Source organism: Neiella marina (assembly GCF_002165625.1).
Classification (GTDB): domain Bacteria; phylum Pseudomonadota; class Gammaproteobacteria; order Enterobacterales; family Neiellaceae; genus Neiella; species Neiella marina.
On record NZ_NGNS01000003.1, the window covers coordinates 229,267 to 286,937 of the forward strand.

At 48.1% G+C, this 57,671-nt stretch carries 47 protein-coding genes (2 of these 47 only partly in view); 31 read left to right on the plus strand and 16 right to left on the minus strand.

Annotated elements, in window-relative coordinates:
• The 6 genes from CBE68_RS04470 to CBE68_RS04495 all read left to right on the plus strand — a co-directional run.
• Positions 1-708, plus strand: partial view of an acyl-CoA thioesterase gene (locus CBE68_RS04470; RefSeq protein WP_087504859.1) — the 3' portion only. It extends 96 nt beyond the left edge of the window; only the last 708 of its 804 coding nucleotides appear in the window; its start codon lies beyond the left edge, outside the window; its stop codon occupies positions 706-708.
• 291 nt (positions 709-999) lie between these two features.
• Positions 1,000-3,138: a protein-disulfide reductase DsbD family protein gene (locus CBE68_RS04475; protein ID WP_087504860.1), complete on the plus strand. Its 2,139-nt coding sequence runs from the start codon at positions 1,000-1,002 to the stop codon at positions 3,136-3,138.
• Between the two features lie 51 nt (positions 3,139-3,189).
• On the plus strand, positions 3,190-3,807 hold the full coding sequence (locus tag CBE68_RS04480; protein WP_087504909.1) for a thioredoxin family protein: 618 nt from the start codon (positions 3,190-3,192) through the stop codon (positions 3,805-3,807).
• A gap of 96 nt (positions 3,808-3,903) precedes the next feature.
• Positions 3,904-4,317: an alternative ribosome rescue aminoacyl-tRNA hydrolase ArfB gene (gene arfB / locus CBE68_RS04485; protein WP_087504910.1), complete on the plus strand. Its 414-nt coding sequence runs from the start codon at positions 3,904-3,906 to the stop codon at positions 4,315-4,317.
• Positions 4,318-4,868: 551 nt separating this feature from the next.
• On the plus strand, positions 4,869-5,336 hold the full coding sequence (locus tag CBE68_RS04490) for an SEL1-like repeat protein (protein ID WP_087504861.1): 468 nt from the start codon (positions 4,869-4,871) through the stop codon (positions 5,334-5,336).
• Positions 5,337-5,466: 130 nt separating this feature from the next.
• Positions 5,467-6,144 (plus strand): OmpW family outer membrane protein, encoded by a 678-nt coding sequence (locus CBE68_RS04495; RefSeq protein WP_087504862.1) that lies wholly within the window; start codon positions 5,467-5,469, stop codon positions 6,142-6,144.
• Between the two features lie 80 nt (positions 6,145-6,224).
• Here CBE68_RS04495 and fadR read toward each other — a convergent pair whose 3' ends face one another.
• Positions 6,225-6,977 carry a fatty acid metabolism transcriptional regulator FadR gene (gene fadR / locus CBE68_RS04500; RefSeq protein ID WP_188708066.1) on the minus strand — a complete coding sequence of 251 codons (753 nt, stop codon included), beginning with the start codon at positions 6,975-6,977 and terminating at the stop codon, positions 6,225-6,227.
• Between the two features lie 243 nt (positions 6,978-7,220).
• Here fadR and nhaB point away from each other — a divergent pair, with 243 nt between their 5' ends.
• The gene (gene nhaB, locus CBE68_RS04505; protein ID WP_087504863.1) at positions 7,221-8,807 is read left to right on the plus strand and encodes a sodium/proton antiporter NhaB; all 1,587 of its coding nucleotides are present in this window, start codon (positions 7,221-7,223) and stop codon (positions 8,805-8,807) included.
• Between the two features lie 191 nt (positions 8,808-8,998).
• Positions 8,999-10,180 (plus strand): Na+/H+ antiporter NhaA, encoded by a 1,182-nt coding sequence (gene nhaA, locus CBE68_RS04510; RefSeq protein ID WP_087504864.1) that lies wholly within the window; start codon positions 8,999-9,001, stop codon positions 10,178-10,180.
• A 72-nt stretch (positions 10,181-10,252) separates the two neighbouring features.
• Here nhaA and CBE68_RS04515 read toward each other — a convergent pair whose 3' ends face one another.
• Entirely contained in the window at positions 10,253-11,428 is a 1,176-nt protein-coding gene (locus tag CBE68_RS04515; RefSeq protein ID WP_087504865.1) for an alpha/beta fold hydrolase, read from the minus strand.
• Between the two features lie 39 nt (positions 11,429-11,467).
• Positions 11,468-11,806: a hypothetical protein gene (locus tag CBE68_RS04520; RefSeq protein ID WP_143824486.1), complete on the minus strand. Its 339-nt coding sequence runs from the start codon at positions 11,804-11,806 to the stop codon at positions 11,468-11,470.
• 153 nt (positions 11,807-11,959) lie between these two features.
• On the opposite strand from CBE68_RS04520, the gene ubiG reads away from it, so the two are divergent.
• The 5 genes from ubiG (at position 11,960) to yfaE (ending at position 17,386) form a co-directional block, all read left to right on the plus strand.
• Positions 11,960-12,667, plus strand: a complete 708-nt coding sequence (ubiG, locus tag CBE68_RS04525) for a bifunctional 2-polyprenyl-6-hydroxyphenol methylase/3-demethylubiquinol 3-O-methyltransferase UbiG (RefSeq protein WP_229744630.1) — start codon at positions 11,960-11,962, stop codon at positions 12,665-12,667.
• Between the two features lie 4 nt (positions 12,668-12,671).
• Positions 12,672-13,322 carry an HAD family hydrolase gene (locus CBE68_RS04530; protein WP_087504868.1) on the plus strand — a complete coding sequence of 217 codons (651 nt, stop codon included), beginning with the start codon at positions 12,672-12,674 and terminating at the stop codon, positions 13,320-13,322.
• 306 nt (positions 13,323-13,628) lie between these two features.
• Entirely contained in the window at positions 13,629-15,899 is a 2,271-nt protein-coding gene (nrdA, locus tag CBE68_RS04535) for a class 1a ribonucleoside-diphosphate reductase subunit alpha (protein ID WP_087504869.1), read from the plus strand.
• Positions 15,900-15,974: 75 nt separating this feature from the next.
• Entirely contained in the window at positions 15,975-17,108 is a 1,134-nt protein-coding gene (nrdB, locus tag CBE68_RS04540) for a class Ia ribonucleoside-diphosphate reductase subunit beta (protein WP_087504870.1), read from the plus strand.
• On the plus strand, positions 17,105-17,386 hold the full coding sequence (gene yfaE / locus CBE68_RS04545; protein ID WP_269844726.1) for a class I ribonucleotide reductase maintenance protein YfaE: 282 nt from the start codon (positions 17,105-17,107) through the stop codon (positions 17,384-17,386). The genes nrdB and yfaE overlap by 4 nt, the downstream gene beginning before the upstream one ends.
• A 40-nt stretch (positions 17,387-17,426) precedes the next feature.
• On the opposite strand, the gene CBE68_RS04550 is transcribed toward yfaE, so the two are convergent.
• Both CBE68_RS04550 and CBE68_RS04555 read right to left on the minus strand, forming a co-directional pair.
• Positions 17,427-19,493 (minus strand): TonB-dependent receptor, encoded by a 2,067-nt coding sequence (locus tag CBE68_RS04550; protein ID WP_087504871.1) that lies wholly within the window; start codon positions 19,491-19,493, stop codon positions 17,427-17,429.
• 121 nt (positions 19,494-19,614) lie between these two features.
• Positions 19,615-20,157, minus strand: a complete 543-nt coding sequence (locus CBE68_RS04555; protein WP_308477806.1) for a GNAT family N-acetyltransferase — start codon at positions 20,155-20,157, stop codon at positions 19,615-19,617.
• Positions 20,158-20,266: 109 nt separating this feature from the next.
• Between CBE68_RS04555 and CBE68_RS04560 the strand changes: the two genes are divergently transcribed.
• Positions 20,267-20,665, plus strand: coding sequence for a MerR family transcriptional regulator (locus tag CBE68_RS04560; protein WP_087504872.1), 399 nt, complete (start codon positions 20,267-20,269; stop codon positions 20,663-20,665).
• 28 nt (positions 20,666-20,693) lie between these two features.
• On the opposite strand, the gene CBE68_RS04565 is transcribed toward CBE68_RS04560, so the two are convergent.
• Positions 20,694-21,629, minus strand: a complete 936-nt coding sequence (locus CBE68_RS04565; protein ID WP_087504873.1) for an aldo/keto reductase — start codon at positions 21,627-21,629, stop codon at positions 20,694-20,696.
• A 244-nt stretch (positions 21,630-21,873) separates the two neighbouring features.
• Between CBE68_RS04565 and CBE68_RS04570 the strand changes: the two genes are divergently transcribed.
• Positions 21,874-23,088, plus strand: coding sequence for a pyridoxal phosphate-dependent aminotransferase (locus CBE68_RS04570; RefSeq protein WP_087504874.1), 1,215 nt, complete (start codon positions 21,874-21,876; stop codon positions 23,086-23,088).
• Between the two features lie 59 nt (positions 23,089-23,147).
• On the opposite strand, the gene CBE68_RS04575 is transcribed toward CBE68_RS04570, so the two are convergent.
• Together CBE68_RS04575 and CBE68_RS04580 are read right to left on the minus strand one after the other, a co-directional pair.
• Positions 23,148-26,294, minus strand: a complete 3,147-nt coding sequence (locus CBE68_RS04575) for an HD domain-containing phosphohydrolase (protein ID WP_087504875.1) — start codon at positions 26,292-26,294, stop codon at positions 23,148-23,150.
• A 62-nt stretch (positions 26,295-26,356) separates the two neighbouring features.
• Positions 26,357-27,346 carry an HAD family hydrolase gene (locus CBE68_RS04580; RefSeq protein ID WP_087504876.1) on the minus strand — a complete coding sequence of 330 codons (990 nt, stop codon included), beginning with the start codon at positions 27,344-27,346 and terminating at the stop codon, positions 26,357-26,359.
• Between the two features lie 130 nt (positions 27,347-27,476).
• Here CBE68_RS04580 and CBE68_RS04585 point away from each other — a divergent pair, with 130 nt between their 5' ends.
• On the plus strand, positions 27,477-28,760 hold the full coding sequence (locus tag CBE68_RS04585; protein ID WP_087504877.1) for an anti-phage deoxyguanosine triphosphatase: 1,284 nt from the start codon (positions 27,477-27,479) through the stop codon (positions 28,758-28,760).
• A gap of 24 nt (positions 28,761-28,784) precedes the next feature.
• Here the strand turns inward: CBE68_RS04585 and CBE68_RS04590 are convergent, their stop codons facing one another.
• A complete protein-coding gene (locus CBE68_RS04590) occupies positions 28,785-29,423 on the minus strand; it encodes a YchE family NAAT transporter (RefSeq protein ID WP_087504878.1) in 639 nt (212 codons plus the stop codon).
• Positions 29,424-29,879: 456 nt separating this feature from the next.
• On the opposite strand from CBE68_RS04590, the gene adhE reads away from it, so the two are divergent.
• The gene (gene adhE / locus CBE68_RS04595) at positions 29,880-32,555 is read left to right on the plus strand and encodes a bifunctional acetaldehyde-CoA/alcohol dehydrogenase (RefSeq protein ID WP_087504879.1); all 2,676 of its coding nucleotides are present in this window, start codon (positions 29,880-29,882) and stop codon (positions 32,553-32,555) included.
• A gap of 821 nt (positions 32,556-33,376) precedes the next feature.
• Here adhE and CBE68_RS04600 read toward each other — a convergent pair.
• The 3 genes from CBE68_RS04600 to CBE68_RS04605 form a co-directional block, all read right to left on the minus strand.
• Complete coding sequence (locus tag CBE68_RS04600; protein ID WP_087504880.1) at positions 33,377-34,444, minus strand: polysaccharide lyase family 7 protein; 1,068 nt, start codon at positions 34,442-34,444, stop codon at positions 33,377-33,379.
• A 252-nt stretch (positions 34,445-34,696) separates the two neighbouring features.
• Positions 34,697-34,912, minus strand: a complete 216-nt coding sequence (locus CBE68_RS18630) for a hypothetical protein (protein WP_143824487.1) — start codon at positions 34,910-34,912, stop codon at positions 34,697-34,699.
• Positions 34,913-34,934: 22 nt separating this feature from the next.
• Positions 34,935-35,306, minus strand: a complete 372-nt coding sequence (locus tag CBE68_RS04605; protein ID WP_087504881.1) for a VOC family protein — start codon at positions 35,304-35,306, stop codon at positions 34,935-34,937.
• A 150-nt stretch (positions 35,307-35,456) separates the two neighbouring features.
• Here CBE68_RS04605 and CBE68_RS04610 point away from each other — a divergent pair, with 150 nt between their 5' ends.
• Positions 35,457-36,143 carry an SDR family NAD(P)-dependent oxidoreductase gene (locus CBE68_RS04610; protein WP_087504882.1) on the plus strand — a complete coding sequence of 229 codons (687 nt, stop codon included), beginning with the start codon at positions 35,457-35,459 and terminating at the stop codon, positions 36,141-36,143.
• A gap of 12 nt (positions 36,144-36,155) precedes the next feature.
• Here CBE68_RS04610 and CBE68_RS04615 read toward each other — a convergent pair whose 3' ends face one another.
• The 3 genes from CBE68_RS04615 to CBE68_RS04625 form a co-directional block, all read right to left on the minus strand.
• Positions 36,156-36,428: an acylphosphatase gene (locus CBE68_RS04615; protein WP_087504883.1), complete on the minus strand. Its 273-nt coding sequence runs from the start codon at positions 36,426-36,428 to the stop codon at positions 36,156-36,158.
• Between the two features lie 93 nt (positions 36,429-36,521).
• Positions 36,522-40,412, minus strand: a complete 3,891-nt coding sequence (hrpA, locus tag CBE68_RS04620) for an ATP-dependent RNA helicase HrpA (RefSeq protein ID WP_087504884.1) — start codon at positions 40,410-40,412, stop codon at positions 36,522-36,524.
• 151 nt (positions 40,413-40,563) lie between these two features.
• Positions 40,564-41,403 (minus strand): hypothetical protein, encoded by an 840-nt coding sequence (locus tag CBE68_RS04625; protein WP_087504885.1) that lies wholly within the window; start codon positions 41,401-41,403, stop codon positions 40,564-40,566.
• A 300-nt stretch (positions 41,404-41,703) separates the two neighbouring features.
• Here CBE68_RS04625 and CBE68_RS04630 point away from each other — a divergent pair, with 300 nt between their 5' ends.
• The 7 genes from CBE68_RS04630 to CBE68_RS04660 all read left to right on the plus strand — a co-directional run bounded on the left by CBE68_RS04630 (position 41,704) and on the right by CBE68_RS04660 (position 50,523).
• On the plus strand, positions 41,704-43,701 hold the full coding sequence (locus tag CBE68_RS04630) for a carbohydrate-binding protein (RefSeq protein WP_087504886.1): 1,998 nt from the start codon (positions 41,704-41,706) through the stop codon (positions 43,699-43,701).
• Positions 43,702-44,124 carry a hypothetical protein gene (locus CBE68_RS04635; protein ID WP_087504887.1) on the plus strand — a complete coding sequence of 141 codons (423 nt, stop codon included), beginning with the start codon at positions 43,702-43,704 and terminating at the stop codon, positions 44,122-44,124.
• 206 nt (positions 44,125-44,330) lie between these two features.
• Complete coding sequence (locus CBE68_RS04640) at positions 44,331-45,839, plus strand: S10 family peptidase (protein WP_087504914.1); 1,509 nt, start codon at positions 44,331-44,333, stop codon at positions 45,837-45,839.
• A 133-nt stretch (positions 45,840-45,972) separates the two neighbouring features.
• Positions 45,973-47,433: an exodeoxyribonuclease I gene (gene sbcB, locus CBE68_RS04645; RefSeq protein ID WP_087504915.1), complete on the plus strand. Its 1,461-nt coding sequence runs from the start codon at positions 45,973-45,975 to the stop codon at positions 47,431-47,433.
• Between the two features lie 284 nt (positions 47,434-47,717).
• Positions 47,718-48,875: a cytochrome P450 gene (locus CBE68_RS04650; protein ID WP_087504916.1), complete on the plus strand. Its 1,158-nt coding sequence runs from the start codon at positions 47,718-47,720 to the stop codon at positions 48,873-48,875.
• Between the two features lie 40 nt (positions 48,876-48,915).
• Entirely contained in the window at positions 48,916-49,224 is a 309-nt protein-coding gene (locus tag CBE68_RS04655; protein WP_087504917.1) for a 2Fe-2S iron-sulfur cluster-binding protein, read from the plus strand.
• Positions 49,225-49,269: 45 nt separating this feature from the next.
• Positions 49,270-50,523 carry an NAD(P)/FAD-dependent oxidoreductase gene (locus CBE68_RS04660; protein ID WP_087504888.1) on the plus strand — a complete coding sequence of 418 codons (1,254 nt, stop codon included), beginning with the start codon at positions 49,270-49,272 and terminating at the stop codon, positions 50,521-50,523.
• Positions 50,524-50,555: 32 nt separating this feature from the next.
• Here the strand turns inward: CBE68_RS04660 and CBE68_RS04665 are convergent, their stop codons facing one another.
• Positions 50,556-51,413 carry an AraC family transcriptional regulator gene (locus tag CBE68_RS04665; RefSeq protein ID WP_087504918.1) on the minus strand — a complete coding sequence of 286 codons (858 nt, stop codon included), beginning with the start codon at positions 51,411-51,413 and terminating at the stop codon, positions 50,556-50,558.
• Positions 51,414-51,519: 106 nt separating this feature from the next.
• Between CBE68_RS04665 and CBE68_RS04670 the strand changes: the two genes are divergently transcribed.
• From CBE68_RS04670 to CBE68_RS04695, 6 genes are all read left to right on the plus strand, one after another.
• On the plus strand, positions 51,520-52,638 hold the full coding sequence (locus tag CBE68_RS04670; protein ID WP_087504889.1) for a Zn-dependent alcohol dehydrogenase: 1,119 nt from the start codon (positions 51,520-51,522) through the stop codon (positions 52,636-52,638).
• A 2-nt stretch (positions 52,639-52,640) separates the two neighbouring features.
• Positions 52,641-53,447, plus strand: a complete 807-nt coding sequence (locus tag CBE68_RS04675; protein WP_087504890.1) for an alpha/beta hydrolase — start codon at positions 52,641-52,643, stop codon at positions 53,445-53,447.
• A 421-nt stretch (positions 53,448-53,868) separates the two neighbouring features.
• Positions 53,869-55,488: a methyl-accepting chemotaxis protein gene (locus CBE68_RS04680; RefSeq protein WP_087504891.1), complete on the plus strand. Its 1,620-nt coding sequence runs from the start codon at positions 53,869-53,871 to the stop codon at positions 55,486-55,488.
• Between the two features lie 62 nt (positions 55,489-55,550).
• Positions 55,551-56,768 carry a hypothetical protein gene (locus CBE68_RS04685; RefSeq protein ID WP_143824488.1) on the plus strand — a complete coding sequence of 406 codons (1,218 nt, stop codon included), beginning with the start codon at positions 55,551-55,553 and terminating at the stop codon, positions 56,766-56,768.
• Between the two features lie 10 nt (positions 56,769-56,778).
• Positions 56,779-57,192, plus strand: a complete 414-nt coding sequence (locus CBE68_RS04690; RefSeq protein WP_087504893.1) for a phosphate ABC transporter substrate-binding protein — start codon at positions 56,779-56,781, stop codon at positions 57,190-57,192.
• Between the two features lie 245 nt (positions 57,193-57,437).
• Positions 57,438-57,671, plus strand: partial view of a hypothetical protein gene (locus CBE68_RS04695; RefSeq protein ID WP_143824489.1) — the 5' portion only. 120 nt of this gene lie beyond the right edge of the window; 234 of the gene's 354 nt are visible here — the first part of the coding sequence; its start codon is at positions 57,438-57,440; the stop codon falls past the right edge of the window.

The window sequence follows — 57,671 nt, forward strand, 5'->3', positions numbered from 1 at the left end:
CTATTTGGTGGCCTTTCTGCCTCGCTGGCCTACCGAGCAATCGAAAATAAACTGACCGCTCCTCGCATGCTTCGCTCATTTAACACCAGTTTTATTGGGCCGATTTATCCAGATAAAGACTTTACAGTTGAGGCGGAAATTCTCCGAGAAGGTCGAAATGCAACTCAAGCGGTGGCTCGTATTATTCAAGATGGCAATACCGCTGTAATGTGCCAAGCGGCATTTGGTGTCGGTAGGGCTTCGAAAATCGCGGTCCAGGATCGGCGCAAACATCATATGGTGGCGCCATCGAAAGCCAACTTCATTCCGCAGATCCCAAAAGTAACACCAAAATTTCTACGCAATATTGACCTTGCCAAATGTGATGGAGGCTGGCCATTCACCGGCCGCAAAAGTCACCATGTCGGTGGCTGGATGCGTTTCAAGACACCGCCAGCACAGCTTACCAATGCCCATTTGATTGCTCTTATCGATGCATGGCCGCCAACTGTATTGCAAATGCTCAGATGGCCCGCGCCAGCGAGCACCATGAGCTGGAATGTTGAATTTATTCATCCTCACCGACCGATGAGCCCAGAGAACTGGTTTGCTTATCAAGCCCACACAAGACAAGCAGCAGACGGGTACGGTCACACTGAAGCGGATATCTACGATAGCTATGGTGAGCTGGTTGCGATTAGTCGTCAGGTTGTTGCGGTGTTTGACTGAACCAATTGGCTTGAGCAAAAACTGTAAGCAAGTGTGACCAGCCATTCTTGTCACCTGCTTTGGCTAACTCGTTGTTCCATAACAAGTCTCATTTCACTCGCCATAAAGCTTTTTCATCGCGGCACTATTTGAGTGACGTCAGATTAACTTAACCATTTGTTTTGAATGGTTTATCCAACTTGGTAATTGCCCATATAGGTTGCTATGTTGTAGCAAAGCAAAGGGCTGTAAGCGACCTAATCTAACACTGGGTTGCTGTTTCCGATCACAAAGTTGTGGGTATTCGTTGTTATGTTAACTCGGCCAATCGCCAACCTATTAATCAGCTGTTTTAGCTTGCTGCTCCTAGCGTCGCCAGCCAAGGCGTTAACGTCAGGTCCGCAGCAGCATCCACATATTGAAGTGGAACTCGTTGCTGAAAATCAAACTTGGGTGCCGGGCACGACGCAATGGCTTGGCCTAGCTATGCGCCCTGAAAGCCACTGGCACACATACTGGAAAAACCCCGGTGATAGCGGCATTGCAACCACGTTCGACTTCAGCATCAATACTCTTAATGGACCAGAAAGCGAGGCAATTTCTCTACCAACCGGCAATGTAGCCTGGCCAACCCCCGAGCGTATTGTCATTTCTGACATCACTAATTTTGGCTACTATCACGACTCATTATTGATGGTACCAGTCGAGCTGCCTACGACTCTCAATGCTTCAGCAATCTCTGTCGAGCTCGATGCCTCATGGCTGGTATGCAAAGAAAGTTGCATTCCAGGCGATGGCAAATTCCAACTAACAATACCGGTCGCCAATACGACTCGCCCTAGTGCATTTGCCACCTTATTCGAACAGACTAGAAAGCTGCTCCCCCAGCAGGCGCAATCGAGTCAACTGCGCTTCAACTTAAACCCTGACAATAACGAACAGATACGTTTTCAATACGTTCCTGAAACGAATAACGCGATGCCAATGTCATCGTCAGTCGACTTGTTTGCTGCCAATGAGCAGCTCATTGCTGCCGCGGACAAACCTCAGTGGCAACAACTAATCGACGTTGAAGGAGCGAAATTTTGGCAAACTGATATTGCTGTGAGTGACTATTTTTATCAGCTGCCGCAAAGCGCTGAAGTGGTTCTGGCTGCAGCAAACAGTGAAGGCGTCATTCAAGGCTTAACTATCACCGCAAAGCAGCAGGCGCTGCTGGCCAACCGTTCAGACAACTCGGCAGATTCACAGCAACAAGCCCAACAATCGTTAGTGATTTTGATGCTGATGGCATTTGTTGGCGGTATCTTGTTGAATCTGATGCCCTGTGTGTTTCCAGTGCTATCACTAAAAGCGCTGAGTTTGGTCAAACTGTCAGGTAAAGCCGCATCGCAAGCTCGACTTCACGGTCTGCTCTACTCGCTCGGTATTCTGGCATCACTCACTGTGTTAGCCGCGATATTAACTGTCATGAAGCAAGCGGGGGCAGCAGTAGGCTGGGGCTTTCAACTTCAAGACCCGATATTTTTGACGGTATTGAGTCTATTGATGGTACTAATGGCGGCCAGTTTGTTGGGCGCCTTCGAAGTGGCTGGCAGTTGGATGTCAGTAGGCAGTGAGCGTTTATCTCGCGGCGATCGAACTGCATCTTTACTGTCAGGATGTTTAGCTGTGGTGGTTGCAAGCCCCTGCATGACACCATTGATGGCCCCTGCATTAGGCGTTGCGCTGACGCTGCCAATGGTCAGCATGTTCATTATCTTGATGGCTCTGGGTTTAGGGTTGGCACTACCGATTATCATCTTGACGCTACAGCCCAAACTCATCGCCAAAATGCCAAAGCCCGGTCCTTGGTTGGACACCTTTAAACAAGCGTTGGCATTTCCACTACTTCTAACTGCACTTTGGCTACTTTGGCTGCTACAGCAGCACGACCCAACTTGGGTATTGGTGGTGTTAGCTATTTTGCTGATTATGAGCTTCTGTTGGTGGCTAAAAGTTCGCGGCTATCCAAAGTTTGCGACCGCAGTAATAGTTGCAACTGTGGCTACCACGGTTGCACTCACTCAACGTTCGGCTTCCGATGATGGCGGGCTGGCAGCAGTCGCTCAACCCTACTCGGCGCAGCTGCTCCAACAACATCTGAACCAAGGTGAAGTCGTTTTCGTTAACATGACAGCAGATTGGTGCTTAACATGTAAAGTCAATGAACGAGTAACCTTTAGTCAGCAGACCGTCGCTGCTGTGTTCGATGAACACAGTATTCACTACGTGGTTGGCGACTGGACCCATCGAGATCGTGCGATTAGCGATTACCTCGACCAGTTCCAACACGCTGGAGTGCCCTTGTATGTCCTCTACAATCAACGAGGAGAGGCTTTAGTGTTACCTCAAATACTCACACCTAGCACCGTGGTGGAATACATAGAAACACATGCAATCAACATCTAACCCGTTGTAAAGATGAAGTTTTACTACCCCACAACCAAAGGAACGCAAAACATGTCAAGGTTACTAAAACGAACCCAATTACTGCTTGCTGCTGCTGTTACCTGCCTTAGTTTGACGGCACACGCCGCGGCAAAGGTAAACCAGGCGGCCCCCGACTTTAACTTGACCAGTGCGGCGGGTGAGCAGGTTCAGCTAAGCGACTATCAGGGTAAGTACGTTATTCTCGAATGGACTAATCACGACTGCCCTTTTGTTAAAAAGCATTACAGCAGTGACAACATGCAAGGGCTGCAGAAGAAGTATGCCGATCAGGACGTTGTGTGGTTATCCGTTATCTCATCGGCACCAGGTAAACAAGGCTATGTCGATGCCACTGCGGCAAATAAGCTCACCACAGAAAGAGGAGCGGCACCAGCTCAGGTGCTGTTTGATCCTGATGGCAAAGTAGGCAAGCAATACGGCGCCAAAACGACGCCGCACATGTACATTGTCAAACCTGATGGCGTGCTGGCATATGCAGGCGCCATCGACAGTATTAAGTCGACCGATCCGGCCGATATCCCAGCGGCAACCAATTACGTTGTTCAAGCCATGGACGAGTTGGCGGCAGGTAAAAGCGTATCTAGCCCGCTAACAAAACCTTATGGCTGCTCAGTCAAATACATGTAGTATCAATGACCTAGCTGGAGCAAAGTGCTATCATGCTTTGCTCCAATAGCAACCATTGCGAGTCCATCGCAGTTACCCCAGTCGATTATGGCAACTCTGATACAACTCTCAAACAACGTTGCAATAGCTGACTGGGAAGTAGAGCTAACCGCTATTCGAGCACAAGGCGCGGGCGGTCAGAACGTCAATAAGGTGTCGAGTGCAGTGCACTTAAGATTCAACATTCACCACTCTGCCCTGCCAATCTATTACAAAGAACGGTTGCTATCGACCAATGATCAACGCATCACCAAGGATGGTGAAATCATCATCAAAGCTCAGCAGTATCGTACTCAGCAACAAAATAAAGAAGATGCGCTTGAGCGACTCAAAGAACTGATCTTACAAGCTAGCCAGCCAACAAAAGTGCGCCGAGCGACAAAACCAACCAAAGCATCACAGCGTAAGCGGTTACAACGTAAATCGCAGCGTAGCGAAGTCAAATCGATGAGAAAGCGTGTCGACTATTAAGAATGACAGTTCGGTGACAACCTGGTTGACCTCTTAGGTAGCTCACAACTATTTACATTAACTCGCTGTATTTGAATATATTTTGGTTTTATCTCGGTTTAGCCAAGGGGCTTGTTCTAAGCTGAGTAAGCACATAACAATAAGTTCAGGGGACGCGCATGAAAGACCGGCAGTTTGACTCGGTACTGGAGTCAATAAAACAAACACTAGAAACGATTTCAAATCAGTTAACCGACGCCCAGCAAAGCACCGCTCATATTCACTCTTCACTACTCCAACTGAATCGCAATGACCGCTTGTCAAAACGATGTTGGCGGCAATCAGCTCGCTAGATTGACACCCGTAGGAGCCAACTTTGGCTCCTACTTTGCCAAATGATGATGGTTAACAATGAAGTCCAATTAATTATTTTCCCTATCAAATCAATCAACTAGAACCTTGAAACCGGTACCTTTATGATAACGGTCACAATTTTTCTTCCAATGCTACACAAATGTTATTAACCTGCTCGAGCAATGTTGTCATGAAGTTGTTAGTTGAGGTGTATAACAATGTTACGATTTGCTCTGATTCTATTGGTGTGTTGTTCCACTTGCTCTGCTGCTGAGCGACAAATCAACGACTACAAGCCATATCAGCATTACCAGCAAGCCAAGAACTTCGCCGACAGCGGTAGTTGGCAGCAAGCTGTTAGCCATTACCAAAAGGCCCAACAATTGGCTAATGCCCGCATCGATCTGTCGTTGTATCAGCTTCGCGGTATCGGCGGCTTGCAACAAAACCTATCAGCAGTTCAACAAACACTCACAAAAGAAGCAGAACTAGGCTCGGCAAGAGCTATGCTAATTTTGAGTAACTTGTTCCAACGAGGTATTTTCGGCTGGCCGATCGATCATACGAAAGCGCAATACTACCGTCTGAATTATCAGAAAATCAGTCAGCAGCGACAACAAAATAAGCTTGCAAATCTTCCGGTCTCCGGCGTCGATTTAGCCTTCGATAATAATTCAAATATCTAAAAAATTGAGCCAACTTGGATAGCGTCACAATTTTGATAATCAGTCGCGTTTTCAATTGATCCAGATCAGTTTTAACGAGTCACAAGCCAAGGACAATTTCGCTGCACTTTAAAAACAAATGGACTACATAATGAAAACAACCATTCTTGCTGCAGCGGTATCTTTGGCCACCCTCGGACTATCTTCAACGGCTTTGGCGCACCAAGCCGGCGACATCATTGTTCGCGGTGGTATCGTTCATGTTTCTCCAGATGATAGCTCTGGCAATGTTCACGTCGAAAGCTTAGGTGATACCGGAATGACTGTGGGTGTCGACAGCAATACTCAAATCGGCCTCAACTTTGCCTACATGTTCGACAATAACTGGGGAATCGAGTTGTTGGCAGCAACGCCATTCACTCACGACGTTAATCTGCAAAATTCCGCACTCGGTCTCGGTGACGGCAAACTTGCCGAAGTGAGCCACCTGCCTCCAACATTGTCATTGCAGTACTACTTCGGTGGTCCCGAGTCTAAATTCCGCCCTTACGTTGGCGCCGGTCTAAACTACACCATATTCTTTGATGAGCAGTTCAAAGGCAGCCGCAAAGACCAAGGCTTTAATTCACTCGATTTGGATAGTTCATTCGGCTGGGCAGCGCAAATCGGTTTGGATTACAAGTTGAATGAAAAGTGGCACCTGAATGGCCAAATTCGCTACATTGATATCTCGACTGATGCCAACTTTAAAGTCGGTGAGTTGAAGTCAAAAGTAAGCGTTGATATCGACCCGTTTGTGTACATGGTGAGTGCAGGCTACACCTTCTAACCTTTGCACGCGCAACTGGATCAAAAAAGCCGTCATTAATGACGGCTTTTTTGTCGGCGCAAACAATCGCTCGATATCAACTACTTCTCGACTAAATCAGATGGAATTTCCTGTTGATGGGCTTGCCACAACAAACCACTCTGACGACCATAATCACGAACCGCAACCACAGCATCGTTGTGACGTTTCGATTCAGTAATTTCTTTCAAGTTACGATAGAAGGCTCGAGCCGCTTCTCTGCTATCTGGATAGCTGAAGTGGTGGCCACCGATGCGCATTGACAAGTTGCGGAAGCCGTTGAGAATCAAGACATAGATTGGGTTGCCAGATTCGCGCGCCATGGTTTGATGCAATTCATAATCAGCATTGGCAAACGCCGTACCATCATCTTCGGTATTCAATGCTTGATCCAACGCCGCAACAATTGCTTCGGGAGCGGCCTTAATGGCTGCACGCATGTAGATTGCAGAAATATTGGTGCGGGCAGACAGCAAATGTTTCACCAAATCAGGCATACCGTCTTGGTCGAGCCGCGCTAGCGTCATCAGGATATTCAGGCCGGACGTTTCCCAGAAGTTGTTCACTCGAGTCGGCTTGCCATGTTGGATAGTGATCCAACCGTCCTGTTTGAGTCGTTGCAGCACTTCACGCAAGGTTGTGCGCGTCACACCAATCAACTCAGAGAGCTCTCGCTCTGCAGGCAAGATAGTTCCCGGCGGGAAACGATTATTCCATATCGAACGAACGATATACTCTTCGGCGAACTCTGCGGGGTTCTTTGCCTGGATGACACTTTGGTCATCGACGTTTCCTCTGCGGTCTAAATGAGACAAGCCTACTCCACCCTATCAGCATAAAATCGACTCATCATACCAGAGCAGCCAACACAGCAACAAGCCGTTATACAACTTCTTTCACTGTGGTTAATTTGGTTACTAATTAACCATTGCGTGATCTAACTTAGCTATTACTGTTGAAAAATTACGAAAATTAAACCGGTTTATTGTAAGGATAAGATACAATCGGATCAGCCCCACAATTTAACAAATATATTACAAATCAGGATGACTTCTACTATGGCAAGTTCCATTCAAAAGGCCTTCTTTGCGAATTTCCTGGGCAATGCACCGCTCTGGTATAAGCAGGCCATTCTGCTGTTTTTGGTGGTTAACCCCATTGTCGCGAGCGTCGACCCATTTGTCGCGGGTTGGCTGCTAATTGTCGAGTTTATTTTCACCCTTGCAATGGCCCTGAAATGCTATCCATTGCAGCCTGGTGGTTTGCTAACCATTGAAGCAATTTTCATTGGGTTAGCATCGCCAGATGTGGTGATGCATGAAATTGAAGCCAACATTGAAGTGATCTTGTTGCTTATTTTCATGGTTGCCGGCATTTACTTTATGAAGCAACTATTGTTGTATATTTTCACAAAAATGCTGGTTAAGGTCCGTTCTAAAGCCTTGCTATCGGTATCATTTTGCTTTGCCGCCGCATTCCTCTCTGCATTCCTAGATGCTTTGACGGTAATTGCTGTTGTCATTGCCGTTGCGACCGGCTTTTACGCCATCTACCACAAAGTCGCCTCGGGCAAACAAGTCCACCATGATCACGACCACACTAGCGACGACGAATTAAAGCATCAACATCGTGAAGAACTTGAGGCATTCCGTGCGTTTTTACGCAACCTGATGATGCACGCCGGTGTTGGTACTGCTTTGGGTGGTGTTTGTACCCAAGTTGGTGAGCCACAAAACCTGATTATTGCTGCCGCCGCTCACTGGGATTTCATTGAGTTTTATTTGCGCATGGCCGCGATTACCGTACCGACGCTGATTTTCGGCCTCATTACCTGTGTGGCATTGGAGAAATTGGGTTGGTTCGGTTACGGCGCTCAACTGCCTCCTGCTGTCCACAAAATTCTCGCTGACTATGACAAGAAGAGTGATGATGAGCGCACCGCAAAAGATAAAGCGGCGCTGGTTGTGCAAGCTTTAATCGGCGTTTGGCTGGTCATTGCGCTCGCCCTGCACCTTGCCGCAGTTGGCTTAATTGGTTTATCCGTTATCGTATTGGCGACGGCGTTCACCGGTATTATTGAAGAGCATCGCCTCGGCCATGCCTTTGAAGAAGCCTTGCCATTTACTGCTTTGTTGACGGTATTCTTCGCCGTTGTGGCAGTCATCATTCAGCAAGATTTGTTCGCACCAGTGATCAGTTATGTACTGTCATTTGATGGCCGCGAGCAATTGTTCGGGGTGTTTATTGCCAACGGCTTGCTATCAATGATCAGTGACAACGTGTTTGTTGGTACCGTCTACATCACCGAGATGGTTGATGCTTTGAAAGAAGGCGTCATTGATCAAGACCAGTTCTACCTGCTGGCTGTTGCAATTAACACGGGCACTAACTTGCCAAGTGTGGCCACTCCTAATGGTCAAGCGGCGTTCTTGTTCCTGCTGACCTCTGCAATTGCGCCTTTGATTCGTTTGTCATACGGTCGCATGGTTTGGATGGCTCTGCCTTACACCATTGTGTTAGTGATTGTCAGTCTGTTGGCCACTGAGTTCTTGTTGATGCCTGTGACCGATTGGATGTATGACGCCGGTTGGCTCACTCACCACAGCATATTGGATGCCGCGCCAGCGACTGGTGGCCACCACTAAGCACTGCAACGCGTTTATAACTAATAAAAAAGCTTCCCTCGGGAAGCTTTTTTATTGCTTGCGTTCGATTCATCTTGATTTAATCGTCGTCCTGTCATTATTGTTCTAGTCTTTGTTCAGCGACAATTCATCGAATATTCAGCTTTCCTCTATTAGACTGAAAATTAAATGGAAACATTGAAGGACCAGTAATGCAAAATTCAAACATAACGAACTTTCTCAAGCTGGAGTCGGCAGGCGGGATCATTCTCGTCATTGCCACGGTGCTAGCACTGATTGTTGCCAACTCGCCGTTGGCCGACTTCCGAGAAAGCCTGTTGGCCATGCCCCTCGCCATTCAAGTGGGCAAATTGGATATCGCTAAACCACTTCTGTTGTGGATTAACGATGGCTTGATGGCAATCTTCTTCCTTCACGTTGGGCTTGAACTCAAACGTGAGTTTATGGAAGGAGAGCTCAATGAAACGTCGAAAATCATCATGCCCGCTTTCGCGGCTGTTGGCGGTATTGTTGTGCCGTCGGGCATTTACGCCATGATGAACTGGGGCGATGCCGACGCCATGGGCGGCTGGGCGATTCCTGCAGCTACCGACATTGCTTTCGCGCTAGGCGTGCTTAGCCTGCTTGGTAGGCGGGTTCCACTGGCGTTAAAGATCTTCCTGTTATCGCTGGCGATTCTCGATGATATCGGCGCTATTTTAATTATTGCGGTGTTCTATAGTGGCGATCTGTCTACCACAGCGTTTGCGGTTGCTGGCGTATCTTTGGTGGCTTTGTTCGGTCTCAACCGAATGAAAGTGGTGAACTCTTCCATTTATCTCACCATTGGCTTTATTTTATGGTGGGCAGTGCTCAAGTCTGGTGTTCACGCAACGCTAGCCGGGGTGGTGTTAGCTTTCTTCATCCCCATGCGCGATCCGAATAATCCAGATTATTCACCAGCAAAAGAATTGGAGCACAACTTACACCACACGGTTGCCTTCATTATTTTGCCTATTTTCGCGTTCTCCAATGCTGGCCTGCCACTACTTGGCTTAACCATGGAACAAACGCTGCATGCTGTGCCTGTCGGTATTGCGCTCGGTTTGGTGTTGGGTAAGCCCATTGGCATCATGCTGTTTAGTTGGCTTGCGACCGCCGTAGCTGGCGCCAAATTGCCCGAAAGAGTGACCTGGATGCAAATATTTGGAGCCTCGATTCTATGTGGTATCGGCTTTACCATGAGCTTGTTTATTAGCTCACTGGCCTTTGAAGCTGGAGCTGGCGACTATGGTTTCGATGAGCGTTTGGGAATCTTGCTGGGGTCGCTAATTGCCGCAGTTGCTGGCTACTTAGTGCTTAATAAGGTGTTGCCGAAGACACCGCAGCAATAAACATCGTTGGCAGTCAACGCAGACAACAAGGCCGCTTATCTCAGCGGCCTTTTTTATCAACTTTTGTGGCTATCACAGCGTCTCTTTGCTGCACTGCAAGTGACTAAACTTGTCACGTAACTCAGCACACGCGCAGCCTGCATCAGACGAGTGCGTGAGCGCATCAAAGGCCGTCCAGTACTGCCGAGTGTAGTTATCTATTTCGATCATAATCTCATGGGCAGCAGCTTTATCCTCGCTACCAATTACCTCCCACAAACAGCAATTTCCCATATTACTGCAAGCCTGTTGTTGTGCTTCAAAAGTGACGATTTTGTCAGCCGCAGAGCCGACGATCACCACCGGAATCTTAATTTGATCGAGGTGATTCATGACATATTCGGTGGTAGCAAACGCAGCTCTTACCCAATCAACCGTTGGACACCCTAAACCTAGGTGATGCTTGGGATTGTGAGCCAAGCTTTGTTCAACCCAGCAACTTGCCTGCGCCAGATAGTTCAAATTGTGAGAGTAAAGCAAAGCTCGCTCTGGTTTTTCAGGCATCGAAATTGTGTCATTAATAATGGCGTCGCAAGCATTTTGGTCAAGATAGCTCTTCCAAACCGGTTGCCCACCCGGCGCACAAGATTGTCCCCAGCCAGCCCAATGGAGAAAGCCGGCAAATTGCCGAGTAAGCCAATTGTTGGCACTAAGCCCCATCATAGGCGAGGAAAACTGGGCTCTGTCGAAGACATTGTGGTGTTTCTGCAAATAGCGCAAGCCAATGTTGCCTCCCATCGAATGGCCCATCAGCAGTATCATGCCCGACTGTTGTTCGGGTCTTACAATCTGATGGACAAAGGCATCCAGATCGGCAACGAAGGTATCAAAATTCTCAATATGGCCAGGCTCTGAGTGACGCAATTGGCGTTCTGACAGCCCTTGCCCTCGCCAGTCAAAGGTATAAACATCGAACCCTTTGGCCAGCAGTTCAGTGTATGCCGGTAGGTTTTTCTCAATAAACTCGGTCCGGCCACTGACGAAGACAACAAGGCCCTGCCTAGCTTTTGTCGTGCGCCAAATACCATAGCGAATGGTCGCATCGTTGAGCTCAGTGGTAGTAAGTACTTCCGGGATCGGCGCATGCGGCGCATATTTAGCGACGTGAGTTTTGAAGCCCGCAAGCGTGCCATCATAGCCAAACGCCGTTGACGTCATCATCAATAACACGCTAATGGCGACAACAAGAGCACTAAACAAATTCTTCATCGACAGATTTCCTACTCACTAACAACGTTAAATAATTAATCAAAGCGGTACTTGAGCAAACTCTCGGCGTTTTTGCTCACAATGAAGCTCGAAGATATGTAATTGGTGTGGGGTTAAAAACTCGTTCAGCTCTGACAGCAATTGTTGTTTCACTTGCTTCCTAAATGACTGGCCACTGACATCGATTGGCGGCAGTTGCTTGGCCCGCTCCCTGGCACGCTCAACCAGTGTGACAAAACGATTGCGCTCTGGTCCTTGTAACCCCATTTGATCGGCAACTTGATGCAAGTCTGGATGAGGAGTGGGCCAGAAATAAAGAGTCATCGCCAACGCAATCAACGACCCTATCAGTACGTAAGCTGACGATTTGATATTCATTACTCGGTTCGTTGGAACCTGATTTACCGTATCCATGGTGTTGTTATTCCATTGTTGATAGAGGCCAATCTTACATAAAAGACGTTACAGCGCTACCGAGATCATCACGGATCGTTATAATGCCAGACCTTGCTAATTGAAAATGAGCCAGCAGTGAACAACGTCGATCAACAAGAAATCAGCAAATTTGAGGCTTTAGCCGCTACGTGGTGGGACCCTCAGGGCCAGTCTAAGCCGTTGCATCAGATTAACCCGCTTCGTAGCCAGTTTATCGAGATACATAGCCAAGGCGTGGCAGATAAAACCCTGCTTGATGTTGGCTGTGGCGGTGGTTTGCTGTCAGAGAGTATGGCTCGTGCTGGTGCCAAAGTAACGGCAATTGATATGGCTGCGGCATCAATTCAAGTCGCTAAGTTGCATGCCTTAGAGTCGCAGCTGTCGATTAACTATCAACAACAAACCGCCGAACAACTGGCAGTTGAGCAACCTGCATCTTTCGATGTCATTACTTGTATGGAAATGTTGGAGCATGTCCCCGACCCACTATCAGTGCTCCGTGCTTGCGACAGTATGTTGAAACCCGGCGGCTGGCTGTTCCTATCAACCTTGAATCGCACCAAACGCAGCTACTTGATGGCGATTGTTGCCGCAGAACAAGTACTAGGGTGGCTGCCGAAAGGCACTCATGAGCACAACAAATTCATTAAGCCCTCTGAGCTGCTGGCGATGACCGATCAGCTAGGCCTCAACAGCCGAGCAATATCTGGATTTCGCTACAACCCACTGACTGATAAATTCAAACTACACGACGATGTGTCAGTGAACTACATGGTCGCGCTACAAAAAGCAGAGGAGCACTAACGCCATGGCCAACGCAGTATTGTTTGATCTTGATGGCACCCTACTCGACACAGCTCCCGATCTAGTCGCTGCGCTGAATAAGGTACTGGCCGCCATTGGCGAGCCTCAAGCGGATTACGACCACGTATGTGACTTCGCTTCACATGGTGCCATTGGGCTGTTGCGTCGAGCCTTGGGTGAACGCTTGGATGAATTTGATATTGGCCAGTTACGCCAGCAGTTTCTCGATGTTTATGCTAACGATATCGCCAGCGGTACCACCTTGTATCCTGGCATCGAGGCGTTGCTCATCGAGTTGGACCAACGCAAGGTTCCATGGGGCATTGTCACCAACAAGCCCGGATTTCTTACCGACGCCCTGCTGCCTCACTTTCCGCAGTTTAGCCAATGCCAAGTGGTGATCAGTGGCGATACTTGCGGTGTTGCCAAGCCTCATCCATTACCGATGACCACTGCAGCGGAGAAAATAGCCACTGCAACGGAAAACATCCTCTATATCGGCGATGCCGAGCGCGATATGGAAGCTGGAAATAAGGTCAGCATGACCACCTTATTGGCCATGTGGGGATATATCGACAGCGCCGACCAAATTGCAGACTGGCAGGCCGATGGCATGATCGAGCATCCGACAGAGATCCTCAACTGGTTAAAATAGCGCCAGTTTTGTCAAGTAATAAATACAGTTTTGCCGACCATTTTTTTGTTCCGTGCGGCAGATAAAAAAAATGACATAAAACAATTTTTGACGTTTTTTATTCTGGCGCATCGCAACCCCTTTTGCGCCAAGGCTTTCATCAAAATCAAGCCCCATCCGCACCAATTTGAGGCCCCAAAGCAATACACATTTTGGTGTTGAATTTGTTTCAGAAGCACATTATGTTGTGCTTCAAAATCAAAACAACACTAGATGTGCTTAACAAATAGCCAAACGTTAAGATCACTGAGAGGCCGACTCAAATACATGGATACTCAACTCCTCGTCACCAAACGCAATGGTGAGCAAGAACCACTGGATCTGGAAAAAATTCATCGCGTCATTACCTGGGCTGCAGAAGGACTCGACAAAGTGTCGGTATCTCAGGTTGAACTCAAATCTCAAATTCAGTTCTACGAGGGGATCAAAACCGGCGACATTCATGAAACCATGATCAAAGCGGCCGCCGATCTGATTTCAACATCAGCGCCGGACTATCAATACCTTGCGGCACGTCTAGCCATTTTCCATCTGCGCAAACAAGCCTACGGTCAGTATGAGCCACCAGCGCTTTTTGATCATGTTAAGGGCATGGTTGAAACCGGTCGCTACGACAGCCATTTGCTCGAAGATTACAGTGAAGATGAATTCCACGAGATGTCACTGTTCATCGATCATCAACGCGATTTGACCTTTAGCTACGCTGCCGTGAAGCAGCTCGAAGGCAAATACTTGGTGCAGGATCGCGTTAGCAAGCAGATCTATGAAAGCCCCCAGTTTCTTTACATTCTAGTGGCAGCTTGCCTATTCGCCCACTACCCCAAGACAACGCGATTGGATTATGTGCGTCGCTTTTACGATGCGATTTCAACATTCCGTATTTCGCTGCCAACGCCAATCATGGCCGGCGTTCGCACCCCAACCCGTCAATTCAGCTCATGTGTATTGATTGAGTGTGGCGACAGCCTTGATTCGATCAACGCCACCTCCAGCGCCATTGTCAAATATGTCTCGCAGCGCGCAGGTATCGGTATTAATGCTGGCCGTATTCGCGCCGTTGGTAGCCCTATTCGCGGCGGTGAAGCATTCCACACTGGCTGTGTTCCCTTCTTTAAGCATTTCCAAACAGCAGTGAAATGTTGTTCGCAAGGCGGTGTTCGTGGTGGTGCAGCAACCCTGTTCTACCCGATGTGGCACCTCGAAGTAGAAGACCTACTTGTGCTGAAGAACAACCGTGGTGTTGAAGAAAACCGGGTTCGTCACCTTGATTATGGTGTGCAAATGAACCGCACTATGTATCAACGCTTGTTGCAAGGCGGCAACATCACCTTGTTTAGCCCGTCTGACGTACCCGGCTTGTACGACGCGTTCTTTGAAGATCAGGAAAAATTCGAGCAGCTGTATGTTAAATATGAAGCTGACGAGTCGATCCGCAAGAAAACCATTAAGGCCGTCGAGTTGTTCACTCTGTTCGCTCAAGAGCGCGCCAACACCGGTCGTATCTATCTGCAAAACGTCGATCACTGCAACACTCATAGCCCGTTCAACCCAGAATATGCGCCGGTTCGTCAATCAAACTTGTGCTTGGAAATCGCGCTGCCAACCAAACCGCTGAAAAGCTTTGACGATGACGAAGGCGAAATTGCGCTATGTACCCTCAGTGCATTCAATCTTGGAGCAATTCAATCACTCGATGAATTGGACGGTTTAGCGGATCTAGCGGTGCGGGCACTTGATAGCTTATTGGACTACCAAGACTACCCGGTCAAAGCCGCATTTAACGCCACTATGGGTCGTCGTACCTTGGGTATTGGTGTGATCAACTACGCCTACTATCTTGCCAAAAATGGCGTCAAATACTCCGATGGCAGTGCCAATGGCCTGACCCACAAGACCTTTGAGGCAATCCAATATTACTTGCTCAAAGCGTCGAACCAATTGGCCAAAGAACAAGGTGCCTGTCCGAAGTTTAATGAGACGACTTACTCACAGGGCAAGCTGCCGATTGATACGTACAAGAAAGATTTGGATGCCGTGTGTGATGAAGCGCTGCATTTGGATTGGGAAGGCTTACGTGCCAGCATCGTTGAGCACGGCCTGCGCAACTCGACGCTGAGTGCTCTGATGCCATCAGAAACCAGCTCGCAGATTTCCAATGCAACCAATGGCATTGAGCCGCCGCGAGCACACGTTAGCGTCAAACAAAGTAAAGACGGCATCCTCAAGCAAGTTGTACCTGAGTTCGAAACACTCAAGGACAACTATGAGTTGCTGTGGCAAATGGGCGGCAACGATGGTTACCTGCAATTAGTGGGTATCATGCAGAAATTTATCGACCAAACGATTTCTGCCAACACCAATTACGACCCAGCGATGTTCCCAGATGGCAAAGTGCCAATGAAATTATTGCTCAAAGATCTTCTAACAACGTATAAGTTGGGGATCAAGACCTTGTACTATCACAACACCCGTGATGGTGCGGCCGATGCGCAAGAGCCTGAAGATGATGGCTGCGCCGGTGGTGCTTGTAAGATCTAATGTTACGGCGGCTCTACAGCGATATGAGTCGCCATCGTTTTTTTATTTGTTTTTGATTGTGAGAGTTTCCGTTTGATGAAGTACACCACGTTTAGCCGTGAACAAAATGACGCGTTAAAAGAGCCAATGTTTTTTGGCAACCCGGTCAATGTGTCGCGTTATGATCAGCAAAAGTACCCCATCTTCGAGCAGCTCATTGAAAAGCAATTGAGCTTTTTCTGGCGCCCAGAAGAAGTGGATGTCAGTAAAGATCGCATTGACTATCAGGCGCTGCCCGCTCATGAGCAACACATTTTTATCAGCAATCTGAAATACCAGACCTTGCTTGATTCCATTCAAGGTCGCTCACCAAATGTGGCGTTGTTGCCGCTGGTATCGATTCCTGAGCTGGAAACTTGGATTGAAACTTGGGCTTTCAGTGAGACTATTCACAGCCGCAGTTACACCCACATCATCCGTAACATCGTCAAAGATCCAGCGACCATCTTTGATGACATTGTGTTGAACGACGAAATCCTCAAGCGCGCTGAAGATATCAGCCGTTACTATGACGATTTGATTGAGGCAACTCGCCAATATCAGGAATATGGCGAAGGTCAGCACACGTTGCCATCAGGCGACACCATTAACATCAGTTTGCGATCAGTAAAGCGCAAGCTCTACATGTGTTTGATGTCGGTGAACGTGTTGGAAGCCATTCGTTTCTATGTCAGCTTTGCTTGTAGCTTCGCCTTTGCAGAGCGCGAGTTAATGGAAGGTAATGCCAAAATCATTCGCTTGATTGCTCGCGATGAAGCCCTACACCTGACGTCAACACAACACATGCTCAACATCATGGCATCTGGTGAAGACGATCCAGAAATGGCTGAGATTGCTATCGAATGTCATGCTGAGGCAACAGAGCTGTTCCGCTTTGCCGCTGAACAAGAAAAGGATTGGGCCCGTTACTTGTTCAAAGATGGCTCAATGATCGGCCTCAATGAGACCATTTTGTGTCAGTACGTTGAGTACATTACCAATGTGCGGATGCAAGCCGTTGGCTTACCAAAAGCCTTCGAAACGAGCGAGAATCCGATTCCTTGGATCAATACTTGGTTAGCCTCAGATTCAGTACAAGTAGCACCACAAGAAGTTGAAGTAAGTTCTTATCTGGTCGGTCAAATCGACAACTCGGTTGATGTTGACGACTTATCTGAATTTAGCCTGTGACAGATAAGGCAGATGGCAAACGGCCTTGGGTTTTTATTCAAGGCCAGCAAGCGTTTCAATTTGACTCACAGCAACATGATAGCTTGCTCGAAGCGATGGAAGCGCACAAAGTGCCTGTTCATTACGAATGCCGCAGCGGCTACTGCGGCGCTTGTCGTACCATGACACTAGACGGTCAGGTTGAATACCAGCACCAACCCATCGCCTTCATTCGTAAAGGCGAAATCCTGCCGTGCTGCTGCACGCCAACCACAGATATCACCTTAGTTCGCGATTAACACCAACTCACCTCTACATGGGTGGTGTCGTTTTCGGCGACTATATTTGCCACGCCAACGCAATATAGGCCGACCGAGATTGTCCCGGAAAATAGCGATCACCACTAAACGACGTGTAATCAGCTCGTTCGGCATAGCGTTCGTCGAGTAGGTTAAACACATTCAAAGACAAGGTTAGATTATGCCATTGCCATGATGTGTAGAGATTAACCAACTCATGACCATGGTAGCGATGAAGGTTTTCTGCATCGGTGAAGTAAGAGCCTTGATATTGGTATTCAAGCTCAATACGGCCTTGTTCGTTGAATTGATAGCCCAGTTGTGCATTGCCAAAGTGGCGCGGCGCCGAATCGACATCGTTATTGTATAAATCAATGCCATTGATGATGCGATGGTGACGATATCGATGGCGGGCCAAATTAGCCGCCAGCCGAAAATCCCAGTCGTCAGCCAATAGGTAGTGCAGCAATAATTCGGCTCCGTGGCTTAACGTTTTACCGTCTGCGACATTAAAAAAATCTGAATCACGATAAATCACATTGGACTTTTCGGCCACATAAGTCACCAGCTCTACGGCCAACCGCTGGCCTTGGTAGCTATAGCCGAGTTGAGCAGAAATTTGTTCTTCAGAATCCAACTCTGCAATGGCCTGCTCGCGTTGCAACCGATACAGTTCTGTCGCTTGCGGTGGTCGAAAAGCGTGCGAGATATTGGCAAATAGCTCCACTTGCCCATTCAATTGGTAAACGGCGCTGAACTTTGGCGATAAATTAGTGAAGCGATTGCGATCATCACTCGGTCGGCTGTAGCGACAGCCGCCAAAGCCACATTCGCTGCCGTCTTCCTTCACTCGACCATCAAGCATGCGGTTGTCATAGTCATACACCATTCGCTCAAGCCTAGCGCCCAGCGCCAGTGTCAAATAGTCAGATGCTTGCCATGACCAATTGGTGAAGCCAGCGATTTGAATCGCGTCGACTCGATAATCGTATTGTTTCCCTGCCGGTATGGTTTGCTGGAGGAACTCAGAACCTTGAGTGGGCTCGGCTTGAGTCTGCTTGAGCGTGCCACGGGTCAGCTCGACATCTACCCCTGCGCTCCATTCCACTGCGCTGCTCAGTTGCGCTAGGTAGGCGCTTTGCATGCCGACACTATAGTGACGATTTTTCTCAATTGGGGTGCCAGGCAAAAAGTGCTGTAATAACCGCATATCGGCAAATCGTAAATAAGGTGTCAGAGTCCAAACTGAATTGTGCCGATCGACCGTAGAAAATTGACTGGCAAAGCGGATTGACTGGGCGTCTCTAAACGCATCAGGGGTGGGGTTAGATTTGCTTGTACGTTTCGATTTGAAAGCATCATAGCCAGTGATATAGCCGGCAGTATCTTGATCCAAGTTGCTAGCACTTAGGGTCGAAACATTGTCCCAATCACCAAAATCACTGTGATACTTGAGGTTGATTTTCTGTTGATCATAGCCAGAACTTTGGCGATAACCGCCGTCAGACGTGACCACCGCATCGAGCCGCAACGGGTATTCACCACCACCGTCAGCCGCATATACTGCGCGTTTAAAGTCATAAGCGCCATATTCTAAACGAACGGACTGTTCGGGCTCGGCTGCAATGGCCGGCGTGATCACGTTAATAACGCCATTGATGGCATTGGCGCCATACAACACCGAGTCAGCGCCGCGCATCACATCAATGCGCTCGGCAAATTCTGTTGGAGCTTCAAACAGTTCATTGATATTACAGAAGCCAGCGGCTCGCAGCGGTATGCCATCGACTGCAGATAAAATACTGCCACAGGCCCCTGCACCGGTTAGCACTGGAGAGCGGACCGCTGGTAAATACTCCTGACCATTGCCACGAGCCAAGTTGACACCAGGCAGCCGGTTGAGTGATTGTTGAATGTGTTGGTGTTTGACGAGAGATAACACCTCGTTACCTAGCTCGAGCTTGCGAACGCCACTTTGATTTTGTAGCACCACATCGCGATGGCCATGGACGGTGATCACTTCGACTTTATCTGTTGATTCCGCCGCCTGAGCAACTGCCGCCATCATGACCACTAATGACAAAACCACTGGTTTAATTACACCCATTGTTACTCCTAATGGACCCAATTATCACTGTCCCTTTGACTGCTTTCAGGCCTTATACGGCGGTAAAATCAATTAGATTCAATGGGTTTAACAACTGAATGACTCGATGGAACTGTGCGAGCTAAAAGACACGACACTGGTAATAGACCACTTCAACATCGCCCAGTGGATCTTTGTGCAGGCCAGTTTTCAAATAGCTCATCCCGAGCTTTTTCATGATGCCAATGGACGCGTTGTTTTGTTCCAAAGCAATCGCAGTGAGCCATTTGGCTTCTCCCAAGCCAATCACAGCATTGGCAATCGCTTGCGCGGCCTCAGTGCCATAGCCCTGCCCCCACGTTTTGCGATGAAAGCGCCAGCCAAGTTCCAAATTGTTGTGTTGCGGCGAGTCGGTAAAGAAGTCCATCGGCCGGACCAATACCCAACCAAGAAATTCACCATCACACTTCAAGCTGACTTTCCACAAACCCCAGCCTTTTTGCGGATTGCTGTAGGATTCCATTCGCGGCACATAGACTTTGGCGATCTCCTCTCGAGTGGTACATTTACCACCATTGATGTAACGCATGACCAAAGGATCTTGATCGAGCTGAAACAGTAATTCAGCATCGTTCGCCGTCATCATTTCAAACCGTAATCGCGCGCTATCAGGTACCAACAGCATGGTATTTACCTTGTTCTGTCAGGGTTAAAGACGCCGGATTATAACAACGGATCAATCGTTGGTACTATGCTCGGTAAAACAATCTCTCAACCGTGAGCAACGAGCCCATATGCCAGCAAAAGACCCTTCGTTAACGATTCAACAAGCTGCCGATCAGCTCGCCGTCACACCAGACACGCTAAGATTTTATGAAAAACAAGGGTTGTTGCTTCGAAGTTGTCGAACTGCCAGTGGCCATCGCCGCTATCAATCAAACGACATGGAGTGGTTGCGCTTTATCTTGTGTTTGAAATCGACCGGCATGAGCCTCGACATCATCCGCCAATACCGAGACTTGTTACTGCAAGGGGAGCATACGACAGAGCAGCGGCAACACATCCTAGTGCAACACCAACAAGACATCAGGCAACAACTGACAACATTGCGGACCAACCTCAAACGCATTGATCAGAAAATTGCTTACTACGATGCCTTAAGTCGCGGAGAATCCATCGACTGTGGCAGCTAAGCCACCACAGCCATTGCTGCTGAATCGATTAACCCGCAATCAGAGCGATATCTTCTTCATCAAGCAGCAAGCTGGCACCTCCGACGACTCCATCTGCTTGTTGTGGTGAACGCATGCCCACAATAGCGCCGGTCACAGCAGGGTTAGTCAAAGTCCAGGCGATGGCCACTTCAGCAACGCTAACCCCGTGCTTATCGGCAATCACTTTCAGTTTTTCGACCAGCGCCAAATTGTCCGTCAACTTGGGCTCTTGGTAATCATCAGCATTGCGACGCCAATCATCAGCGGGCAAGTTGGCGATGCGCTCTCGAGTCATGGCACCAGTTAACATACCTGAACCCATCGGCGAATAGACAATGACGCCAGTTTGGTTTTGCGCACACCAAGGCAACACCTCTTGTTCATATTGACGGTTAATCAAACTGTAAGGCGGTTGCAGACTATCGACATGACCAATGGCTTCAAGCCGGCTCATCTGATCGATCGTGTGATTAGAAACACCGACATAACGAATCTTCCCTTCTTGTTTCAGTAGCTGCATGGTGTGCCAAGCTTCTTCAATCTGCTCGGCTGGATCAGGCCAGTGAATTTGGTACAGATCGATCGTGTCGACGGCTAATCGTTTGAGACTGGCCTCAACTTCAGCGCGAACGCTGGCCGCCGACAAATCAGGCCAAGTCTCACCTTTATCATTCCATTGGAAACAACACTTGGTGAAGATCAATGGCTTCTCTGACATACCTTTTATCGCTTGTCCAACAACGGTTTCAGAATGACCAAGACCATAAACCGGAGCAGTATCAATCCAATTGATGCCCTGCGCAATCGCATGTTGAATGGTAGCAATGGAATCACTGTCTTGTTGTGCTCCCCAGCCCCATTGCCATTGACCGCCAATCGCCCATGCGCCAAGGCCAATACGGCTGATGTCGAGATCGGTTTTACCCAATTGCATTGTTTTCATCTTGCTCTCCACCTGTCGGTTAGACAATCCGAGTAATTATCAAATAAAACGATTGATGGCGCGGAGTATAAAAGTTGGAGTTAACTCCAGATCAAGCATTGATTTGAGAATTTCGAGCTATGGTTTCAGTTGCACCTAAATTCAGGCTAAAAAACGTTTCCTGACACGCTTTCTCAGTGATATGGTGAGCAGTCCTATGGCCAATCCAATATAGTTTTCATTTGATAACAAGGACATTGAACACATGAGTTCCTATCAGCATTCCAGCAAGCTCGACCACGTTTGTTACGAAATCCGTGGACAAGCCTTGCAAGAAGCCAAGCGTCTTGAAGACGACGGTCACCGGATCACCAAACTGAATATTGGTAATCCCGCCCCGTTTGGCTTTGATGCGCCGGAAGAGCTGATTATTGACGTTATCCATAACCTACCCCAGGCCCAAGGCTACGCCGACTCCAAAGGTTTGTTTTCAGCCCGCAAAGCAGTGATGCAGTATTGTCAGCAAAAACGCATCATGGGCGTCGAAATCGATGACATCTACATGGGCAACGGTGTTAGCGAATTGATCGTCATGGCCATGCAAGGACTGTTAAATGATGGCGATGAAATGCTCATTCCGGCGCCCGATTACCCACTTTGGACTGCAGCAACAACGCTGGCCGGAGGCAAGGCTGTGCACTACCACTGTGATGAAAGTGAGCAGTGGTACCCGGATTTAGATGATATTCGTGCCAAGATTACCCCTCGCACTCGAGGTTTGTTGGTCATTAACCCAAACAATCCGACTGGCGCTGTATACCCTCGCCACATATTAGAGGGCTTAGTTGAAATCGCCCGAGAGCACAATTTGATCCTCTTCGCTGATGAAATATACGACAAGGTGATTTATGACGATGCCGAGCACATCGCCCTCGCCTCGCTTGCTGATGATGTGCTCTTTGTCAGCTTCAATGGCTTATCAAAGTCGTATCGAGTTGCTGGTTTTCGTGTTGGATGGATGGTGATCAGCGGCGCCAAACGCCGTGCTAATAGCTATATCGACGCCTTGAACATTCTGGCGTCAATGCGCTTATGTGCCAACGTGCCGTGTCAAAATGCCGTACAAGCTGCCCTTGGCGGTTATCAGAGTATCAATGATCTGGTGTTGCCTACAGGCCGTTTGCACCGGCAAATGGATGTCGCCTGGAAGGCTTTGAATAAAATCCCCGGGGTTAGTTGTGTTCGCCCCAGAGGCGCCATGTATGTGTTTCCAAAACTCGATCCAGAAGTTTACCCAATTCACAGTGATGAACGATTCGTGCTGGATTTGTTGCTACAAGAAAAAATTCTGGTCGTGCAAGGCTCGGGATTTAATTTGCCAACCACGGATCACTTCCGCATCGTGACGCTGCCAAGAGCAGAAGAATTGGAGGGCGCGATACAGAAAATCGGCCGCTTCTTAGAAAACTATCGCCAGTAGCTATATTGACGGGAGCGCAATCGCTCCCGCCGCCAAGCTTCACAGCGCCAAATGCCTCATCAGAGGTATTTTTTTATGTCGACCTCATCAATTTGTGAAGTGGGCAAGAAGCGCTGGGCATATTGCAAATAGACTCCTGACGATAGAAACAGCCGAAACACTTCAATATCAACATGTTGATCAAGGCACATCTTGTGCAGTATATCGATAGCGACACTGAGCGGTTTGGCTTTTTTATAAGGCCGGTCAGATGCCGTTAACGCTTCGAAAATGTCAGCCAACACCAGTATTCGCTCGGGTATCGATAGCTGTTCAGCACTTAACTTACGCGGATAACCGGTTCCCTTGAGCGTTTCGTGATGTGTCGATGCATACCTTGGCACGTTAGCCATTTCCTCAGGAAATGGCATCGAATCGAGCATTTTAATAGTGCCAATAATATGCTCATTGATAATGAATCGATCTTCGGGCGTGAGCGTACCGCGGCCAACTTTCAAGTTATACAATTCGCCCAAGTTCGCTTTGTACTCGGGGATATCAACGTTGATTCCCAAATGCGGTGGATATTGAATGGGAGCGGCGCGATGGACAATATGACTATCTTTATCCATCAACAAGTTCTCGGTCACCGGTAATGATTGCCGTTCACCGACTGATAGTTCTTCGAGCGGTGATAACCCCAGTTGGTCACTAAAGTGACGCTGCCAAGTCCGATTCGAAATTTGCTCCAGTTTAGCCAGCTTATCGTCCGCCATAAACTCGCCACCTTGGTTGCACGCAGCCACAAACTCAAAGTCACTCTGCAACTGTTCACGTTGCTGATTGAGCGATTGAAGCAGCTCTGCTCGCTGCCCAGGTTGCTCTGCAGCTTGTTTGAGGAAGTCGATTTCAAGATCACGCCATATCACCTCAAAACGCATCCGCACTTCATGAATACGGTTGTAGATGCACTCAAGTTTAGAGCCCTTGTCGACTATGTGTTCTGGCGTAATCACTTTGCCGCAGTCATGAAGCCAAGCGGCTAATTTGAATTCGCGTCGCTTGTCTTCGGTATCAAGGGCGAAGGACTTAAAGTGCTCAGTGTTATCCTCACTTGCTACCGCAGCCAACATCAGACCCAGTTCAGGGACTCGATTACAATGTCCAGCGGTATAAGGAGACTTGTCATCAATCGCCTGTGCTATTAACTCAACGAACGAATCTAGCAGCTCTGCTTGCTTACGCTGATAATCTTGGATCGACAACGCCATATCATTCAGTGACACAAACACTTCATCAATATCAACAATAAAGCTTGAACGAGGCGCTAACTGGTCGTATTGGCGATTCCTGATTTTTTCATTCTCGACTGACAGTGAGCGCATCGCTCTAACAATTGGGCTAGCGACTAGCCATGTAAGAGGCAATAACAACGCCAGTATGATTAAAGTGATGGTGATAGATTTTTTGACATGGCTAAGACCTTCCGCATAAACGTCGGCAACGGGCAACATCAACGCCAAATAATTGCGCTCAAACGGGCCGAGGGAAGTTGGCGTAACAAACAATAAGAAATCCTTGCCAGCAATGGTCTCAGTGCGTAAATAACCATGGTATTGCTCTTCCTTGGCTAGAGTGATCAGCTCCTGATACGGCACTGTGCTTGACTCCTCAACCGAGGCGCTACCATTGTCAAACGCTAGCCATTTGTTGTTCAGGTAGGCGTGCTCTGCGTCATCAAGATTAGTCAACGCATAATTGAATAAGTCAGTCAGCCTTTTATCTGCGCTCACCAACCTTAAGTTGGTGTCAAAATCTAACTCACTGACATCAACACCTGGGTGAAATGCGAGCCCATCAAGAAAATACATTTTTGCGGTGTATGTAGTTATTAGCTCCGAATCAATCGCTGCATCGGCAAGACCACTCTTAACAGCATTTAGCGAAGCAATAAGGCTATCAACCACAACCAATTCGATATCTGGGTAACTCTGTTCAATTGATCGCAGAATCGACCACCCTCGCGGAACAGCCAAGCGCTTACCATTGAGTTGCTCGAGCGATGAGACAACTGGCGCCCCGGATTGGGTGACAATGGCCATTGGCATATGCAACAAGGGATCGGAATAGATCCCCCAATCGATGTTGTTGGCAGTGCGGTGAATCGGCTGTAACACATCAATCACCCCATCCAGATAGAGCTCCACCAACTCACTCCAACTGTAGCCATTGACGAAAGCTATTGGTAATCTCAGCTTTTCAGCCAATATTTTGAATAACTCTGGGGTGAAGCCCTTGGGCTCACCGGAAATAGCAAAATCAATTGGCGCCCAATCATTTTCATTGCTGATCATGACAGTGCCCAAACTATCGCGAAATTTGACTTGCTCCGGCGATAACGCCAGTGGCGTTACCTCAAATGCATCGTTCGCCGCACCTTGTTTGTTGGCTAGAATCAAATCGCCGTTTTCACCGTAGATGTAGCCTTCGCTTGATGCGTAACCTTCGATGCCATCGAGCGTATCGGCAAGCTGCTCGGTAATAGTGGCGAGCGTTAGATCGACAGCGATGATGCTAGTCGCACCATCGACCACTCGAGAATATGTTTTGCCTGTCGCTTTCAGATGTTGGAAGAAATAAGGCTTAGTTTTAAAAACAGCGTCAGAAGAGGCGTTGGTAAACCATGGCCGCTTACGCGCATCGTAACTCGACGGCTCGATATGAGAATGCCTCAACCGCAACTGCTCATCTAAGAAGTCAGTCTTCTTCCAACGCTGACCTTGTTCACTGAAGATGTGGATGCGAATGAATCGATCCTCAAAGGCAGCGTTCAACTGTTGACGAATGGTAGAGTTTGCTTCGAGATTAATAATCTCGTAAAAATCACCATTTTCGAAACCGTAATAGATGGCATACAAGTCATTGAACTCAAGCAGCACATCGGCCAAAAAGCGATCTGTTTTGCGCCCAACCTGATATTCCGACACTAAATCTGAATGCTGAGCCAATATCGAAACTGTGCTAGAAGCAGTCTGATCCATCTTGTCGATCGACTGTTCGATTTGCTGTGCGATTTGATGAGTGAGTTGCTGACTGGCGTTAACGGTAATTTGTTTAGAAAAGTAGTATTGCAGCGATATTGCAACCAAACTGGTCACTATCGCGATTAGAGAGCACAAGCCCACCAAGGTGACTCGAAAGGTCAACCTTTTAAATGATAAGTCCATTTCAATCCCTGATAATTGCGGTTCCTGTTACTGAGAAAATCATGAGAGTTTGATTGCCATTGTCACTGCCAATCAAATACCCGTCGCCAATCCTTTTTCATATCGACAACGAGCCAATCATTGGCCGGTGCCAACTCAAGCCCCTTATCTAAGTTCGACGCAGATTCGGTTTTGTCATAAGCCCATTCTCGCTCGCCATCAGTGTGGTGAATCAGCGCAGCTAAGCGCTTACCGTCACCAGCGCTGGTCCATTGCAGCATGGCAATATCATCGTCCGAATTTCCTATCGCTAGGATCGGTCGCCGACCAATGCGTTCATTAATGGCAACCGCTTTATTGCCGCCGGTATTGATAAAGCCCACTTCTGGCATATGAATCAGGCTCGGACGGCCATTCAGCACTCTAAACTCGGTTTTTAGTTCGCTCGCGATAATTCGATCAGGCGGAATACCGTACAACTGCTCGCTCCAAGCTCGAACAAACCCTAAACTACCACTGGTCACTAGCCAAATATCAAAGTCGTTCGCTTGCAAATACCTGACTAATTCCATCATCGGCAGATAAACCATCTGGGTATGCAGGCGATTCGTTTCTGGGTTTTTCGCTTCAGCCAGCCAATCATTAACACGATCTTCGAATTGCGAAATCGGTAAGCCGACATGAGTGGCAATAAACAGTTGCAGCAAACCTTCGATGCCTTGCTGCCGCAGTGTCTCGATGTCACCATCGGCAGCGGCACTGAATACCGCTTGTTTGCCTAGTTGGGGATTTGCTTTGACCATGTTTTTGGCTTGTGCCATGGCAAACAACAGTTGCGGGGAAGCGGGTTGTTCGGCCCACAAAGTGCCATTATTGTCGACCACCGCGATGCGCTCAGAAGGCGCAACAAAATGAGCTGAATTAGCATCACTGACTTGCTGAACAAAAGATATCAGCCGTTGTTTGGCCTCCCCAGGTTGCCAAGATGCCAGTTCGTCTGCCACCGCACAATTGAACGTAAACGCCGCGGAGATGATTAACAATCGAGCCCACGTTGAGAACAAACTCATCATTTCGTTTCCAGCATTGGTTTGATGACAAGCAGTTTAGCAGTTGCTGGACTAATTGCTGGCCGAGCTTGTTGCTTCTGGCGGTCTGTGCGAAGCTGACTAACAATTTGAACAATATCTGGAATTGCTTGCTATGAGTGATTGGAGTCAACGCCGGTCCGATGAAAACAAAGAACGACGAGACGATCATCGCTCGCCCTATCAGCGCGATCGAGCAAGGGTGTTGCATTCAGCTGCATTTCGTCGTTTGCAGGCCAAAACTCAGATCCACGGTGTTGGTAGTTCCGACTTCTATCGAACTCGATTGACTCACTCGCTCGAGGCAAGCCAAATAGGCTCAGGTATTCACGCCCAACTTAGTTCGAAGTATCCAGACTTAAAAGCGCTGCTTGGCCCCGTCGAGCTAATTGAAACGCTGTGCCTAGCCCATGATTTGGGCCATCCACCGTTTGGTCATGGCGGCGAAACCGCGTTGCATTACATGATGCGCCACCATGGTGGCTTTGAAGGCAATGGCCAGACATTTCGAATAGTCACAACACTTGAACCATATACCGAATACTTTGGCATGAACCTAGCCCGGCGAAGCTTATTGGGACTAGTGAAATACCCTGTATTGATGGCCAATGTCCATAAACCTATGATGCCGGAAACGACGGTGATGACTGGCCGCATCCTCAAAGCAGGTCAATGGCACCCAGCCAAAGCTCTGTATGACTGCGATCAGCGCTGGTTTGACTGGTTGTTGCAGCCGCTATCGAGAGCCGACCGCCATGAATTCACCCGCAGCGTCGATCGTGAAAGTAATCATCGCAAAGCCATTCACAAATCGCTCGACTGCTCGATCATGGAATTAGCCGATGATATCGCCTATGGCATTCACGATTTGGAAGATGCCATCACTTTGAACATGGTGCGGCGCGATGAGTGGTTAAAAGCTGAATTGGCGTTGATGGAAATCGACGATCCTTGGTTGGCCACCAACGTCATGGCTATCAGTGAGCAACTGTTCAGCCGCTTTACTTATGTCCGCAAGAATGCAATCGGTGCCTTGGTGAATTACTTTATTACCGCCATTGAAGTCTACCGCAAAGCAGAATTTGCCGAGCCGTTGCTAGCATACAATGCCAAACTACCAGACCCCGCTCATCAAGCACTGACGATATTCAAACGCTTTGTGTTGGAACGCGTGATCCAATCGCATCAGGTGCAAACGGCTGAGTACAAAGGGCAGCAGATGATTATGGCGATTTTTGAAGCCTACGCTTCAGACCCTGAGCGTTTGTTGCCAATGGAAGCCAGAGATCAGTGGCGACAGCAAAGTGCCACCAGCGGCCAGATGCGGGTCATTGCTGACTGGGTATCGTCATTGACAGACCAGTCAGCACATCGGGTATATGGTGAGCTATTTGCCTAACCTTGTTGACGATTAGGCTGAAGTTTAAGAGGCAAGCACCGGAAAGATGTCCTTCAAACCTTGGGCCATAAACTCAACGGCCATTGCCATCATGATCAAACCCATTATTCGGGTAATGATGTTTATACCGGTTTGACCGAGAAAATCAGATAACGGTGCCGCAGCGCGAAATACCCCCAAACAGATCGCCGCTGAGGCGACAATACCGGCGCTAAAGCCCAGCAAGTGCTGCCAGTCCGGATGCTCTGCCGAATACACAATGACCGTGGTCATCGCACCTGGCCCTGCAATCAGCGGGATCGCCAGCGGCACCACAGCGATGGATTCGCGAGTGACTGATTCACTGACTTCATCGGGGTTGCGACGAACATCGCTCATCTGCCCTTTCAGCATACTCATGGCAATGATCACCAACATCGCACCACCGGCAATCCGAAAACTGGCAATGCTAATACCAAAAATTTGCAGGATCAGTTGCCCCACCAATAGCACAGTCACTAGTGATACCACGACAGTGAAAATCGCCACGGTATTGGTCCGAGCTCGCTCGCTATGGCTTTGATGGCTGGTGAGGCCAATAAACACAGGTAGCAGTCCAAATGGATTCAAGATCGCCATCAGGCCGATAAAAAACTGCAAATAAAGGGCGGTATCAAACGCCATAACTGTGTCCCCTATTGCGGGTCAATCAAAGAAGGTGCGCATTGTAGCTGGGCTTCGTCAAACCAGCGATTGAAATTTTTTGACGAAAAACCGCACTCATCAATAACTATTTATAATGCCAGATCAATGTTTGTTAATTTGGCTATTGAAATTAATAAGCTTTTCGGTAATGTTGCGCTCGCCGTTATAACTTTCTGAATTGAAACTCGCGGATCGAATTTGCGTGATCAAGGTACAGTTTTTGAGCGTTACCGCCCATATTTCTGTAATTTAATTTCACTTGATCAACATCAAATTTGGTCATGCCAATAAACTTATAATGGCGCCACCCACAGAGATTTCAGGCTTAAACCAAGTTTATAACTATCTACTATACTTGCGCAGAATCGTTCTTCGGAACCCTAAAAAAAGCAAGCTGGTTTAGGCAAGAAATTTCAAACTTAACGGAGTTACACAATGTCACAAGTGACAAACGTAGAAGAACTCAACGCAGCAATCGCACGCGTAAAAGCTGCTCAAAAAGAGTTCGCTTCTTTCTCTCAAGAGCAAGTCGACAAAATCTTCCGCGCAGCTTCTCTCGCTGCTTCTACCGCTCGTATTGAATTGGCTCAAATGGCCGCCGAAGAAACCGGCATGGGCGTAATGGAAGATAAAGTGATCAAAAACCACTTTGCTTCTGAGTTTATTTACAACAAATACAAAGATGACAAAACTTGTGGTGTCATCGAGTCAAACGACGAAGGCGGTACTATCACTATCGCTGAGCCAGTAGGTATCGTTTGCGCCATCGTGCCAACGACTAACCCGACCTCTACTGCAATCTTTAAAGCCCTGATCAGCCTGAAGACTCGTAACGGTTGTTTCTTCTCGCCACACCCACGTGCGAAAAATGCTACTAACTACGCTGCCAAGCTGGTTTTGGACGCTGCAGTTAAAGCTGGCGCGCCAGAAGGCATCATCGGTTGGATCGACCAACCTTCTGTGCAACTTTCAAATGAGTTGATGAAGCACGAAGACATCGCTTTGATCCTTGCAACTGGTGGTCCAGGCATGGTGAAAGCTGCTTACTCTTCTGGTAAGCCTGCTATTGGTGTTGGTGCTGGTAACACGCCTGTTGTTATCGACGAAACTGCCGACATTAAACGTGCTGTTTCTTCTATCTTGATGTCTAAAACTTTCGATAATGGCGTTATCTGTGCTTCTGAGCAAGCAGCCATCATCGTTGAAGACGTCTACGATGCTACTCTTGAACGTTTCGCTCGCTACGGCGCTGCGGTACTGAGCAAAGCAGATGCCGACAAAGTACGTAAAGTACTGATGATCGATGGTGCTTTGAATGCAAAAATCGTTGGTCAACCAGCATACAAAATCGCTGAACTGGCTGGCGTAACGGTTCCTAAAGCCACCAAGATCTTGATTGGTGAAGGCCTTGAAGCATCTTATGATGACGAATTCTCTCACGAGAAATTGTCACCAACTTTGGGTGTTTACAAAGCAAAAGATTTCGAAGACGCAGTTCGCCAAGCAGCTGTTGTTCTTGATATCGGTGGTGTTGGTCACACATCTGTACTGTACACCGACCAAGACGCCAACGCTGAGCGTATTTCTTACTTCGGCGACAAAATGAAGACCGCTCGTATTCTGGTTAACACGCCATCTTCTCACGGCGGTATCGGTGACTTGTACAACTTCGACCTAGCGCCTTCTCTTACTCTGGGTTGTGGTTCTTGGGGTGGTAACGCCATCTCTGAAAACGTTGGTCCTAAGCACCTGATCAACAAGAAAACTGTTGCTAAGCGAGCTGAAAACATGTTGTGGCACAAACTACCTAAGTCTGTTTACTTCCGTCGTGGCTCACTGCCAGTTGCTATGGATGATCTGGAAGGCAAGAAACGCGCTCTGATCGTGACTGACAGCTTCCTGTACAACAACGGTTACACTGATGACCTGCGTAATATCCTGAAAGACAAAGGTATGGAAGTTGAAACTTTCTACGAAGTTGAAGCGGACCCAACGCTGACTATCGTTAAGAAAGGTGCAGAAGTTTGCCGTACTTACCAGCCAGACGTAATCCTTGCGATTGGTGGTGGTTCACCAATGGACGCCGCGAAAATCATGTGGGTTATGTACGAGCACCCAGAGACTGATTTCGAAGATCTGTCTATGCGCTTTATGGACATCCGTAAGCGTATCTACAAGTTCCCTAAAATGGGTACTAAAGCTGAGTTGGTATGTATTACTACCACTTCAGGTACAGGTTCAGAAGTTACTCCGTTCGCCGTTGTAACTGACGATACTACTGGCCAGAAATACCCATTGGCTGACTACGAGCTAACGCCAAACATGGCTATCGTTGACGCTAACTTGGTGATGGATATGCCTGCTTCTCTGGCAGCATTCGGTGGCTACGATGCGGTTACTCACGCGATGGAAGCTTACGTTTCTGTTCTGGCTAACGAATACTCTGACGGTCAAGCGCTGCAAGCTCTGAAACTGTTAAAAGACTTCCTGCCAAGCTCTGTGAAGAATGGTAAGAACGATCCAATCGCTCGTGAGAAAGTACACAACGCGGCGACCATCGCTGGTATCGCGTTCGCTAACGCTTTCTTGGGTGTGTGTCACTCAATGGCTCACAAACTGGGTGCTGAATTCCACATTCCACACGGTTTGGCTAACGCCTTGTTGCTGGCTAACGTGGTTCGCTTCAACGCTACTAACACGCCAACCAAGCAAACTGCGTTCTCTCAGTATGACCGTCCGAAAGCCCGAGCTCGTTACGCAGAAGTTGCTGAGCACTTAGGCTTCCGTGAAGGTAACACTGAAGCGAAGCTGAATGCCCTGCTGAACTGGTTGGAAGATCTGAAGAAAGAGTTGGGTATCCCAATGTCTATTCAGGAAGCTGGTGTTGCTGAAGCTGACTTCTTGGCTAAAGTTGATCAATTGGCTGTTGATGCGTTCGATGACCAATGTACTGGTGCGAACCCACGTTACCCACTAGTTAGCGAGCTGAAGCAAATTCTGTTGGATACTTACTACGGTCGTCCATACGAAGAAGCAGAAGACAGTGCTGATGCGGTAGCAAAAGCTGCTAAAAAAGCGCCAGCAAAGAAAAAAGCTGCTGCTAAAAAATAATCGAGTTTCTCGATAGCAAGAAAGCCGGTCTCTGACCGGCTTTTTTTATGCTTGTTGGCTATGACGTTCCAACCGAGACAAACAATTCCCCAACAAGACGGCATGAAATCATCCATGATGGCTCTACTGCTGCGTCCTGCAGCAGAAGCTTGTTGATGAACTATTTATCCCGCTTGCCAAATAAGCCCGCATGCTCCAATTAGTCACTGCAATTTCTGGGCGTTAAAGAGAGCGAGACTAGAGTGAAGCGTCGCTGGCATGGAAGCCAGCGCCGAGCCTACATAGGACAAATTTGTAAATTTGTCGCGCAGGCAGGAAGCCGTAGCGGGACTTTGCCAAGGGCAGGAGCCCGTCAGCAAAGTATTTACGGCGTCTGAACGTTGGCTTGCGCTCTTTATCGCTTAGTGAGGAGACATAACAGAATAGTGATACTCGCTGACGGCTCTCACCAATCAGATTCCGAGCATTGGCGTTTAGTGATACTTGTTAGCCATAGCGTTTCAACCGAGATAAACAATTCCCCAACAAGACGCCGTGAAATCATCCATGATGGCTCTACTGCTGCGTCCTGCAACAGAAGCTTATTGGTGAACTATTTATCCCGTTTGTTAAATAAGTAAAGCGATACTTCAAGCAGGCAGCAAGTGTCGCTTTGAGGTGCTTCAGTCTGCATGGATGCCGGATGTAGAGCGCTCCATGGATGGACTTGAGCGTCACCGAATAGTGATACTTGTTGACGGCTCTCACCTGTCAGACTACTCGCAAATCAGAACCACAAACAAACCGGCCAGTTGGCCGGCTTATCTGATTCTTCGCAGAAGTTACTGAGCTGGCTTCTCCGCCGCGCTCAACTTTAGCTTAGTAAAAGTAACCTGAGTATAGTTGCCATCGGCCTTGTCTTTCTGCCAATCGCCAGTACCAGGACATTTGGTGTACCAATCGCCTGGGGCATCTTCGGTCGAACACTGATTGTAAGCGCCTGCTTTGAAATAATTCCAATCACCGGTATAGCCTTGCGGGTGGTCTTTTGCATCAACCTTACCGTTAGCATCAATGTTGTTCGACAAATCAATCGCATATTCAACTGTTGGATGACCTTCAGCAGTGAATGTCAGGTACATGGTGTTTTCATAAACATTGATCACATAGCTGAACTCTTCGCCCAGTGCGATACCTTCAGCGCCTGGCTCATCTTTGTTTTCCCAAGTATTGCCCCAAACTGGGTAAGCAATATCGGTGCGGTTTGGATCTTCTTTCGGCAAGTTGCGCTCGTAATTCCAGAACACCGAACCTTTGTCATGATGAGGAAACTTCTTGTAGTAAATCTTGATAGGCTCGTTGCCATAGCCAAAACCACCACCCTCGGCGATCAACTTTTTATCTTTACCCGCATGGATCTGACCAACAACCACCGAATAGGCTGGCCGCTTATCTGGGTAACCGGCATTTAAAGAAACATGATCAACTTTCAACGATGCTTCCATCTTGCCGCCAATGGCAGCAAAATCCGATGCATTAGGATGTGCCGCCAAAGCAAAGTTATTATTTGGCGCCTTGGTTTTAATCTTCTTGTTAGTACCGCGAATCATCTGGCGTAATTCACTGCGAGTGTTAGATGACGTTGCCGTAGTGGTTGCCTTATTGGGCACCGCAAACACCATATTGCCATCGGCGTCTAGATAGAAATAATCAGGGTGCTGGTAGTTCTGGATTGCTTTAACATCAATCTCATCAACTTTACCGTTGCCATCGGCATCCATCGGCAAAGTGATTTTCCACTGGCTAAGATCAAATTTATCGGCCGGTACAGCGGCAATCGAGCCAGCAGAAACGCAAGCGGTAAGACCAACAGCGGCCATTAGATAACTAGTTGATGACAATCGGTACATGTGTCTGAACCCTTTATTTGCACAAGCTTGTCGCATTGTGAATTAATTGGAAGTTGAATGCGGCTCATCGAGCCCAGTTCAGCGCTGCTATTTATCCCTGACAGCTGCACACTCATTGTCCGTAATTGAGCATGTTGCGCAAACGTTACCGCAGAACCAAAACCAAAAATAGGACTGACAACAAAAACATTTAATGTAATACCAATTTAATTGACAAACACCACAATTGGTTAGATTAACCTCCTTCTATGATTACTTTTGTGCATCGAGTACGGCTTGGCGTTGACGTTGGTATTCCTCATAAGATTCTCGATGTACCTGTGCCAAACAGCTACCTCGATCCGGATCCGGTAAGTTCTGGCAGGCATTTAAACGATTTGACTGCGCACTGTTGTATAGCTGCTTTGAACTACATCCTGTGACAGCCAGCAGCATTAGGGCTAAGTAAGTTAAACGCGTTGATGACATAAGGTTGCTCCGAATGATTGAATTATCTATCTGACCAAATTGCCAGTTCGTTGCCACTGGGCTCAGTGAAATGAAAGCGGCGCCCGCCGGGGAACGAAAAAATGGGCTTACAGATGACACCGCCAGCCGCGACGATTTGCTGCTCAGATTGTTCAAGGTTGCTGCTAAACAAAACCACCAACACACTGCCCTGCTCCGTTCTTGCTGATAGTGGTGCTCGGTAAAAACCTCCCTCTATACCAGTGGCAACGAATGCAGCGTAATCAGGGCCATAATCAGTGAATTGCCATTCAAACACTGTCTCGAAAAAGGTTTTGCTGGCCTCTAGCTTGTCGGCAGCAAACTCGAGGTAGTTGACCGAGTGATGCGGTGGCACTTTAGTTGTCGTTGTCATTGCTGTTGTCCCTTTGGCTTCACGTGTTTTCCTCCAACCATGGTTCGTCTCAGAACCAGTGACCGAGTTCAAGTCTAGTCAAATATCACGTTGATAATTGGCGAAATTAACGGTTAGATCGACTGCACAGTAACTTTTGTAAACAATTAAATGAGAACCGTCATAATAACTGGAGCCAATCGGGGGTTAGGGTTGGGGTTCTGCCGCTATTACCTTAATCAAGGTTGGCAAGTGATAGCCCTCTCACGGTCGGGTATTGCAACCGAGTCACTGGCTGACGTGGCAACCACGCATTTACAGCAAATTAACGTCGAGCTTGGCGATGAGTCGTCAATTCGTCATGCGGCTGAGCGCATCGAAGTGGCTTGCTCCGGCATTGACTTATTGTTGAACAACGCTGGCATTGCCATTGACCAACCATTTGGCCACTGGCAACAACAAGCCATGCTTGATGCCTATCAAATCAATGCGGTGGCACCGGCATTGCTTATTCAGGCATTGGCCAATCATATGAACCATGACAGCAAAACAATTCAGCTGTCTTCGGGTCTAGCATCGATTGACCTGGCATTAAACTCGGATGGTCCTTTTAACGGCTACAGCATGAGCAAAGTGGCACTGAACATGTTGACCAAGCGCCTCAGCGAGCACTTTAGAGCGCGCAAGATCGTTGTTGCAGCATTGAGCCCTGGTTGGGTTCAAACGGATATGGGGGGCGCCGAAGCACCGACATCTGTTGAACAGGTGGTGCCCATCATTGCCACCACCATCGCTAACTTGAGCATTGAGCAAACTGGCGGATTCTATGATGAGCGAGGACAAGCGATCAGTTGGTAGTTGAGGTCTGCATTAACGGATATCAAAGCCCTCAATGCCGATCTGCTCTTGCCATTCGACAGTAATGGTTGAAACTTGTGCCGAGGGTGGCCCTTCTTCAAGCCAATCGACTAAGTTTTGTAGGTGATTCATTTCACCTTCGGCATACACACATACCCGACCATCAGCAAGATTTTCAGCATAGCCATTCAAATACAATTGCTGGGCTTTTTGCATGGTATGAAAACGAAACCCCACACCTTGCACTAAGCCGGAAATATAACCTTTGAATGCAGCTTGAGACATAGCGCCCCTCCTTGAGAGCCGGTTGTGACGACATCATCGCAACCAACTGAGCCAGATGTAGCATGGCGCTATTTCAGCTTTTTTGCAGGGCGATTAGCGAATTTTTTCCAATTCCGTTAATGCCGCCGCCACTCGCTTTTCCGATACCGGACCACTGGTGCCCAGTTGTTGCGCATGAATTGATACTTTGAGTTCTTCAATTTGCCACTTCACCGCGTCAAGCTCTACCGCCGCTTTGCGGCGCACAACAGCCTTATCAGCAAGTGCCTGATAACGACTAGTGAGCTTATTCACCAGCAGAATACTTTGCCGATCTTTGGTTGGGTTCTCCGCTAGCTTTTCAAAGCGACGCAACAAGGCTTTCATGTAGCGCTCAATATCATCCAGCTTATCGACCCCATTGGCCGCGACAAAGCCTTTGAAAATCAAACCATTTAAGCACTGTTGAATATCTTGGTAGGAGTTCACCAGCTCAAACGGCATTTTGCCTTTCAAGCCACGATTGAGCTGGTGAGCAATGGTTAAGATCCGCTCCACCTGCAAAGCGATTTGACCAGCAGTTTCGTTCAACTGGGCGCGAATATGATCGCGTAGCGCATTAAACTTCGCTTCGGTTCGTACCGACCAACTGTCTTCGATTAACGCATCGGCTGCGGCATCAATCAGATCGGCGACCAAATCATTGACTTGGCCAAGCGGGTTGTAATACATCGCCAGTTTGGCCTTGTTGGGCAAATTCCTCACCAGATAACTGCGCGGCGATGGAATACTCAACAACACCAACCGTCGCACACCAGCATGGTGTTGGCTTTGTGCGAGTGATAGCTCATCAAACTGCTGCAAGCTCACTTCATTGCCATCATCAACCAAACTCGGATGTAACTCGACCTGATAACCATCGCGACGAATTTGAAGTTGCTCTGCCAAGTCACCAAAGCACCATTGCGACGATGAACTTTGCTTCACTTGCTCGGCTTCCACCTTCTTCAAACTGGCCTGAATACGTTCCTGCAATTGCTCGCGAAGCTTGGTAAGGTCAGTGCCCAGTGCCACCGGTTTTCCTTTGTCGTCGACCACCTGAAACTTCATCTTCAGATGATCGGGCACCTCATTCTGCTGCCAAATTGATTCGTCTAGCCGTTGACCACTAAATTTGCGCAACGCCCGAGTCACTTCGCTGATAAAGTCGCCCTGCTCATCAATTTCATTGACCACCTTGCGAGCATAGTCAGGTGCCGGAACAAATTGCTTGCGCAGCTGCTTGGGTAGACCTTTGATCATCGCCGTCAGCAACTCTTCGCGCAATGCCGGAATATGCCAATCAAAATGTCGTTCTTCGACCTGATTCAACAGCGACAGCGGAATACGGACAATAGTGCCATCTTGCGCTTCGCCCGGCTCAAACCGGTAATCCATCCGCAGGCTGACATTGCCAAACTGCCACTGACGCGGATACTGCGATTCATTTAAGTCATCTTCATCGCGGGCGAGCAACTGCTCACGACTTAGCTCCAGCAACTTGTTGTTGGCTTTGGTATCTTGCTTTAGCCACTGTGCCAGCGTCACCTTGTTGTAGACCGAGGTTGGCAATTTAGCGGCGTACAGATCGGCGTGTTCGTCATCGTGAATCAACAAATCACGGCGCCGAATCATCGCTTCTTGCTGCTGGATTGAATTGATTTGGTGCTGATTTTTCTGGAAGAACGGCGCGTTTAGTCGCAGTTTTCCGGCCACCAAAGCCTCTTTGATAAACAGATTTCGCGCGGCTACCGGATCAATGCGACCAAAACTGACCTTGCGACTCGGTACAATGGTTAGCCCAAACAAGGTCTGTTTTTCGCTGGCCACCACATCTTGGCGTTTCTCTTCAAATACCGGCTCTGAGTAGCTACGTTTCACCAAGTGCTGGGCCAATGGCTCCAACCAACTGACGTCGATATCAGCCACATAGCGGGCATACAAACGCGATGTTTCCACCAACTCAGCGGCAACCACCCACTTCGGCCGTTTGCGACCCAATGACGAACCGGGGAAGAAGGTAAACACCCGATTGCGAGCGCCCTGATAATCACGATCTTTGTTGAGCTCACCGACATGGCTGAGCATGCCTGACAATATCGACTGGTGAACTTGGGCATAGCCTGCGGGCTCGTCGTTCAGTTTGAAATCCATTTCCGCCAAATGGGTGGTTAATTGCTGAAAGACATCCTGCCACTCACGGACCCGCAGGTAGTTAATAAATTGGCTGCGACACCATTTGCGAAATTGATTATTGCTCAGTTCTCGCTGCTGCTCTTCGAGCCCCTGCCACAGGTTTAACATGGCAATAAAATCAGAACTTTTGTCATTCCATTGGGCATGGCACTGATCAGACTGCGAACGTTTATCCAATGGTCGTTCGCGCACATCTTGAGTTCCTAGCGCCGCACAAATCACAGCCAACTCTTTGCCTGCATTGTTCTCTGCGCCGTGAACCAGCATTCGCGCCAAACGAGGATCAACCGGGAAGCGCGCCAGCTTGAACCCGAGTTTGGTTAGCTTGACCGCGCCGCGGCCAGAAAACTCGGCGGCGCCGATTTCCTCAAGCAGTCGAATACCATCACGAACCGTTTTGGTATCGGGCTTTTCTACAAACGGAAAGGCTTCAATATCGCCAAAGTTGAGCATCGCCATTTGCAAGATCACTGAAGCCAAATTGGTTCGTAAAATCTCCGGTTCGGTAAACTCAGGTCTGGCAGCGAAATCTTCTTCGCTGTATAGGCGAATACAAATACCTTCAGCAACCCGGCCACAGCGACCTGAACGCTGATTGGCGCTGGCCTGCGAAATTGCTTCGATGGGCAACCGCTGGACTTTAGAGCGAACCGAGTAGCGGCTGATCCGCGCGGTTCCGGGGTCAATGACGTAGCGAATACCCGGCACTGTTAATGAGGTTTCTGCAACGTTGGTGCTAATCACCAAACGTCGACCTTGAGCCGGCTTAAATACCCGTTGCTGCTCGGCGGCGGACAATCGAGCGTAAAGCGGCAAGATCTCGGTCGAGCGATAATTCTGCTTGCTTAGGGTATCGGCTAGGTCGCGGATCTCGCGCTCACCGTTCATGAAGATCAGAATATCACCCGGCCCCTCGGCACAAAGCTCATCCACCGCGCCGACAATGGCATCGTGCAAATCTTGGCTTTGATCTTCCTCAGCTAGCGGCCGATAACGCAATTCAACCGGATAGGTTCGACCTGACACTTCAATAATCGGCGCCTTGTCAAAATGATTGGAGAAGCGCTCTGGATCAATAGTCGCCGAGGTGATGATGACTTTGAGATCGGGGCGCTTTGGCAACAGCTCTTTTAGATAGCCGAGAATGAAATCAATGTTAAGGCTGCGCTCGTGAGCCTCATCGATAATGATGGTGTCATACTGGCGCAGCAATCGGTCTTGCTGAATTTCGTTCAGCAAAATACCGTCGGTCATCAGTTTGATGTAGCTATCGGCACTGGTGTGATCCGAGAAACGAACCTTAAAACCGACGTGCTCACCGATCTTACTGCCCATTTCTTCTGCAATTCGACTGGCGACGCTGCGAGCAGCCAAACGTCGAGGTTGGGTGTGACCAATCAAACCACCAATGCCACGACCTAACTCGACGCATATTTTAGGCAACTGGGTGGTTTTACCCGAGCCGGTTTCACCGGCAACAATCACCACCTGATGATCAACAATCGCCTGAGCAATTTCATCGCGTTTTTGGCTAACCGGTAATTGCTCCGGATAACTGACTTTAGGTAGGTTCTCAGCTCGCATTTGGCGACGCAAAATCGATTCTTCAACCGAAGCAAGGATCTTGCTTCGCACCTGCTCGCGCTTGTTGTCATCACGAATCTTTTTCAAACCATGCCAACGGCCGCGCAACTTACCTTGATCGGCGAGCATGCACTGGTCGATTTGCTGATTAAAACTGGAGCCTGACGATTGGCTTGATTGCGCCATGAAGCAACTACCTTTGAGCTAACAAGTCAGCCCACAGTAGCGGGCATATGCGACGACATAAAAACTAGTCGCGCATGCTATCAAAATAGCGCTATGGCAAGCAAAAGTATGATGCTATTGGTTGCTCTGTGGTCGGGGCTAAAAATGAAACTTAGTCTGTCGAAGGAGTAGCCAATACTTTACCTTTAGCCAAATACAAATCGTCATAACGGACCCCACCGTTACCATATGGGTTTTTCGCCGGCCCAGTATTGCAGTTGGCTAAAAAGTACGTCAGTGGTTGCTGCCGTTTCATGCGATAGTCGGCGCCGCTGTATACCTTAGTTTGGCGCGCAAATTCACCGCCTTTCAAGTACACATCGTAACGCTGACCACCTTCATTTCGAGGTCGGTTGTCCATCACCATCCACACCTGATACCAAACACCTGAAACAATCGGCTGAGCCGATTGCCCGGTTTCAGGGTTGACCACCTTGTCATAGCCTTTGCCGAGCTTGACCATCAGGGTACCGTCATTTTTATCACCATTCGACTCGGCCTTGTCAGTAATTCTCAAACTCGGTTCAAAGGCATTATATGCATGTTGTTCAATGCCTTTGGGTGCTAAATCGGACAAGCCGAAAATATGATTATTGGGAAAGCTCTCGACTTGGAAACGACCATAAAAGGTGTAGATTTCACCCACTTCGACGGGCTCAGGCAGCTTCACATATGTCAATGCCTTGCGATTGCCGACCACGCCTTCAGCTGCAGGCTTTTTTAGCAAATAGTAATTACCATCTGCTTGTGATCGGCGTTCGGTGACTTGTGGGTTGGCTATGTGAGGTTTGGTTTGATTATCAGTGTCGGCTTTAAGCCACTGATTCATCGAAGCTGGATCTTCAAAATCATCGATCAGTTGCCAATACTGCGCTGTCGTTGCAACGGCTAAATTTGAAGTGAATGATAAAGCAATAGCTAGTGCTGCGGCGACTGGTCGAGTAGGTATCATCAGCTGACGTCCGTTGGTTCTCGGTAACCATCACCGAGTATCGATTGATAAGGTCATCACGCTAGCAAGAGCTGTTGTTGATTAAATCGATTCTGGCCAATTTGAACGGCAGCGATCACGAATATTCCTTCCTTCGCGGACTTCTCTATCCGTTTCAGTGACTTTGCACCACAGAATCATGAATCACGTCACGGTTTGCACAGCCAAAAGCGCCACAACCAAACAAACCAATGAATAGTTTACGGTTAACAATTAACCTAACTTCCTAATACTAAGCAAGGAATAGAACAAGGTGGTTTTATGCTGAATCGAATTTTACCGTCGGTTGTGGTTGCAACTGGGTTGTGCTGGAGTGGCATAGCAGCCGCAGATAACCCGCTAGTCACCCACATCTATACCGCCGATCCAACCGCTCGGGTTTTTGGCGATACATTGTATGTGTTCCCATCACACGACATTGTTGAGCACGACGGTTTAAGAGGTTTGAATGGCTTTATGATGCCGGACTACCACCTGTTCTCAAGCCAAGATCTGATGAACTTTACCGACCATGGGGTGATCTTGCACCAGGACCAAATCAGTTGGATTGAACCCAATTCGTTTGAAATGTGGGCTCCGGATGCGGTGGAAAAAGACGGCAAGTACTACTTTTACTTTCCTGCTCAAGATCAAATCGGCGTAGCAATCGCCGACCGACCAACTGGTCCCTATGTGCCGCGACAAAGCCCGATTGCAGGCACTGCGGGTATCGATCCGAATATACTGATCGACGACGATGGCACGTCTTACTTGTTCTGGGCTCGCAACCATGAAATTAAAGCCATGCGGCTTAAGGACAATATGGTTGAAGGCGACATGGAGCCAGTAATCATCGGCAACCTATCCAAAAAGTACAAAGAGGGCCCCTTTGTTTTCAAACGCAACGGCCTTTATTACCTAACTTACCCAGTTGATGAACATGGCAACGAAGAAATCGCCTACGCCACCAGCGACAAGCCACTTGGCCCCTATACGTATCGCGGCGTCATTATGGATATGTGGCAAGATTGCTGGACTAATCATCACTCCATCGTTCAATACCAAGGGCAATGGTATTTGTTTTATCACCACCACGATTTGTCATTTGATGCTTCACTTCGCTCAATGGCCGCCGACAAACTCTTCTTCAATGCCGATGGCACCATTCAGAAAGTACAGCCGACCCGACGAGGTATCGGCATAAGAAATGCGGCGGACATGATTCAAGTGGATCGGTTTGACGCCAGCTCCGGCCTGCAAACGCCAATTCATCGTGAGCATGAACCAGCCGGGATGTATGTCAGCAGTATTTCTCACGGCAGCTGGCTCCATTACTCTGGCGTTGACTTTAGCGATAATCAATTTCAATCCGTTGCTGCTCGAGTCGCCTCTTCAGCTGACGGCGGGACAATTGAGATTCGCCTTGGCAGCAGCGAGGGGCCGTTAATTGCACGCATCGAAATCCCCCAAATGGCCAATAAAGGGCAATGGCAGACGGTCAGCAGCAAACTAGTGGCACAGCCACAAGGCTTACAGGATTTACATCTAACATTCAGCGGTCAGAAATCGGCAGCATCGCTATTTGATTTAAATTGGATTCGATTTGAGTTACCCGCTTCGGCTCAGCTTTATGCCGAAGGAAGAGGCGAAGGCTCAATTACAGTAAACGGCAAGACATTTGCACATTTCGAGCCGTTACCTTTGCTGACAAATTTAGCGAGTCAGCAACCAAAACTGAGCGCCACTGCCGGCTCTGGTTCGGTGTTTGTCGGCTGGAAAGTTAATGATGTTGCTGTTGACGAGCTGCCAGCGATTCAACAAGGCGATCGTATTAGCGCTGTATTTGAAAAGCCGGTCCCCGTTCGACAAGCAACCCAACGAATAGAAGCCGCTAGCTTTCAGCTCAGTCAAGGCGTTGTGGTGGAACCTGTGCTCAACGGCAGCGAGCAAATCGGCTACATCAACTCTGGCGACTATCTAAAGTATGAAAACATTGATTTTGGCAGTGGCGGCAAACTCATGCTCACCGCCAGAGCGGCAAGTAAAGCTGCCGGCGGAACGATATCGATTCACCAAGGCTCGCTCGCATCGCCCCCTATCGCAACACTGACAGTCTCGGATACTGGCGGGTGGGACCAATGGCAGTTATTCAAAGCGCCAGCAACGACAAGTCATGGCGTCCATGATCTCTATGTCAGATTCACCGGCCAGCAACAAAGTTTCTTAATGAACTTCAACTGGCTTGAATTCTCTCAGCTCGAACTCTCCCAGATCGAATAGATGCCAATCTATGTAGACATGTGTTCAACTGAGCAACCCTGTGATTTATTTGGCGAAAAGAAATCAATGAAGTTGGTGTTGAAAGTTGTTGCTGTGGTCGTCAGCGCTGCAGTGGTGTTATATCACGGCTACTTCTATGTCTTGCCCAGCGTGACTGTCATTAACAATGCGGATATCACCATCAGCAATGCCCGCGTCGAGCTGCCAAATTCAGGTTTGGATTTTGGCAGCATCGAGGCCAAAGGAAAAAATACTATCTATTACTCACTGGAACAGTCTGATGGTCAGTATCAATTCCATATCACAATGGCCGATGGCGCTATTTTATCTGGCCGCTGTGGTTATGTGACCAATAGCGAAATTCACAAACGCGTCCGGTTGCTGGTAACAGCCGATCAGGTCAGCTGCGACTCACCTTCATAACAAACCATAAAACAGCTCCAATTGACCGACAACTTGCCTGTTTACGTTCGCTGCACCAGTTAGTTGTCGCCGTCAGCTTGTTCAGTTATGGGCACAATGCTACCGTGCCCAACGACTTTTCTGGCGACTCTAAATTTGATAAGAGAACTATTATGAAGGCGACTTCTTTTGCTGCTGTGTTGTTCAGCCTTACTCCTTTGATCACCATGGCACCGGTATTGGCCGAAGATGACTCATCAACCAAAGCCAATCGGTACGATGTTAGTCAGCATCGCCGTGCCATAGCGATTGACCATCAAGTGGTTACCGAACACAAAACCAAAGTGGATGGCCAACGCTTCGATTACACCGCGACAGTCGGAACACAACCGGTCTGGAACAACAATGGTGATGCCATTGCCACACTCAGTTACACCTATTACACCCGCAATGACATCAAGGATTTGGGCAAGCGCCCACTAATGATCTCCTTTAATGGCGGACCAGGCTCAGCCTCCGTTTGGATGGACATTGGCTATACCGGTCCACGTGCAATTAACGTCGATGATGAGGGTTATCCGCTGCAACCCTATGGCGTTAAAGCAAATCCATATTCAATTCTCGATGTCGCAGATATTGTTTATGTCAATCCAGTGAACACAGGCTATTCCCGTGTTTTGCCCGATGAAGACGGCAAGATGCCAGACAAAGACAAACAAAAAGAATTGTTCTTTGGCGTCAATGCCGATATCAAATATCTTGCCGAGTGGCTCAATACCTTTGTCAGCCGCAATGAGCGTTGGCGCTCACCAAAATATCTAATTGGTGAAAGCTACGGTACCACTCGCGTTTCAGGTCTGGCGCTAGAGCTGCAAAATCGTCAATGGATGTACCTTAATGGCGTGGTCCTCGTATCACCGACAGATTTAGGGATCGAGCGCAACGGTCCGGTTAAAGCAGCCAACCGGCTGCCTTACTTTGCCGCCGCGGCGTGGTACCACAAAGTATTGCCAGAGCACCTGCAACAGATTGATTTAGAAGAATTGTTGCCGCAAGTAGAAGCTTTCACCATCAATCAATATATCCCAGCTTTGGCTAAAGGCGGCTTCATTGATCCTAGCCAAAAACAACAAATCGCCGAGCAAGTGGCAACATACTCTGGTCTGAGTGTGGATGCAGTCATCAAGTCGAACTTGGATATCTCGACCTGGTATTTTTGGAAAGAGCTACTGCGCGAAAAGGGTTTGACCATTGGCCGTCTTGATTCACGCTACTTGGGCATCGATAAGGATGGTGTTGGCGATAGCCCAGATTACAATGCTGAATTAACATCATGGCTGCATTCATTTACGCCAGCTATCAATGCCTATCTGCGCGAAGAACTGAACTACCATACTGACATCAAGTACCAAATGCTTGGCGATGTTCACCCGTGGGATCGAACCGACAACAATACTGGTGAAAACCTACGCCAAGCGATGGCGCAAAACCCATACCTGAATGTGATGATTCAAGCCGGTTACTACGATGGTGGCACCAACTACTTTGATGCCAAATACAGCATGTGGCAACTCGATCCAAGTGGCAAAATGGCTGACCGCTTGAGTTACAAGGGCTACCGCAGCGGCCACATGATGTATCTGCGAGCAGAGGACTTAAAACAATCGAATCAAGATCTCCGAGATTTTATTCAAGCCACTCTGCCACAGCCGAACCAGCCTGCTAAGTATGAGTAATGGTTCACTTTTTCTGAGCCATTTCAGAGGCAAGTTAGTGCCACCGACTTGCCTCTGTTTAGCAGCCTAGCGAGCCGTGGTACACTCACTGCACCTTGCTATCAACTCGCCATTAAGCAATCAAAAGCCTGCCATGAGCCAAACCTTTTTGTTTCACGATTACGAAACGTGGGGCGTTGATCCTCGTCGTGATCGCCCCGTGCAATTTGCTGCTATTCGTACCGATGCCAACTTCAATCCAATTGGTCGCCCTATTGAGCTCTTTGCCCAATTAGCACCGGACTACTTGCCTGCACCCGAGGCATGTTTGGTGACAGGCATCACACCGCAAATCGCCCAACAAAAAGGCCTACCTGAATGCGAATTCATGCGCAAGATTCAGCAGCACATGAGTGAACCAGGTACCTGTTCTCTTGGCTACAACACGATTCGATTTGATGATGAAGTGACTCGTCACAGCTTGTATCGCAACCTGTTGGAGCCTTATGGTCGCGAGTGGCAAAACGGCAATAGCCGCTGGGATCTGATTGACTTGGTGAGGGCCACTTACGCCCTTCGTCCTGAAGGTATCGAATGGCCAACCAATGACGAAGGCAATGTCAGTTTTAAGCTCGAGTTGCTGACTCAAGCCAATGGGCTAGCCCACGAAAATGCTCACGATGCGTTATCCGATGTCCATGCCACCATTGCCATGGCGAAGCTGATCAAAGACAAGCAGCCCAAGCTCTATCAATATTTCTTCGATAATCGCGGTAAGCAAGCTATTGAAGCAATGGTCAACGACGCCATGACACATCCGCAAGGCCCGCAACCGCTAATGCACATTAGCGGTCGAATATCGCCAGCCCAAGGCTGCTGTGCTTGGGTGATGCCGGTGTTGCAAGACAGTCGGCAAAAAACCAAGTTCTTGATGATCAATCTGACCATGGACATTACGCCGTTACTTGAGTTAGATGCCGTCACTATCAAACAACGCATGTATACCCCAAGACAGCAATTACAGGAGCAAGGACTGCTGCCGATTCCGCTAAAGTGGGTGCAATCAAACAAATGCCCGGTGATTGCTCCCGCTAAAACGTTGCGGCCAGAAGATGCTGAGCGCATTGGCATTGACCGCAACGCTTGCCTGCAAAGACTGAAACAATTGCAACAGCATTGGCATCCGCTGCTCGCAAAACTGACCGAATGGTTAGAGCTGGAACATCAAGGAGCAGACGAACGGCCACCAACTGATGCCGATATTGCTCTTTACGATGGTTTTATCAGTAATCCAGATAAACAGCAGATGGATTGGCTTCATCAGCAACAACCCGAACAACTCGCGGGTCTCGATACCTTATTTGATGATCCAAGGCTCAACACCCTGCTGTTTCGCTATAAGGCTCGCAATTATCCATCGAGCCTGTCGGATACCGAACAGCAACAGTGGCTGCAGTTTTGTCGTCAACGGATTTTTGAGCCAGATTCCGACTGGCTGACCTTAGAGCAAATGATGGCGCGCATTCAAAGTCTGAGCGAAACCCACGCTGACGACAGCCGTGCTATTCGCATTTTGAAGCAATGCTATGACTACGCGGTGCAAACTTACGGGTAATATCAGCCAGTCAATGGCCCTTGTTCAGAAACCGAAAAGCGATGCCTGAGTGCATCGCTTTTTTTGTCCTCATACCCGCCAACATTTCTCAACGCTTATCTCAAAAAGATCGTTTCAAAAAGCCACATTGTTAACAATTAAAATTTAGTGCGCCAGCTCACACAACATTAAAACAAAGCATATAGATGACATTTTTGGTCGATATAAGGCTACTTTAAAAAATATTCGCTCATAAAATGACATTTAAATGATTTAGATCAATAAATGCAATGAGTGGAGGCACCATGAATCACAGCGAATTTCCTGATCCATTCGAGCAAGCTCGACAAGGCGATGGAGTCAGCACCATCGATGATCAAAACGATCCTGTCACTATGGTGTTGGGCCTAAAGAATGTTCGCAAATGTGCCCATCAATGGCAAAAATTTCAATCAGGCGCAGAAGCCGGCCGCATCGTGGTACCGTCTGAAGTTCATATTCGTGATACTCGACAAATTCCGTTTGAAGTCGATCCTCCTGAGCATGGCGACTACCGAGCAATTGTTGAGCCCTGGTTCAAACGACCACTTGAGCAAGATTATCAAGATCAGCTCAATGACATTATCGGTTCACTAATCGATGAGGTAGTACAACAAGGTGCCGTGGAAGTGGTTGAAGAATTTGCTCTGCGTTTGCAATCACGAGCATTGACATTACTGCTCAACACTCCATTTGAAGAATCGGAGACTTGGATCAGTTGGGGCACTCACGTGTTCCGTAGCGAAGACAGTGCGCTCGACGCGTCCAAAGCCAACATCCTATACGACTACATTGATGGTCAAATAGACCGCGCAGCAGCGAAGCCAACGGATGACTTGTATTCGGTGTTGCTAAACAGCGATTTTCAGGGCCGCAAGCTAACCAAAGAAGAAGTCAAAGGCGTCATGATCCTGACCTTCGCCGGCGGTCGCGATACGGTGATTAATGCTGTTACCAACACCATTGCCTACTTTGCTGATCACCCAGAGTCGCTCCGATACATACAACAGCATCCTGAGAATACGGGTAAAGCGGTGGAAGAATTAGTGCGCTACTTCTCCCCTCTCACTCACATGGGACGAGTGGTAACCGAAGATACCAGCGTTTGTCAGCATGCCGCCAAAGCTGATAGCCGAATTTCACTGTGTTGGGCATCTGCTAATCGCGATGAAACCGTTTTTGAGTCACCCAACGAGGTCAAATTGGACCGCAAAGTAAACCCTCATGTGGCCTTTGGCTTCAGCCATCACAATTGTTTGGGTGCGACTCACGCCCGCCAAATTTTGCAGATTTTACTAACTCAACTGGCAGCCAAAGTCGGCCAAATTCAGATCCACGACTGTGAAGAAAACATAGAAGATTGGCAGCAGTTCCAGCGCAAAGTCGGCTTCCATCGCCTTAATGTCACTTTCACTGGTAACTAGTTTGACCCAATCGAAAACAACGATAGAGCGAGAGACAACCATGGCAAAAATTACCTTTGTTACCCCTGACAATGAATCTGTCACTTTAGAAGCAGAACAAGGCTCAGTAATGGAGTTGGCTGTCAGCAATAACATTGCTGGCATTGATGGCGATTGTGGTGGCGTGTGTTCATGTGCCACTTGTCATGTCCACGTCGCGCCACAAGACGTCGACAAAGTGGGTGCCGCCAGTGAAATCGAACAGGACATGTTAGAGCTCGACGACAATGCCAACGAATACAGCAGATTATGTTGCCAAATTGAGATCACCGAGCAACTTGATGGCGTCACTTTGACAGTTGCCGGTTAAACCGAGCTCTAGCGCCAAATTGCAGCCAGTATGAAGAATATTGATATGTCTGATCATCTAAACCAAACCTGTGTCATCATTGGTGCCAGCCATGCTGGAGTCAATGCCGCATTTGCCCTGCGCAAAGAAGGCTGGAGCGGTCCAATCACCCTCATCGATGCGGATCCGCACCTGCCCTACCATAGACCACCGTTGTCTAAGGCTTACTTGACCTCAGATGATGACATCAACAGCCACTTATTGAAGCCCATCAGTAGCTATCAACAAAATGACATCGAGCTCAAACTCGGCGTTGCCGTTGAGGAGCTCGATGCCAAAACGAACACCCTATTACTGGCTAACGGCGAGCAGTTAACTTTCGGCAAACTAATTATTGCCACCGGCGCACATGCATTTGTACCGCCTATTGCTGGCCTTGCTGATGCTAAGAACGTGTTTACATTGCGCAATGCCGAAGACGTTAATCGCATCCGCGAAACCTATCGCAACTTAGCTGAACAACAACGCCAACGAGTGGCTGTTATCGGTGGCGGCTACATCGGCCTTGAGACTGCCGCCTCGCTGCGGAAGATGGGGGCTGATGTCACCGTAATCGAACGCGAAAGTCGTATTCTAGCGCGCGTTACTACAGCCCAAATGTCGAAATTTTTCACTGACTTGCATCAGCAACGAGGTGTCGATATCGCCACCGACAAGCAAGTAGATGCAATTTCAGTGAGTGACAGCGGCTATGTGTTGCGCTGCGCTGATGCAACCGAGATTCAATGCGATATGGTGATTATTGGCGTTGGCGTTAGCGTTAATACCAAGCTGGCAGCGCAAGCAGAACTAATGTTAGAAAATGGCATAGCGGTCAATGCATACGGCCAAACCAGTAATCCTGCGATATATGCCATCGGTGACTGCAGCTATCATCATAACCCCCACTATGACCGCAAGCTGCGTTTAGAGTCAGTGCAAAACGCCGTCGACCAAGCCAAAGTTGCCGCAGCTCACTTATGCGGTAAACCCCAAACTTACGACGCAATTCCTTGGTTCTGGTCCGATCAATACGACGTCAAACTGCAAATGGTTGGTTTATCCGACGATCACGATGAGGCGATTACACGTCAAGAGATCGAGCCCAACAAGTTTTCAGTCTGGTACTTCAAACAACATGAGTTAGTGGCCGTCGATGCAGTCAATCAAGCCAAAGCTTACGTGTTGGGTACCAAGTTGATCAAAACTCGGCAAGCGGTCAACAAAGCCCATGTTGCAGACACCAGCATCGAACTCAAATTGGCAAATTTGATTGACTAGGGCTTAACCCAGTTGGCTACCACCGCAATGGGCTAATCAGATAACCGAGAGCGCACTTTCTTTTGATATTGCAATGGCGTAACCGAGAACTGCTTTTTGAATTGAGCAATGAAGTGAGAAGTGCTGGAAAAATCAAGCTGGTCGCTAATATCACCAATGGATTGGTGACCTGAGCTGAGCAACCGTGCCGCTTTATACAGTTTATAGCGCAACGAATATTCGGAAAAACTCAGGCGATAAATTTTTTTAAACAAGCGAGAAAAGTGAGAAGCCGATAAGTGACATAGTTCTGCGGCTTCAGTCATCGATAAACCGATGGCCTTGTCATTTTGAAACCGCACCATCACCGGTTTCAGTTTATCGAATCCAGCAATGTGATTGATGGGTCTAATGACATCGCGCTTTACCGGGAGACCGTGTTCGGCAATCCAGATGATAAGTAGTTTCAATAAAGTAGCGCTTTTCTCACTCAACGGATTGTCAACATAGCTTGCAAGCAGCCATCGGGAGAGCTGTTTGACCTCGTTAATGTGTTGCTCAGGTAGGCGTAAATGAACGCCTTGCTTAAATAGCTGTTGCCATTGCTCAAAGCCATTGGCAGCAAAAAAACGAGGATCAACTTGCAGAATATACCAAGACTTGGCGGCATCGGAGAGCTCAAAATCATGGCTCTCTAACGCCGGAGTAAAAACGATATCGTTGTTGGCTAACTTGGATTGGCCTTGGCTATAAAAATATTCGCCATCGATGTCGTCAAACAAAATAAATTCGTGAACTTCATGAAAGTGAAAATAACAAGAATAAGGATCTTGGGCCTTATAACTGACGTGATGAATTTCAAATTGGTGGCCTTTTTCAATACAAAAAGGTTCGCAATAAACGTCTTTCATAAACCCTAACAATAAACTTAGCCATTCATTTTTACAGGGTAAATGACCTGCAAATGGAAATGCAACGGCTGAATAACTAAACCTCTGACCAACAAACGAGAGAAACATGAAACAAGTAAAAGCGCTTATTTCAAATGGCCGAGGCGACTATAAAGTCTCACAAATCACAGTTGGCGAGCCTGCTGCCGGAGAAGTTCGAATCAAAATTATGGCTGCTGGCATCTGTCACACCGACTGGGACAGTATTCAGAACTGGAACAAGGAATTCATTGTTGGCCACGAAGGAGCTGGCATTATTGATGCGGTGGGCCCGGACGTAACCGATTTGGCAGTTGGTGATAAGGTGATCCTTAACTGGGCGATCCCTTGCGGCGAGTGCTTCCAATGCCGTGAAGGCAACCTCCATATCTGTGAAAACAATTCACCCGTCTGTGGCTGTGACTTAAAAGGCCACGCTCACATTGAAAGCAGCCACCACCATGATTCCCCTATTGAGCGTTCATTTCACCTAGGCACCATGAGCGAATATGCGGTGGTGAAAACCCAAGCCGTGGTGAAAATTGACAGCGATATTCCGTTTGAATCGGCGTCGATTATCGGCTGTGGCGTAATGACCGGTTGGGGTTCGGTGGTCAATGCTGCCAACGTCACTGTCGGTAGCAGTGTCTGTGTCATTGGTTGTGGCGGCGTTGGTCTTAACGTTATACAAGCCGCCAAACAGTCTGGTGCAGCAAAGATCATTGCTATCGACATTAATGAAGACAGGATCACTCAAGCGAAAGAGTTTGGTGCGACTCACGGTGTCATCGCCGACAAAGCCGATTTAGATTTCATAGAGGTTAAAAAACAAGTGCGCGCTCTAACGGACAGTCGCGGTGCTGACTACGCCTTTGAGTGCACCGCTATCCCGGCCCTAGGTTCGGCGCCGCTGACATTGATTCGTAGCGCAGGCACTGCAGTTCAAGTCAGTGGTATTGAGCAGCGGATTGACTTTGACTGTGAACTATTTGAGTGGGACAAAACTTACATTAATCCGCTGTACGGGATGTGCAATCCGGAGCGAGATTTCAGCCGCATCCTCAGCCTTTATGATAACAAGCAAATGAAGCTTGATGAGTTGGTCAGTAAAACCTACACCCTGGAGCAAATGGACGAAGCATTCGACGATTTACTCAATGGTCGCATTGCCAAAGGTGTTGTGGTATTCGACCAAGGGCAGAGCTAATTATGGCAATTCAACGGCTTGAAGTGTCTGATCCGGCATTTAGCGAAGCAAATACTACCACGGTGACGATCAATAGCAGTCATATCGAAGGACGGCGAGATGTCACCATTTACAATTCGGTATCGCCCAGCACCAGCAATGTGCCGATGGTGGTACTACTCCATGGTGTATATGGCTCGCACTGGGTTTGGATGCGTCTAGGTGGCGTCCATCTGGTTTACGAGCAACTCAAAGTTCAAGGCCTAGGTGACTTTGTCTTAGTGATGCCTTCAGATGGTGGTTTATGGGAAGGTTCAGCTTACCTGCCGTTGCCACAAGGTAACTTTGAGCGTTGGATCGTTGAGGATGTGATTAATGCAGCAATCGAGCAATGTGATTGCCTTAGTCAAAACAGCCGAATCTACCTGAGCGGTTTATCCATGGGTGGCTACGGTACCTTGCGGTTAGGTGCGAAGTACCCCGCTCGATTTAGCGGTTTATCAGCTCACTCATCTGTGACCACACTGGCAGACTTGCAGCAATTTGTTGAGTATCCGGTGAGCAATTATCAATGCGTTGATAGCCATGAGGCGGAGTTGCTCCACTGGTTCAATTTGAACAAGGCAAACACCCCTCCTCTGCGACTCGATTGTGGTGAAGAAGATTCTCTGTTTGCCAGCAACATGGAGCTTTCAAAGCAACTTTCTGAAATCGGTATAAAGCACGATTTTCAAGTTTATGCTGGCGGCCACGAGTGGTCGTATTGGCACCGGCATGTAGCGACAACTTTGAAGTTCTTTGACCAGCTTGAGCAAGCTCAATTGAAATAAACGTCAATTGATATCTGACTTGCCTTGACTGCTGTAGCCAGTGGTCAGGGCATTTCTTATATTTAAGATGAATCACCGCCACTACAGATTTCCGACATAATGGCTACAACAGTGCAATATATCCTTCAACTATCCAAGTTTTAACTATATTTTAAATCGCTAACGACGACTGTTTTGTGACAACAATTCTCAAATAAAAGTAAATTCAGTGAGTATGAAAGTTGCTCTATGTCTAAATATTGACTGATGAAGGTAACTTTATTGTCATATCAGGCAAATCACTTCTACCTTATAAGCTATAGATAACAGTATTTTAACGCATATTTAATTAGGGATGAGTATTCTTCCATGCGAGAATCTCCGTTAAACATCATACCTTTAACATTTTATTAGCACGGATGGCTATCAACCGGAGCTCTTGATGACATTTCTGAACTATCTTTCTGTTCGAAATAAAATCTTTCTGATTAGTGTATTCGCTTTAATCGGATTTCTAATCCTAATGTTTGTCAGTGCTTCGGCGGCAAATCGTTCCAACCAGATTCTTCACCAAGTCAGAACAATTTATTACCCGGTGTTGGAGCGCGCAACGTTTAACAATGTGCAACTTGAACGAATCGCCGAAGGCCTCAATACGGCAGTGACCATAGGCGATGAAGAATCGTTACAGCTGACCGACAGTCAATTCGATGCGTTGCTTGAGTCTTTAGCCAGCCAAAAACAATTGGTCAGCTACCGAGCTGATGAAGTGTCTCAAATCGAGCAACAAGCGAAGAACTATTACCAGCAGTCTCGTTCAATTGCAGCATCAATGATCGATGGCACCGCTGATTTCGCCACTATTGGCGCCAAAGCAGCAGACACAGCAAACAAATTGAGCGCGTTGCAGGGTTTATTGGACGATTTTCAGCAACAAAGCCAAAACAAATTTCACGGTTTAATCGATGAGCTGAATCAACGTGGCGAAACAAGCCTACAAACCACATTAGTCACTGGTGTGATAGCCATTCTGGTGATCGTTGCCATCACCTTAGTGATCAGCGCCAAGATCTCCACCAACCTAAAGCAACTGACTCGATCCTTGCGAGACATAGCCGAGGGCGACGGCGATATGACGGTTAGAATCGAATACGTTGGTCGAGACGAAATGGCCAAGTTAGTTCACTTCTTTAATCTATTCCTCGACAAAATGCAGCAGAGCCTGAGTGAAGCGTTAAGCACCATCGAGGAATTAAGTAGAGTTGCCGATCAACTGGCCCATGCCAGCACAGAAACCAACGAGCAGATTGGTTCTCAAGGGCAAGCCATTGCGCAGACCACACAAGCACTGAATGAACTATTCGGCTCAGTCAAACATATCGCAGAACACGCATCTGAAGCCTCTGAAGCAGCATCGAAAGCAGACCAAGAGGCAGTGTCTGGAAGCAATGTAGTCAATTCCACCATCGACTCGATCAATCGATTGGCTGATGAGATGCAATCGACAGCCAGTGTTATTGCCGACCTCGAAAGTTACACCAACAACGTTGGTGATATCCTCGAAGCGATTCGCGGCATTGCCGACCAGACCAACCTACTGGCATTAAATGCCGCCATCGAAGCGGCTCGCGCAGGCGAACAAGGTCGAGGTTTTGCAGTGGTTGCCGATGAGGTGCGTACCCTAGCCTCTCGCACTCAAGAATCAACCCATGAGATTCAATCGGTGTTAGAAGAATTACAAAGCACAGCCAAGTCGGCGGTTGAAGCCATGGATCGTGGTAATACTATGGCCACTAGTAGCGTCCAGCAGTCATCTTCAGCCGGTCAATCATTAGCAACCATTACCGAGAAAGTTGCCGCCATCACAGTGGTCAATGATCAGATTGCAACGGCAACTGGCGAACAACACCAGACATCGCAACAGATCCAAGATCTAGTTGACCAAATTCAACAAATGGCGCAACAGGCAACGACGAGTACATCAGAGCTGGATCAAATCAGCCAATCGATACGCACTGTGACCCAGAAACTCACTTCTGTGACTGGCCAGTTTAAGGTCTAGTCCGAAATTGGGCCCCTAATGGCTTACGGGGCCTATTTAACACACCACTAGAGAACGAAACTATGACAACCAATAAGCTGACGACAGCGACTCTTGCTTCTCTGGCATGCTGTTCTATGCAAGCGATGGCGGCAGAATCATCTGATCAAGAACGCATTCAACAACTCGAACAACAAGTTGCAGTTCTTCAAGCACAGCAAAACTCCAGCGATCTGTTGGACCGTTTCACCATCAATGGCTTTGCCTCTGTTGGCTTTGGTGTTGCAACCGAAGACTTGGAGTATTTAGTCGGTTACGACACCGATGGCTATGGCGGTTTTGAAGATGACAAAATCGACTTTGCCCCTGACAGCATGGTGGCCTTGCAAATGTCATTCGACATTAACGAACAGGCGCAAGCGGTCATTCAGCTGGTCGGTCGTGGCACTGATAGTTGGGACCCAGAAGTCGAATGGGCATACGTGTCATATACCTTTGACAACGATGTTATGGTTCGCGGCGGACGCTTGCGGCTACCAATCTTTATGTTGTCCGATTATCTAGAAGTCGGCTATGCCTATCCATTTGCTCGGCCATCGGTTGAAGTCTACAACAACGTACCAAGCTCGACTTATGAAGGATTTGACTTAAGAACGTCATTTGATGTCGGCGATGCCACGTTGACTGTTCAGCCGTTCGTTGGGCAATCAGACGTAAGAGGCAACTTCAATACCGAAATGACTGAAATCATTGGCTCTGCAGTAGAGCTTTCCTATGGCAACTTCGGCTTCCGTACATCAGTAGCCCAAGCCAGTCTGGAATCTGATGATGACAGTCTTGACGGTAATGATGGCAAATTCATTGGCTTTGGAGGCAGCTGGGATAACGGTGACTGGTTGTTCATGAGCGAGTGGACGAGAGTTGATGTGGACGGCATATTCCCAGACTATGATTCCTACTATGTCTCCCTCGCCTATCGCTATGATGTATTCACCCCATACATCATGTACGCAAATTCAGAAACGCAAGATGATGACGAGCGAGCTTACCCACCAGAGCTAGGCTTACGTAATCCATTGGATTCTGAGCGCACGGCTTACTCATTAGGTTTACGTTGGGATTTTGCTCCGGCAATGGCTGTGAAGTTTGATGCGACTTTACTTGACGACTTTGGTAGCACTGCCGCTGGGTTTAGCGACAATGTCAGTATCACTAGTATTGGCGGCAATCCGATCCCATACGTCGATCAACAGTTTGAAGATGCCGCCATTTACTCGGTTGTATTTGATGTAATTTTCTAAGGAGAGAATAATGATTAAGCGTATTTTTCTAGCCACCTCCTTAGCTTTGTTGGCCCACACCAGCTCAGCAGCGGTGGTGATGATTGGCCACCCCGCGACTGCCGACCAGTTGACCAAGAAGCAAGCTCAGGCAATCTATCTGGCGAAATCGAAAAAGTTACCCGGCGGTATGTCAGTCACGGTCAATGAACTTGCCGCTGGTGATCCTATTCGCACTGAATTTCACGACAAAGTGACCGGCAAAAGCGATGCTCAGCTCAAGTCTTACTGGTCTCGACTGGTGTTCACTGGTAAGGCAGCAGCGCCGTCAGAACATAGCTCTGCCGTCGCCATGAAGGCTGCAGTAGCGGCTAAGCCTGGTGCCGTCGGCTACATCGATGAAGCTGATGTTGATGGCAGTGTTGTTGTACTATTTAAGCCATAACCTCCCCCCTGTGAGATAGTGGCAATGAGCCACTATCTCCCGTCCCCCTGCTCAATCGAACAAGCTTATTTACATTTTGTGTTGGTCAGCAGCTAAGAAATAGCGCAAACTAAAACAGTTTTTATCACTTGGTAGATAGACTGTTGGCTGCAGCCCTCATTCACAAATCACGAAAACAAACAGCAATCGTTTTATTGCTGTGGTTTGTGCTGTGTTTGGGGTTTGTCTGTACCAAGGTGCAACCAATGCAATCGGAGATGGCGGTTGTTACAGAACCACACCAAGCTTCAACAATGATGTCAGGCCATCAACATCATCACACAATGGCTGGTTCGGCTAAATCACAGTTATCTCACCCAGCGCCAAATCAATCTAGCCACTGTGCCGACAAAGCCGATCAACCAATGACCAAGTTACTCAGTAGCAGTGGTGTAGCCTTGATGCTACTGGCACTGGTTGCGCTAGGGTATTTTGCGTCG

Coding starts and splice junctions, on each gene's coding strand:
- CBE68_RS04660 (WP_087504888.1), top strand. CDS start 49,270: ATGTCTGATCATCTAAACCAAACCTGTGTCATCATTGGTGCCAGCCAT.
- CBE68_RS04610 (WP_087504882.1), top strand. CDS start 35,457: ATGAGAACCGTCATAATAACTGGAGCCAATCGGGGGTTAGGGTTGGGG.
- CBE68_RS04685 (WP_143824488.1), top strand. CDS start 55,551: ATGACAACCAATAAGCTGACGACAGCGACTCTTGCTTCTCTGGCATGC.
- CBE68_RS04680 (WP_087504891.1), top strand. CDS start 53,869: ATGACATTTCTGAACTATCTTTCTGTTCGAAATAAAATCTTTCTGATT.
- CBE68_RS04580 (WP_087504876.1), bottom strand. CDS start 27,346: ATGATGAGTTTGTTCTCAACGTGGGCTCGATTGTTAATCATCTCCGCG.
- CBE68_RS04640 (WP_087504914.1), top strand. CDS start 44,331: ATGGCACCGGTATTGGCCGAAGATGACTCATCAACCAAAGCCAATCGG.
- sbcB (WP_087504915.1), top strand. CDS start 45,973: ATGAGCCAAACCTTTTTGTTTCACGATTACGAAACGTGGGGCGTTGAT.
- CBE68_RS04530 (WP_087504868.1), top strand. CDS start 12,672: ATGGCCAACGCAGTATTGTTTGATCTTGATGGCACCCTACTCGACACA.
- CBE68_RS04550 (WP_087504871.1), bottom strand. CDS start 19,493: ATGGGTGTAATTAAACCAGTGGTTTTGTCATTAGTGGTCATGATGGCG.
- CBE68_RS04570 (WP_087504874.1), top strand. CDS start 21,874: ATGAGTTCCTATCAGCATTCCAGCAAGCTCGACCACGTTTGTTACGAA.
- CBE68_RS04615 (WP_087504883.1), bottom strand. CDS start 36,428: ATGTCTCAAGCTGCATTCAAAGGTTATATTTCCGGCTTAGTGCAAGGT.
- CBE68_RS04585 (WP_087504877.1), top strand. CDS start 27,477: ATGAGTGATTGGAGTCAACGCCGGTCCGATGAAAACAAAGAACGACGA.
- CBE68_RS04650 (WP_087504916.1), top strand. CDS start 47,718: ATGAATCACAGCGAATTTCCTGATCCATTCGAGCAAGCTCGACAAGGC.
- CBE68_RS04565 (WP_087504873.1), bottom strand. CDS start 21,629: ATGAAAACAATGCAATTGGGTAAAACCGATCTCGACATCAGCCGTATT.
- CBE68_RS04590 (WP_087504878.1), bottom strand. CDS start 29,423: ATGGCGTTTGATACCGCCCTTTATTTGCAGTTTTTTATCGGCCTGATG.
- CBE68_RS04555 (WP_308477806.1), bottom strand. CDS start 20,157: ATGCTGTTGGTACCTGATAGCGCGCGATTACGGTTTGAAATGATGACG.
- CBE68_RS04515 (WP_087504865.1), bottom strand. CDS start 11,428: ATGAAGAATTTGTTTAGTGCTCTTGTTGTCGCCATTAGCGTGTTATTG.
- CBE68_RS04480 (WP_087504909.1), top strand. CDS start 3,190: ATGTCAAGGTTACTAAAACGAACCCAATTACTGCTTGCTGCTGCTGTT.
- nrdB (WP_087504870.1), top strand. CDS start 15,975: ATGAAGTACACCACGTTTAGCCGTGAACAAAATGACGCGTTAAAAGAG.
- CBE68_RS04655 (WP_087504917.1), top strand. CDS start 48,916: ATGGCAAAAATTACCTTTGTTACCCCTGACAATGAATCTGTCACTTTA.
- CBE68_RS04475 (WP_087504860.1), top strand. CDS start 1,000: ATGTTAACTCGGCCAATCGCCAACCTATTAATCAGCTGTTTTAGCTTG.
- CBE68_RS04575 (WP_087504875.1), bottom strand. CDS start 26,294: ATGGACTTATCATTTAAAAGGTTGACCTTTCGAGTCACCTTGGTGGGC.
- nhaB (WP_087504863.1), top strand. CDS start 7,221: ATGGCAAGTTCCATTCAAAAGGCCTTCTTTGCGAATTTCCTGGGCAAT.
- nhaA (WP_087504864.1), top strand. CDS start 8,999: ATGCAAAATTCAAACATAACGAACTTTCTCAAGCTGGAGTCGGCAGGC.
- CBE68_RS04625 (WP_087504885.1), bottom strand. CDS start 41,403: ATGATACCTACTCGACCAGTCGCCGCAGCACTAGCTATTGCTTTATCA.
- adhE (WP_087504879.1), top strand. CDS start 29,880: ATGTCACAAGTGACAAACGTAGAAGAACTCAACGCAGCAATCGCACGC.
- CBE68_RS04690 (WP_087504893.1), top strand. CDS start 56,779: ATGATTAAGCGTATTTTTCTAGCCACCTCCTTAGCTTTGTTGGCCCAC.
- CBE68_RS04630 (WP_087504886.1), top strand. CDS start 41,704: ATGCTGAATCGAATTTTACCGTCGGTTGTGGTTGCAACTGGGTTGTGC.
- hrpA (WP_087504884.1), bottom strand. CDS start 40,412: ATGGCGCAATCAAGCCAATCGTCAGGCTCCAGTTTTAATCAGCAAATC.
- CBE68_RS04665 (WP_087504918.1), bottom strand. CDS start 51,413: ATGAAAGACGTTTATTGCGAACCTTTTTGTATTGAAAAAGGCCACCAA.
- CBE68_RS18630 (WP_143824487.1), bottom strand. CDS start 34,912: ATGTCATCAACGCGTTTAACTTACTTAGCCCTAATGCTGCTGGCTGTC.
- CBE68_RS04605 (WP_087504881.1), bottom strand. CDS start 35,306: ATGACAACGACAACTAAAGTGCCACCGCATCACTCGGTCAACTACCTC.
- CBE68_RS04495 (WP_087504862.1), top strand. CDS start 5,467: ATGAAAACAACCATTCTTGCTGCAGCGGTATCTTTGGCCACCCTCGGA.
- CBE68_RS04520 (WP_143824486.1), bottom strand. CDS start 11,806: ATGAATATCAAATCGTCAGCTTACGTACTGATAGGGTCGTTGATTGCG.
- CBE68_RS04675 (WP_087504890.1), top strand. CDS start 52,641: ATGGCAATTCAACGGCTTGAAGTGTCTGATCCGGCATTTAGCGAAGCA.
- CBE68_RS04490 (WP_087504861.1), top strand. CDS start 4,869: ATGTTACGATTTGCTCTGATTCTATTGGTGTGTTGTTCCACTTGCTCT.
- CBE68_RS04635 (WP_087504887.1), top strand. CDS start 43,702: ATGCCAATCTATGTAGACATGTGTTCAACTGAGCAACCCTGTGATTTA.
- CBE68_RS04670 (WP_087504889.1), top strand. CDS start 51,520: ATGAAACAAGTAAAAGCGCTTATTTCAAATGGCCGAGGCGACTATAAA.
- nrdA (WP_087504869.1), top strand. CDS start 13,629: ATGGATACTCAACTCCTCGTCACCAAACGCAATGGTGAGCAAGAACCA.
- CBE68_RS04560 (WP_087504872.1), top strand. CDS start 20,267: ATGCCAGCAAAAGACCCTTCGTTAACGATTCAACAAGCTGCCGATCAG.
- CBE68_RS04600 (WP_087504880.1), bottom strand. CDS start 34,444: ATGTACCGATTGTCATCAACTAGTTATCTAATGGCCGCTGTTGGTCTT.